We start from the raw sequence: 51,264 nt of genomic DNA, 5'->3' as shown, positions 1-51,264 counted from the left end.
AAAAGTCATTATACCTAATTCCATATGTCAACCTTAATTTACCGCTCAAATATAAGTTTTATCCTGAGCATGCACGCTTAAAACAAAAGCGCCTGGATTATCCAGGCGCTTTGCATTTATAATATCAAGAAAACCTTATGGTTTATCCCACCACAAAGGCGTGTCTAAAGGGACCTCTGCAGGTACATTAGAACCATTTTTAGATCTTTCTCCAGTAGGATAAGCTACCCTGCGGATATAATTTGATAGCACTGCACCTACTGGCATGCGGAAGTCTTTATATTGATAGTCATGACGACGAACATCATTCCAGCCTTCCGGACTTAAGTAAGTGACTGCGTACTTCTCTTTGAATATTAAACCTAGCGTAAGGTTCGCGGCACCAACACCTACTGAAGGATTTGCCAGGTACGCATCACGTTCTGCTATACTCACACCCATTCTGTTCATATTCTCGGTGATACCTGCCAGGTAAGCTGCGTAAGCCCGTGTTAGTCCTGTTGCTCCCAGACGGAAAGCCGCCTCTGCTTCGATGAATTTTAACTCATCATAATTAAGCACATATAAAGGCGAAGTTCTGTTGGTTAAAGGCGAATTAAGGCTGATATAAACTTCGTCATGCACCGTATTTGCAGCTAAACCTGCATTTCCCTCGCCATTTCGGGTCCCTACATAGGTTCCATTTACAGTTTTGTCGGTTATTTTAGCAATTCTCGGATCTACAATACCATATTTCAGGCCATTCATGTGGTTCACAAAGTTATCAGATAACCAACCACCCAGCAAATTACTAGCGTTGCTAACAGCAAGTTGTGCCCATGGGTTAATCCCCGAAAACACCGCCATACTCGCATCGTCACTGGAGGAACCATAAGATTTCTCCACTGCAGCCAAAACACTTTGTGCACTATACGTCGACTTTTTAGAAATTTTGTTTAAAAACCTGGCCTGAATACCGTAAGCAGTTTTTAACCACGCTTCACGGTTACCCTGGTGAATCAGGTCTGATGCAGCATCGAGCTTCGTTGTGGCATCTGTTTTCTGAAGGTTAGCAATACTTTCGCTTAACAAAGTCATAGATGCCTGGTATAATTCTTCTTCCGAATCATATTTCGGTGTCAATTTACCCTCCTTGCCAAATGCCTCGCTGTAAGGGGCACTTCCCCATGTATCGGCAACAAGGCCTAAGGTATAAGCCATTAACAATTGGCCAACACCAAGGTGTTCTGTAGCACCACTTTCCGAAGCTTTAGTGATCATGTCACTCAAATCGGCCATAGCATAATAAGCGTTATCCCATTGTGAGGTATTATCGGTAATCTGATAGGTATCTGCTGTTCCACTGGCAGAAGGGCTTGCCAGGTACTGCGCATAATAAGCGTTTAAATTGGCAAAGCGCTGGCCATTTAACCCGGCTTTATGCGTGGACGTAGATAAAAGTGCATTCAAAGGTGGATTAACCACCTGATTAGGATTTTCGCCTAATTCAAAATATTTTTTACATCCCTGACCTATGGCTGCAACACCGACAAGCAGGATGATCATTGCTGTTTTATTAAATTTATTCATCGTATTGATATCTAAAAGCCAACATTTAAAGAGAAAAGGAAACTTCTTACCGCAGGATAAGTCATACCAGCAAAACCATCGATATTAGAACCGCTGTTGGTAGTAGAACTTTCCGGATCGAAACCAGAATATTTGGTCCACAAAATCAGGTTATTTCCGGTTACAGATAACCTCACATTTTTGATGAAGCTGTTATGCATCCATGTTTTAGGAAGCGAATAACCAAGGGTTACTGAACGTAAACGTACCCACGAAGCATCTTCTACGTAATCTTCAGAAGCACCTCTTTTCACCAGGCGGTAATAACCATCACCATAGTTGATTTGTGTTTTAGGGTCTATTCCTTGACCTAACCATACTTCTTTGGTATTGGGAGTGCCGTCAGCAAGAACACCTTCGAAAACTTTATAATCATTTCTGTTTTCCGACTCTTTCGACATACCGAACGCGGCATAGTAATTAGCCAATTGGTTATAACGTTCGTGACCAATTCTGGCATCGAACAATACATTTAACGACAGGTCTTTATAAGTGAACGTGTTGTTCCACCCACCAATCCATGTAGGTTGAACATTACCCAGTTTCTTCTGATCTGAGGCAATACCAATGATTGGGAAACCATTAGCATTAATCAATAATGGTCTTGAAGGATCACTTGCCTCAGGAGATTTATCTAAACCAGCGGCAATCTCTGCAGGAGTGAAATAACGTCTGTATTCTGTTCCGTATAAGGTACCATAAGCTTCACCTGGAATTAATTTCATCGTTACACGAGCATTCAGATAACCATGCTCAGAAGCACCAACAATTTCTGTCAGGTCTGAACGTAATGAGACAATTTTATTGCGGTTTGCAGAATAGTTAAGTGAGGTTTCCCATGTAAAATTACTGGTTCTGATGGGTGTACCAGAAACTGAGATTTCAATCCCTTTGTTTCTCATGCTACCTGCATTTACTGCAGCTGTTACATAACCCGTAGAAGAAGAAATAGGTACATTGATAATCTGGTCTTTACTTAAAGAATGGTAATAATTGGCATCGAAACCAACCCTGCTGTTAAAGAAACGCATACTCAAACCACCTTCATAAGTATCGGTAAACTCAGGTCTAAGCGTTGGCGACCCTAACAAATTAGGACGGGTAAAGCCGGTGAAACCAGTTGGCAAACCAGTATAATTGGCAAAACCACGACTGGTAGAATAGGCATTAGCATCTTTTCCAATTTGTGCATAAGAGAACTTAAACTTCGCATTGCTAATCACTTCAGGAAGTTTGACATGATCAGAGAAGATGTAACTTACACTGGCAGATGGGTAAAAGAAAGAGTTATTTGGGCTCAACAAGGAAGAAGTAACATCATTTCTTCCAGTGAAGGTAAGGTATAGGTAATCTCTCCAGTTTAAAGATAACTCACCGAAAACACCCATTAAACGATAGGACGACTGATCAGTTGTTCCTCTTAAAAATTTAGCGTTACTTAGGCTGTACCAGTTGTAAACCGTTAAATCAGACCCTTCCATGGAAGAGTTATATATCGTCCGGTTGTACAAATCGTGGCCAAGGCGCAATGTTCCACTAAGGTCTTTCGACACACTGTGCGTTAAACTGGCGATAAAAGTACTGTTAATACTGCGGAAGGTTCCGTAATAATTATTCACTAAACCCATTCCCGGAAAAGCGTCGGTACCATTGTCTTCCACCAAACGTTCGCCCACTAAACCCTGAAAGCCAGGTGCCGTGTTTAACCTTTTGTCGCGATAAGTATCAATACCAGCACGGTAACTTAAGTTTAGCCATTTGAAAGGTTGGTAGGAAGCATTGGCGCTACCGATTAAGCGTAATACATCATCGCTAAAACGGTTGGTCTCTGCCAGGTAACGCGGGTTTGTAGTTTCACCATAAGAACGCATGGTGCCGTTTTCCATCAGGTAATCGTTTACGTCGTGACGTGGAGACCAGTAAATTAACTGCTCGATATAACGACCGGCATTATAACGGTACCCTCCTGTGTTAGACACATTAATGGAAGCACCTGCATTGAATTTTTCACTTGGTTTAAAGGTTGCATTGAGCCTGCCCTGGTGATTTTTAAAGTCTGTGGAAGGTAATACCCCGTTGTGCTGCGATTGCGAGATTGATGTCAAAAAGGTCATTTTCTCTGTTCCACCAGAAACGGTTACCCCATTGCGGTATTGACTGCCTGTTTGAAAAGCATCGGCCATGTGGTTATATAACTGGTCAGGGTGTGTAGAGTCAGCTTTTTTAGCCTCTTCTACTGTTGGACCGAATGAAGGCCAGAAATCATCTTTATTGTAAACACCTCTCCATCCCTGACTATATTTTGTCTGTAATTCAGGCATGGTATTTACATTCTCAATACCATAAGTTCCCTGGTAATCAATTTTAATGTTACCTGCTTTACCAGATTTAGTGGTAATAACCACAACGCCATTTGCCCCTCTTAAGCCATATAAGGCTGTAGCAGCACCACCACGAAGGATGTTCATGGATTCGATGTCATCAGGATTTAAATCTACAGCACGATTACTCATACCATAGGCACCAGTACCCGTATTTGAAGTACTGTTGTCCATAAAAATACCGTCAATAACAAATAAAGGCTGGTTATCACGAGCGGGGTCAATCGAGTTTACTCCGCGGATCTGTATTTTGGCACCCTGTCCTGGTGCACCTCCAGTACTACTAATGGTTACGCCGGCAACTTTACCTTGCAGGGCATTAACCACGTTTGGCTGGCGGTTTTCAGTCAGGTCATCACCAGCTACGGTTTGCGAGCTGTAACCCAGTGACCGTTCGTCACGTTTAATTCCCAGGGCAGTAACTACTACTTCTGAGAGCTGTTTGGAGTCTGGCACCAAAGATACATTCACCACCGTTTGTGTACCTACCGGTACCTCCTGGGTAACATACCCTACATAACTAAATGTTAAAATACCGCCTGACGACGGAACCGGAATGGCATATTGGCCATCGTTGTTTGTGGCTACTGTAGCAGTAGAGCCTTTGAGCTTAACAACCACTCCTGGCAGGGTTAAGGCATTTTCCGCATCGGAAACCTTACCCCTAACCTCTTTCGTTTGGGCCATAGCCGCATGACTCCAGAAAAAAAGTAGGCTGAGCATACATAAAGTAAAGGTTTTTTTCATAATTGGTGTTTTAGGTATAATTATTTGGTTGGAAATAGGTACTAATCTTATTATGTTGTATTTTTTCAAGAAATAATGACAAATTGACTTTTTTACTTCTTAATTTCATTGCAATATAAATCATATCTTTAAATATTAATTAATAAATCATTAATTCTTCATTGTATACAACTTTTAACCAACGTTACCACCACACATTTCACATGAAAACTGCTTTATCAATCATAATTACCCTTTCAATCGGCCTTTTCACAGGTTTAGAACCGCTAAAAGCACAGCCCTACAGTTTAAATTCGGTAAAAAGCTACCCTTTCCCTACAAGTCTGGTCACCGCAAGCACGGGCACAAGAATGGCCTGGGCTGTAGATGAACAAGGAAAAAGGAATATTTATGTATCGGAAGGGCCAGAATTTAAGGCGCGCAGGTTAACTTCCTACCTGGAAGATGATGGACAAGAAATCAGTAGTCTCTCTGTCTCCCCTGATGGAAAATGGGTGGTTTTTATTCGTGGTGGCGACCATGGTTCCAACTGGAATGATGAGGCACCGGTAAACGTAAATGCCGACCCTTTTCCGCCTAAGGTGCAGATTCATGCCATTTCTTTCGATGGCATGAATCATATAGAAATAGGAGAAGGCGAAAGACCCATAATATCCCCTAAAAGCGATGTGCTGCTTTTTATTAGAAAGGGGCAGCCCTGGATAGCTAATATCAATGGATCTGCACCTGCCAAACAACTGTTTTCAACACGGGGCACAGTTAGTGAATTAACCTGGTCGCCAGATGCTAGCAATATTGCATTTGTATCGAACAGGACCGACCATTCATTTATAGGCGTTTATAAGGACGGCCAAACTCCTATTAAATGGATAGCACCATCATTTTACAGAGACCGTTCACCACGGTGGGCACCAGATGGTAAGGGCATTGCCTTTGTGCGTTATGCCGGCCTTGGTGGAAAACCGGATTCTATTTTAAGCAGAAAGCACCAACCCTGGTCTATCTGGAAAGCCGACGTCAACACAGGGAAAGCTATTTCCTTATGGAAAGCTCCACAAACCCTGGCAGGTTCGCCACCAGCCACCCATGGTGGAACAAATTTACATTGGGCAGCCAAAGATCGCATAGTGTTTATGTCTACACATAATGGCTGGTCGCAACTATACAGTGTGGCTGCAACCGGAAGTGAAGCCTTGCTCTTGACTCCCGCAAAGGCTATTGTAGAACACCTGATCATGAGCCCGGATAAAGAATGGTTGTATTTTAGCACCAACACCGGGCCGGATATTAAAGATATCGATCGACGCCACATCGCTAGAGTAGCCGTAGATAAAGCTAATTTTCAGGTGTTGAGCCCCGGAACAAACATGGAATGGACGCCACAAATTAGCGGCGATTCCAAATACCTCAGCATGATCACCTCTGTTGGTCAACAACCACCGCTTCCTGCGGTGTTAGACCTAAAGAAAATTGGTAATTTGAAACAAAATCCTAACGTTTTGATGAAAGAGCAAATACCGGTAGATTTTCCGGTTTCAGGCTTGGCAACACCCCAGCAGGTAATTTTTAACGCACCTGATGGTGTAGTTGTGCATGCTCAATTGTTTCCTGGCCGTGGAAAAGAGCGAAAAAAACCGGCAATTATTTATATCCATGGCGGCCCATCCCGTCAAATGCTTCTCGGATGGAATTACTCAGAATATTATGCCAACGCTTATGCCATGAATCAATATTTGGCCAGCCAGGGTTTCAACGTGTTATCGGTTAATTATAGAATGGGTATTGGTTATGGCCATGCCTTTCAACATGCTAAAAACACCGGCACTACGGGGGCAGCAGAATATCAGGACATCAAAGAAGCAGCAATCTGGCTAAGCAAACAAACGGATGTTGATGCAAATAGAATTGGTGTGTATGGCGGATCGTATGGCGGTTACCTCACCAATATGGCCTTAGCCCGTGATTCAAAACTTTTTGCTGCAGGCGTGAGCATCCATGGACTAGGCGACAGAACCATTGAACGCAATAACAGTATTCTCTACCCCGATCGCTTTGAAAAAGCACCCGATTCACAGGAAGCGGCTAAAGTAGCCTGGACCTCCTCTCCCGCAGCAGACCTAGCCACCTGGACTTCACCCGTAATGCTTATTCATGGCGATGATGACCGCAATGTGGAATTTGGCCAAAGCATAGACCTTTACCGTAGGCTAACAGACAAAGGAATCGAAGTAGAAACCTTGGTTATCGTTGACGATACACACCATTGGATGAAATACGACAATGTAATGAAAGTTAACCAGGCAACTGCTGATTTCTTTTTCAAGAAATTGAAACCTAATCCTTAGTAAGGATTAGCGTCCAACCTGCCGTTGTGTTTCATAATACTCATAAAGTGTGACTTCATAAACGTCAGGGAAAGGTAGTGAATGATCGTACTTCGGACTGTTTTTGACCGCCTCTACTGTAAGGTCGACAACAACTTCCGCAGTTTCCCATTTAATCTCCTTGATCCATTTTGGTGAGATCAGCACTTTTTTACCGGGAAGCCACCTTCCGGTATCTACTACCATGAAATGTATCCTCCAGCTTACATCGTCGAAGATAAAGTCTTCGACGTCTCCAATCTCACCGTCGGTGGCATGGATAGTGTAACTTTTAACCTCTTTGCTACTGCGTAGATGCGGGTCACCTTTTTCTTCCTTTGATTTCTGGAGCGCAATCTGGTCCTCAAAAGGAATTCTGGTATCTACCATATTTTCGTAACCAAATCCGCCATAAAAACCCAATCCTATCGGGTCAGTGTATGGCCAGCCGTAATAATCATACAGACTTAGCTCCTGTTGGCGCGATACGGTTTTTTCTGTATCTACATCGGGGCTGTTTTTAATCTGTTCCTTAGTCAGGTTTACCGGTATGGTTTTATCTTCGGTATTTACGCCTTTTACAGCATGGGGAGAAATTAACACTTTACGACCCGACAGCCATGACCCTGTTTCTACCACCAGATAGCGTATGGTCCAACTGGCATCGTCGAAATAAAACTCTTTTACCTCGCCAATGTGACCATCTAATGCGCCTATGGAGAAACCTTTTATACTTTTTATACTATGTTTCATCTTATTTAAGATTAAGGATTAAACTGATATTTTAATGTTTGCGTATTGGCTTATCTTTTAGCTGGGATTTAGCAACATATACTTTTCTGCCCTTGTCATTAATATAAAAGTACCTGGAGCGGTTATCGATGTATATTTTTTGTCCTCCGGGGCCAACTTTATCTTTATATACTTTATCTGCCACATCTGCAGCACCCTTTGCTGCGATCTCTGCAGTTTTATTGCCAACCTTTTTCGCAGCTTTTTCAATTTCTGGATCAGGATTTATTTTAAGGGTGTCTCTTTTTTCCTGGGCATGGCTAAGTGTAGACATACCCATCATCAACAGAAAACAGATTGCTTTTAAAAATGAGTTCATGGCGATATTTTTAGGTTAAACAAATCATACGCTCATCAAGTTGATTTAAACTGATCGGCTGCGTGATTATAACAATTGAAGATGCGCAGAGTTTTAAGTAAAATACTAATTTTGACCGCTTTAGTACTTGATACTGGGTTGTATTCGAAAGGGTGTAGGATCTACAGCGCAAATAAATAGCGGAAAGCTTTAATTTCAGCACAGTTCGTTCAATTACAATACAGTTATTATCAAAAAGAACGGACTAAAGAAGCCCTTGGATTTTGGAGTTGCACAATTTGATCAGACAATAAGTTAAGGGAATCATATAACTTAACAGAAATTATTACTTGAAACCAACTAATATGACTTCACAATTGTTTAGCTTCTATGGGAAGCTAATTGCAGCCACTGCTCTCATTCTTTGTAGCTGTGTAGCTTTAGCGCAAGACACTTTACACTATGTTAAAGCGATGGACTTTGTCTTCCTAGGTAAACCAAAGGTTACAGATCAACTTTTCCATCGGATAGATACCAAGGAAACCAAAGGTATGACAAAAGCTGTGCAGGGACTATCCAAGAACAGTGCGGGAATTTCATTGATATTTGAAAGTAACTCTCCGGTGATTGCTGTCAAATGGGAGCTAGCAGAGAATAAAGTGATGGCCAATATGACGCCCATTGCCCACAGCGGCCTCGACTTGTATGCTTACAAGAATCGAAAATGGCAATATGTAAATGCAGGGAAACCGATGAAGGACTCTTTGAATCAAACTCAGGTGATTATACAGAACATGGATACGACCGTTAAGCAGTTCATGCTCTACCTGCCACTTTACAACTCTATAAATGCCTTATCTATAGGCGTTTCTAAAAACGCAAAGATCTCTCCCCCATCGAAAGTCAACATTAAACAGTCGAAAAGAGTGGTGATCTACGGTTCAAGTATTGTACAGGGAGCGTCAGCAAGCAGGCCGGGCTTGGCGTATCCCGCTATCCTTCAACGTAAACTCGGCATGGATGTAATTAATCTGGGTTTCAGCGGAAGTGCCAAAATGGAAATAGAGGTAGCCGAATATTTAGCTACTCTCCAAGCAGATTGTTATGTTCTTGATTGTATTCCAAATCAAACAGCGGCCCAGATCAAAGCACGTGCCTTGCCATTTATTAAATACCTAAGATCACAAAAGCCAAACACTCCGATCATTTTAGTAGAATCCGTTGTGAGGGAACATGGTTTTTTTGATCAAAAAGTGGACATGGAAGTAGTGGCACAGAACAACGCTATCCGGGAAGCATACAACCAACTCAAGAAGGAACATTATAAAAACATCTTCTATGTTCCGGCAACTGACTTCATGGGAAATGACCATGAGGGCACCATTGATGGCGTTCATCTTACTGATGTAGGGTTCAGCAGAATTGCGGATGCTATTATGAAAGTGATCAAAAGATGTTTGTAGCAGCCAATTCCAATCTGACCTGTTAAGCAATCTTCTCCACTTTTACACTTGCCACTTTAGGACGATGTTGCTTAGATTGATGCGTAAGTTGAGCTTTGAAAGCAGCTTCTCACCATCAGGCACATCTGGCCTCGTATTGACTTCCTGAAGGTCTAAATGAAATACATCTTCTTCTTTGCGAACTTCTTTAAGTTCAAAAAAAAAATTAAGAATGAAATCTGGGAGCAATAAGCTTATTAAAGAATGCTAACCGTCCTGGATGAAGTAAGAAATCTAAAACAGCAAAGCTAAAAACATAAGACTTGCTCCACAAGTTTTTGACTTGATCCTAGAAAACGCCTACGGAGATATCAAAATACAAAATATCCCCAACTAGTACGAAATGTACTCATTGGGGATATTTTTGAATAAGCGGTTAACTAATATGTTAGCCACTTATTAAAATAAGAGACTTAACGTTTTTTGGTCAGCCTTAGTTTCAATTCATACACATACTTACCTGGTTTATTTAATTTCGTGTTAATCCTGAAATTAACTTTAACAGGTTGCGCCGTATAGGTTAAATATTGCATTTTAGTTGGTGGCGACCAGTTTGCTGGATCAGCATAATCTACAGATTCAATCCATTCCTCATAAATCCTATAATAACAATTTAAGGCATTTTGCTGGCTATCCCAATAAGGATCGGGAAAACGGGCTTGTGCATAATCGTATAGAATAGCGGTGTCTGTGACCGTAGTTTTATAGGCGAATGTTTTTAGGTTTTTAAGAAAAGTATTTCCGGTTGGTCGGTCTGATAGTGCCTTTCCTGGAAATACTGCGCCATTCTTATCTAAAACTTTGAACACAATTTGATTGGGCGTGTCAGCTACTCGCCTTATGGTGAGTGTGGCATTTACGCCCTGACCAACAGTCATATCAACAGCCTGATTTTCATTGATGGAGAACGGGATCGCCGTTTCTGAGCCTACTGGAAGCGGCTGAAAATAAGGGTTATTGACATATTCGTAAGTTTTAGTTTCTGTTAAGTTAATCGTACAAATGTCTTTATAAACTTTTATACCATTAGGGTTTTCCACTTGCAGGTCTACCAAATATTCGCCTGCCGGAACGTTATCAGAAGCTTGCGTAAACATAAATTGACCGCTTGATTCGAGCACATATATCGGCTTCTTCTTTTCATAGCCTCTTTTTGCATCAATTAAAGCCAGCGTGGTATCTACTAAAGGATTATATGTTTTGTTCCAAACGGCTACGTCGTACTCCTTAAAAAAGGCTTCTTCACGCTTTCCTGTCGCTTTGTTTCGCACATCAAGAAGGGTAATTTTAAATGGAGGGGTAGATCCATCGTCTGCAATTCCATTTGATATCAGGAACACCCCTTGTCCAACGGTTAATGGGTTAGCGGTATACCTTAAATTATCACTCAAAAATCCCGTAGTAATTTTTTTGCAACTCGACAGCCCAATGAATATCAATAAGCATGAACAAGCGATGATGTTGAGTTTATTCTTCATGTTATTTTAATTTAAAGGTTGTTTAAATGACCAATTATGAGAGTTTGATAAAACATGTACGACACCAGTGGTAGTAATTAACCCTGTGGTTTGGCATAATACTTTTATGTCTAATTGTTTGGCATCTTTCGTTGGATCATAGGTTACCCCACTGGATTCCACAATATCCTTGGCACCAATAATTTTAGTTAAGTAGATGTATTTTGGTTTAGTGGTGATCACACCATCAACAATGTATTGTGAAACCTCTACCAGCGACACCCACAAGTCTATATTTGAGGTATTCGTTTGATACAAGGCACCAGGATCAGATAGTTCATCTCTGGTCAGTTTTTCTTTAAAACAATACATACCCATGGAGTCTCTCAGCATTTGCGGACTATATTTTAATAAAGAGTCCAGGGTAAAATTCAACCTGGCATCTTTTCTCCTCACCTCAGTTTGTTTAAGTGTGATATAGTTACCAATGGTGTAATCATTAGGTACGAAAAAAGTACCCGAAGCATTGATAACATCTTTCATTTCGGCTCTGTCGATAATGATTAATGTGGTGTCAAATAAGTTCCTGGGATTACTTTTAATATAATCATAGGTAGTCATGTTAATGTTTGGATCACTTAGCCGCCCATCTATCACCGCATCCTTTTTGCATGCGCTGAAAAACAAGAGTACTATTCCCATATTTAAAAGGATATATAAATTCTTTTTCATGTTCTTTAAATGTTTAGTTAAATTCTTCCTCTCCACCATGGTATCTGGCTTAGGAGTTTATTGCCATTTAATATTTGATTGCTTATTGGCCAGTAATAGCCTTTCGCCGCAAAACGTGCAGGTTCCATGGTCCACGACAATAATTGACTGTATAAAAGGTAACCTGTAGGTGATTTATAGCTGTTTCTAACCACATCAAAATAATTATGGCCTTCACCTGCAAGCTCTCTTTGTCTTTCTAACAAGATGTCTCTTTTCAGGTTAGTGCCAGAACTTTGTATTGCTGTAGCGCCAGCCCGCTTGCGAATTAAGTTTAAGGCTTTAAGCGCTTCTGCATCGTTATTCAAAGCGTTCAGTGCCTCACTTTTAAGTAGTACAATATCTGCCAGCCTGTAAATAACAAGGTTATTTTCTGCTCGCCAGGTAACGCTATTGGTTGTACCAACATTCTGGAATACCGAGTATTTCCACAGGGCAACATTTGTGGTTACGTTGGGTCTGGCCATGTAAAATTGCGATCGTCTCTTATCATTAGGATCATCATATAAAGTCGCTAATTTTGTCGTAGACACATAGTATTCGGGGATTTGGCGTGACAGGCCATTGACGATATCATTGCTAATGGTAGAAAAAGCAATGCCCTGGTTAGACGACTCTTTATCACTTTCCCGCTGACTGATCACAAAAATATTCTCAGGCTCACTGCTGTTTTTAAAAACCAGATTTATGTTCTCGATCGTTTGAAGTTGAAACCTTCCACTTGATAAAACAGAATCAGCATATAGCCGGGTTTTGTTATAGTCGTTGTCCCAGGCCGTTGCATGAGTTAAAAGTGATAAAGCTGCACCTTTACTTGCCCTAATTTTACTTTGGCCACCTTCCCAGGTTAATAAGGCTGAGGCTTTTTGGCCGTCAGCGATCACCTGTTTCAGAATATCGGCAGCCGGAGTAGCGGCTATGTATACTGCTTGTTCCGCATTGGTGGTGGCAGTTAACTGTAAGGGCACATCTCCCCAGGCTCTTGTCATATAAAAATAAGCTAAGCCTCTTAAGAAATAAGCTTCTCCCAGAAAGTTGCTTTTACTGCCTGCAGAAAATTTATCATCAGGCATCCTGGTAACATTTTCTATCACAAGATTGCTTAAATCTATTACCCTATACCAATGCGCCCAATTGTGAGCGCCATCTTCCCGATAAGGCACACCAAATCCGCCAGTATTGTAAGCGCCTTGTATATTGGTATCATCGGTAGCAAACACGCCAGTAGGCAGATCACCCCATATAAAAAAGGAATTTTGGTTGTTTAAGGCTTTGCGCAATAATCCGTAGGCGCCAGACAATGCGCCATTAACATCATTCTCACTTTGCCAAAAGGTTTTTTCATAAGTCTTATTTTCCAATTCATTATCTAGTTGCTTTTCACAACCCATGATGGAAGAAGATAACGTTATCGCTAAAATTATCCCTAATTTTTTATATCTTAAATATTTAATTTTCATGTTGTTAGAGGTTAGAATTCCACTTGTAAGCCCAGGGTCAATTTAGTTGGCAATGGGTAGCCATCGCCATAATCATAGCCTTGTCCATCAACCCTTTCCGCATCTATACCGGAAAATGTTTGAAAGATGTGGATGTTATCGACATTACTGTAAACCCTTAAATTGCTGATCCCTGCTCTGTTTAACCACTTATGTTTTTGTGGATTAAATCTATAACCCATGGCAACATTCTTAATTCTTACATACCAGCCTTTTTCCTTATACATAGATTGTTCGGCTCTGAAAGCGTAAAGCCCCATAAACGGACTGAGTGCAGGGAATATGGCATTATCTCCAGGTTGGCGCCAATAGTTATACTGGCTAACGTCTGTAATTGATCCTCTAGCAAAATCCTCTGTATTACTATGGAATAATCCGTTAGATAATCTACGTGCCAAAGTGCTGTTAATAATGTCCCTGCCGAAAGTGAACGTGGTGAAGATTTGTAAAGAAAAATCTTTATAGGTGAACAGATTGGTAAAACCACCTGTAGCCTTTGGATTTGGATCGCCATAAAAGGTTTTGTCATTTTGCCCAATATTGTCGCCAATAAAATAATCACCATTCATATCTCTCCAATTTGGCATCCCCGGCTTTAGATTTCCCCATTTTGTTGCACCAACAGTACCTGTATAGGGGTTGGGTGTTATATCTGCATCAGAATTGATTACGCCATCTGTAATATAGCCGTAATACATATTCAGCGGCATGCCAACAACATAAACTGCATTTCCAAAATACATATCTCGATTGCCATTAGGCAGCGAGGTCACCATGTTTTTATTGAAAGCAATGTTTAAAGACGGAGTCCACTGAAAGGCCTTATCATTAGCGAAAACTCTTCCGCTAATGCTCAATTCAATTCCTGAATTTCTTACGGAAGCAGCATTAGTAAAAGTGCTGTTATAACCCGTGTATTCTGGAATGGTAATATTTAGCATTTGACCCGATGTGCTGCGGGTATAGGCATCCACACTTGCCGTAATCCGGTAGTTGAATAAACTGATGTCTACACCGCCGTTCCAAGATTCTGACTGCTGCCAGGTGATGTTATCATTTGTAATTCCATTGTAATTGGGAATTACGGATACGACCCCACCATATGATGTGGCAGGAGATCCCGCATAATTTGCGTTTCCAGCTATATAGGCATTGTACCTGCTATTGTCTGCAATACTACTTTCGTCGCCGGTGATGCCCCAGCTTCCCCTAACCTTCAATTGATTGACCCAGCCTAAATTTTTAATGAAGTCTTCTTCAGATAATAACCATCCTGCAGAAACTGCTGGGAAGAAGCCCCACTTATTGTTTTTTCCGAATCTGGAAGAGGCATCTGCCCGCCAGCTTGCATCCAATAGATACTTGTTGTTGTAATCATAATGTGCAGCACCAATAAATGATAATTTGGCATAGGTTGATAAGTTTGAACTACCGTATAAGGTGGTTGCTGCTTCAATAACTTTAATTTCATCATTCGGAACACCATTTCCTTCTAAAAATATGCTCTCATTACGTCTGCTTTCAAACTCCTGGCTTACGTTAGCCGTTACGTTGTGCTTGGAATTAATTGTTTTAAACCACTGCAGGGTATTGGTGATAATGTACTTGCGGTTTTGATTGTAATTTGATAATCCGTAAGCCAGTCCATCTGCATTAATGACACCAGGAGAAGAGAAATCGATCTTATTGGTTTCATAGTTAATCGAACCTCTTGTACTGATCCTAAAATCTTCTAAAAAGGTATAACGCAATTCACCACTACCACTGATATTGGTATTCACCCTATCGTTTCTTACAAATTCATAAGGGTTAATGTTACTTTGCAGGTCAATGTCAGACATGCTTAACAGCGATGAAGGCATGTTTACCGGATTAATGGAGAAAACATCCCGAAAGGAACGAGATCCACTGTTTTTACCATCAAGTCGTTTTGAGGTTGATGCTCTTAAACTGGTTATTAACTCCAAGTTTTTACTGAAGTTTATGCCCACATTACTGTTAAATGAATAACGTTTGTAACCGGTGTTAATGACAACGCCTTTTTCATCATACATACCTGTTGATATTCTATAATTGATGGCGTCTGTACCGCCACTTGCAGAAATATCATAATTCTGAACAATTCCTGATTGGAAAAACAATTGCTGATAGTCATTATTGTTATTAAATGCAGGGTTTAAACTATCTGTAAGCATTTGTGGCATGTTATTTTTTTGTTGATTGTCGTTACCGTACAAGTAAATTAAATCCATTTTCTGCCTGCGCTCTGCTGCCCCAATTAAAGTAGAAACTTTCTCAGGCTTAGTAACATAGCCGAAATAAGAGTTTACACTAAACCTGGGTGCCCCAATTTTACCTCTTTTAGTTTTTATGAGGATTACACCATTAGCGCCTCTTGATCCATATAATGCTGCTGATGCTGCATCCTTCAATACATCGATCGATTCAATATCATTGGGATTTAAACTGGCAAGGAAGTTTGTTCCCGTTGCATCAAAATTACTGACCTCATCTTCAGAAATGGGAATTCCATCCATTACATAAAGTGGATTACTATTTAAATCATCTGCATTAAAACCAGATGATGGGTTGGATATTTTAGTGTTTCCCCGTACAACGAGTGATGTTCTTACGCCGGGCTGTCCAGTAAAGTTCTGAACATTTACCCCTGGTAATTTACCTTGTAAAAGGATATCAACACTTGCTGCAGGCAGGTTTTCGATATCTTTACCCGAAATACTGGCTATAGCACCTGTAGTTTTGCGCCTGTCGAGGTTGATATAGCCTGTAACAATCACCTCGCTTAAGGCGCTTTCAGACTCTACCAGCATAATGTTCATTGGCGTGGTGGTTGCTGGAGCTTCTTTAGTTTTGAAGCCAACCATTCTAAATAGCAAAACATCGCCTGCTGCTGCCGCAATTACAAATCTGCCGTCGTTATCCGTATGAGCGGCAATTTTTGGATTACTTTTTATGCTTACAGTTACTCCAGGCAGCTCGCCTACTTTATCGCGGACCGTTCCGGTTACTTTATTTTGCGAAAATGCACTAGGTATTAATAATAAAAATGTCATTAAAAATACCCATGCAAATAAAACTGTTTTAAAAAGTTTTAAATTCATTAGTGGTTACTTAGTTTAAGGTTTGGTTAGTTGTTTGTCTGATGACAAAATATTATTCTGTTAGGTAGTGGGTACTGTTTTTACATAGGCATATTTTTTTGTAGAATAAAATACATTCGATTAGAATTGACGTAACTCGCTGATTACCAAATTTAGTTTTACAATCACCTTTTATATGGTTTACCTCAGCGCAATCGTTTGTATGGGCAGGAAAAGAAGTTATCACTAAGTAAATTATCAGGTTATTCCAGAAAATATCTAGGCCCAAATAGATATTGATACTGTATGGCTGTATCCTCGACAACAAGCCTTTGATTTTCTAGATTTATGATCTTGAAAAGACTTGTTTTTACAATCGAGATGGCTTGTCCTGAAATAGCCTAAAAATGTTTTCTCCATAAAAGCCCACTTTCATACGCTGATTGTCAGCAAGCGATAGTTCAACAACAGTAGGAGCAGTTTTTTTAGCACCAACAATTCTATTGATTTGTTGCGCTACCGTAGATAAAGAAGAGATTCTAAAAAGAAAGTCGCAGAAATAAAACCTGCTTTTATGACGTTATTACTAATAAATAGATTCACACCCTATTATTCAAATTAATACGGTGTAAAATAAGGATGTAATATATTTTAACTCAGCCTAACAAAGCGCAAACGTTTGTGTTACAATTTCTTTATGACGCTGTAATTTATTCCGATGGCTTCTTTTTAAATATCAATTTTTACATTTTTCAGCATTTCGGTCACAATCTCCCTCCTCGAATAGCGAGGTATCCATCCCCAGTCGTCCTTCGCCACTTTGTCATTAATCGAGCTAGGCCAGGATTCAGCAATTTGTTGCCTGAAATCCGGTTGATAGCTAATCTGAAATCCCGGCATCACTTTTTTGATCTCCTGAGCTAGTTCCGATGGGGTAAAACTTACTGCTGCCAGGTTATAGCTTGTGCGGATCGAAATATTTGCACTTGGTATCTCCATCAATTCTAGCGTTGCCCTGATCGCATCATCCATGTACATCATCGGAAGTGCTGTATCTGCCTTTAAAAAACAATTAAATTTCTCACCGGCTTTTGCCTTGTAAAAAATATCCACAGCATAGTCGGTAGTGCCACCACCCGGCATCGCCTTATAAGAAATCAGTCCAGGGTAGCGCACGCTTCTGACGTCAAGCCCAAACTTCTCATAATAATACCTGCACCAATACTCGCCCGAAAGTTTGCTGATGCCATATACAGTTGTTGGAATGGTAAAAGCCTCCTGGGGGCAGGACACTTTCGGACTCTCCGGCCCGAATACAGCAATGCTGCTAGGCCAGAAAACCTTCTGTACTTTGTAGATGACCGATAGTTCCAGTACGTTCAGCAGTCCGTCCATATTAACATGCCAGGCCATTGAGGGTGCATTTTCCCCACTTGCCGAAAGCATCGCTGCCAACAGGTAAATCTGGGTAACTTTTTCATTTTCAATCAGCGTTTGCAATTGTTCCTTGTTCGTCACGTCGGCCTTAATATACCTCACTTGCGTCATCTTTGCCTGCCCCGCTTCTAAACGGTCACAAGCGATAATCGCTTCTTCGCCATACCTTTCCATTAATGCAACGGTAAGCTCACGACCCAATTGTCCACATGCACCAATGATTAATATCTTTTCTTCTTTCATCATTACTAAAATGTTTTTGTTATTATTTGACCCAGCGTGAGAACCCAAACTAAATGCTTTACGGTATCGCCCTGTTGAACGCCAGCAGAGATTCTGGCCTCAAATCTCTTAACATTAAAATTTTTTATCGCATAATTAGTCAATGGGCGGAAATATTCCGGAACAAAAGAATTTGACATCTCATTTATTCTGCACGATTATTAATAGATACGTAGCTACAAAACAAAATTCTAGATCACCAGAAATGAATAAATTAGGCGTGCTTTTATACCAGGATTTATGACAAAACATAAGGTTTAAGAAATCACTAGCAGGATTTAATATATTTACGCCTGCATATTATTACTCCAGTAATCGTATAACCAACCTAATTTCTAGCTGATCATGGATTCATGTAAACTCGATCCCACCGATATCGGTATCCTCAATCTTTTACAAAAGGATGCCCAACTCACCTTGAAAGAGCTTGCTCACAAGCTCCGGCGCAATAAGAGTGTCATTGGTGACCGCATCAAGCGGCTTACCAACGAGGGCTATATCAAAAACTCGGTTGTTATTATCGATGTTAAAAGAATCAAGAGTATTTTCACCGCTTTCCCTTTGATTCAGCTTAAAGACCACTATGAAGAAACATTTCGCTCCTTCCAGTCAATGGCTATCGAGCTTCCGGAGGTCATGGAATGTCACCACGTCATGGGGCAGTATGATTTTTTACTTAAGATCGTCGTACCCGATGCCAATGCCTACAACGAGTTCCTAAGAGCAAACATTATTTCTTTACCATATGTATTGCGCATTGAAAGCTTCCCCATGTTATCGGAGGTTAAAAAGGAAACTTGTTACCAACTGTAAATCCATAACCTCACCCACGCTATATTTTTGAAAAATTTTAGGCAAAAAAAAACTCTGCAAAATTTGCAGAGTTTTTTGGCTTTGATCCGAGATCAGTAGCCCGCAGGGGAATCGAACCCCTATTTCCAGAATGAAAATCTGGCGTCCTAACCGGTAGACGAGCGGGCCAAATGAATTGCCTTAACATTACTGTTACGAATTCTTTGGTAGCGGGGACCAGACTCGAACTGATGACCTTCGGGTTATGAGCCCGACGAGCTACCAACTGCTCCACCCCGCACTATATGTGCACTGTAAAATAAAAACCTAAGCGTGCATAACTTAAATCTTGTAGCCCGTAGGGGAATCGAACCCCTGTTTCCAGAATGAAAATCTGGCGTCCTCACCCCTAGACGAACGGGCCATTTGAAAGTGCCTTAACAAAATGTTACGACTTTCTAGGTAGCGGGGACCAGACTCGAACTGATGACCTTCGGGTTATGAGCCCGACGAGCTACCAACTGCTCCACCCCGCACTGTTTACAATTTAAAAGTTGATGTTATTTGATTAACTCTTCCTCTGAATTGGAATGCAAAGATATAATTCGTTTCTTTGCTGTGCAACTTTATTTTAAAAAATATTTTCATGTCACATAAAGCAGGTTTTGTAAGTATAATAGGTAAACCCAATGTGGGTAAATCAACGTTAATGAATGCCTTGGTGGGTGAAAAGCTTTCTATCATTACACCGAAGGCCCAAACTACCCGTCACCGTATTCTGGGAATCGTGAACGAAGAAGACTATCAAATCGTTTTTTCTGACACGCCCGGTATCATAAAACCTCGTTACGGATTACAAGATTCCATGATGAGTTCTGTTAAAGGTGCATTAACGGATGCAGACTTATTACTTTTCGTTACCGATATTAATGAGGAGCATGATGAAAACGATGTATTAGAGAAGATCATTAACACCAGCATCCCCATGGTGGTATTAATCAATAAGATTGATAACGCCACTCAGGAAGAGGTAGAGGCAAAAATGGCTTACTGGCAGGAAAAGCTTAACCCTAAACATATATACGCCATTTCTGCATTGCATAAATATAACCTTGATGGAATATTGGGAATGATCCTAGACTATATACCAGAACACCCCGCGTATTATGACAAGGACGAACTAACTGATCGCAGTCAGAAATTCTTTGTTTCCGAAATTATCAGGGAAAAAATCTTCAACAATTACCAGAAAGAAATCCCTTACAGTACAGAAGTGATTGTAAAGTCGTTTAAAGAAGAAGAAAACATTACCCGCATCAGCGCAGAGATTATTGTTGAACGCGATTCACAAAAGAATATCCTCATTGGTAAAGGTGGTGCCATGCTAAAGAAGGTTGGTACTGAAGCACGTAAGGACATTGAGAAATTTTTGGATCAGAAAGTTTTTCTTGAAACCTTTGTAAAAGTATTGCCGGATTGGCGCAGTAAAAAGAATTATTTAAAAAGTTTCGGGTACGAAAATTAAACCTACCTTTGCAACCCCTTAATAACGAATACCATTCACAAAAAAAATATGAGTAACATTATCGCAATCGTCGGAAGACCAAACGTAGGCAAATCTACCCTTTTTAATCGCTTAACTGAAAGTCGCAAAGCTATTGTTGATGATTTTAGTGGCGTAACGCGCGATCGTCATTATGGCGTGGCGGAATGGACAGACAAAAACTTTACTGTAATTGACACAGGCGGTTATGTTGCCAATTCAGAAGATGTTTTTGAAGCAGCCATCCGCGAACAAGTAGTTATTGCCATTGAAGAAGCTACTGTAATTTTATTTATGGTAGATGTAACAACTGGAATTACTCATCTTGACGATGAAATTGCATCCTTATTAAGGAGAAGCAATAAACCTGTGTTTATTGTGGTTAATAAAGTAGATAACACCGCCTTAGAAAACGAAGCTGCTGTATTTTACAGTTTTGGTTTGGGCGAAATCTATTCAATATCATCCATGACCGGCTCTGGAACAGGAGATTTACTGGATGATGTGGTTAAACATTTTGAAGATGAGGCTGAAGATGACAACTCTTTACCCAAATTAACGATCGTGGGTCGCCCGAACGTAGGTAAATCATCATTAATCAATGCGTTAATCGGTAAAGAAAGAAACATTGTTACCCCTATTGCCGGTACCACAAGAGATTCTATCCACATCCATTATAACCAGTTTGGCCATGAGTTCATGTTTATTGATACTGCTGGTTTACGTAAAAAAACTAAAGTAAAAGAGAATATTGAGTTCTATTCTGTAATGCGTACAATCAAGGCATTAGAAGAAGCAGATGTTGTATTATTAATGGTTGATGCCGTTGAAGGTTTAGAAGCGCAGGATGTAAATATCTTCCACCTTGCAGAAAAAAATAAAAAAGGTATCGTGATTCTGGTAAACAAGTGGGATTTAATTGAGAAGAACAACCAAACGGTTAAAGTATTCGAAGAACAGATCCGCACCAAGTTACAACCATTCACAGATGTGCCTATTATTTTCGTCTCTGCATTAAACAAGCAACGTATTTTCCAGGCGGTAGAAACTGCTTTGGAGGTTTATAAAAACAGGGCTAAGAAAGTGCCTACATCGAAATTGAATGATGTAATGCTTCCGATTATCGAGAACTACCCTCCACCTTCCAACAAAGGTAAATTCATCAAAGTAAAGTATGCAACTCAAATCAATGCAACTTCACCAATGTTTGCATTCTTCTGTAACCTGCCTCAGTACATTAAAGAGCCGTATAAGCGATTTATCGAGAATAAGTTAAGAGAGAATTTCGACTTTACAGGTGTACCGATTCAGATATACTTCAGACAGAAATAAGAAGATTATTTCAGGCTTGTTAAAGCCTGTTTTATCACTGGGTCACGTTGATTTAGGGCTTTGAAATAGCCCGAGTCGCCCAAATGATATTTATACAACAATACCCTAAGGTCATTACTGATTACCGTTTTAGCAGCATAAAGCTGCGGGTAATCAATAGTGATCTTTTTACGTTCAAGATATTTAATAAAGAGGTTAAAATCAGAAGTACTGATGTTAAAATTACCGAAGTTCTTTTCCAGGTAATCATGATGGTATTTACCCCCCAGCACATCGTAAACGAAATCAAACAATATCTTATCATGCAGCAGCTGTCGGTAAAACTTATTTATGCCTGAAGTATCCATTCTAACATAAATATCAGGGTGAATACCACCACCATCAACCTCCTTAGGTTTGATTTTTTCGGGGTTTTTAACCGCAGTTAACTCACCTTCTTCCAAACGCGAATCTAATTCGTGCTGGTATGCCGCATAGCCATCTTTATATGACTTCTGGATACTACGCCCTAACGGGGTGTAATACCTTGCTATGGTTAAATTCAATGCTGAACCATCGCCAAAAGGAAATTGCTCCTGTACCAGCCCTTTCCCGAAAGAACGGCGGCCAATAATTACTCCACGATTCAGGTCCTGAACAGCACCAGCTAAGATCTCACTCGCTGAGGCCGTATTTTCATTAATAAGCACAGCCAGTTTACCTTGCTGAAATAAACCGCCTCCGGTAGTTATATAATCTGTTCTTGGCTCGTGTTTTCCTTCAGTATAGACGATAAGTTCATTTTCAGCAAATAGCTGATTTGCCAGCCCGGTTGCAGCACTTAAATAACCACCACCATTATCCCGTAGGTCTAATATCAGTTTAGACATGCCTCTGGCTTTTAATACCGATAGCGAATCGCGAAATTCTAAATCTGTATTTGCTCCAAAACGGCTGATTCTAATATAACCTATACTCTTGGTTAACATATAGGAAGCATCAATACTGCTCACCATAACCCTTCCCCTTTTAATACTTAATTTCAAAGGTTTGATCCCACCTGGGCGAAGCATTACCAATTGAACTGGTGTACCTTTTTTTCCTTTGATCTTGCCCACCATATCCACTTTTTCAAGATTCTGACCGCTTACCTTCACTTTGTCGATCTTCAGGATCCTGTCACCAACTTTCACACCGGCCGAATAGGCCGGTCCGCCTCTCACCACATTAGTAACCAGTAAAGTATCATTCAGGATATAATATTCAATACCGATGCCTTCAAAGTTGCCTTCCAGCGACTCCTGTTGCGCTGTGGCCTTGTCGGGTGGAAGGTAATTGCTGTGTGGATCGAGCTTGTGAAGCAAGCTATCGATAGGTAAATGGTTCAGGGAATCCACATTTACATCATCTACATATTTTTTGTTGATTATATGCACGATCTCCTCCACTTTAGCAGTGTGATTTACGCTTACTGCAGATGGCTTTTGAATGGTGTACCCCTGGTCTTTAAGAAACTTATAACCAAGGAACATTCCACCTACTAAGGTTATCGAATAAGTAAGTGCGATGTATAGATTTTGACGGGTAGGTTTATTCATTAAATAGATGTTATACAAAGTTAAATAATAACCAAGTCATTATCCTAATTTACCTGCATTGATTTGCAATAAATTACGTCAATTAAAAAGGCGCTACAGCTAAACTTTCCCCGATGTTTTTCGTTATGATTTCTGGTTTAGGAAGAATTTAACGATTTTTAGCAAAAATAACATGTATGATAAGAGTAACCGAACAAGAATCAAGGTACAACGATATAGATAAAATGAGCGTCCTTGACATATTGAAAGGGATTAATCAAGAGGACAAAACTGTGCCTCTGGCGGTAGAAAAATCACTGCCACAAATTGAAAAACTTGCTACTGCGGTAGCTGAACGCATGCAGAATGGCGGTCGTTTGTTTTATATAGGTGCAGGTACCAGCGGCCGTTTAGGCGTAGTGGATGCCTCTGAATGTCCACCGACTTTCGGCGTCCCTTTTGATTTTGTAGTTGGAATAATAGCTGGTGGTGATACAGCCATCCGTAAAGCGGTAGAAAACGCCGAAGATGATGTAGAACAAGCCTGGAAAGATTTACAAGAATATGAGATTAATGAGAAGGACTGTTTAATTGGACTAGCTGCATCTGGCACTACACCATATGTGGTGGCTGGCTTACACACCGCCCGTGAACATGGCATTTTAACCGGTTGTATTGTTTGTAACGAAGGTGGCCCTATTGCTGCGGAAAGTGACTTCCCGGTAGAAGTGGTTGTGGGACCAGAATTTTTGACAGGCTCTACCCGAATGAAATCCGGCACAGCACAAAAACTTGTTTTAAACATGTTAAGTACGACAGTGATGATTAAATTGGGCAAAGTGAAAGGCAATAAAATGGTTGACATGCAGCTAACAAATCATAAACTGGTTGACCGTGGCACACAGATGGTCATGGATGAATTGAATATTGATCACGATGTGGCGGCAGACTTACTATTGCGTTACGGCAGTGTCCGCAAAGCGGTAGAAGCAAGTCATAGCCACAGCAAATAAATAGCGTTATGCACGAGATAGAACCTTATTACCAATGGCGAGATGATTACATCGCTGCAGAAGATGAGCGTTCCCCCTTTTATAACAGGGAATACTCAGAATTCTATTTCGATAAACAGATCTATAATTTCCTGATACATCCGCAGTGGGATGACTTTGGTTCAACAACACTTTACATCAAAGTCCTCTATGCAGATTATAAAAGACAATACGCCATCATAGAACTGATGGGTGAATGGAATGATGCCATTAACAATGATATTATGCTCCTGAAGAGGGAGATTTTAGAATTGATGATTGACCAGGGGATCAACAAATTTATCCTCATAGGTGAAAACGTACTAAACTTTCACTACTCAGAGGATAGTTATTACGAAGAATGGTTTCAGGATGTGGAAGATGGCTGGATTACGGGATTAAATTTTAATCCACATGTGATTGATGAATTCAGGGAATCTAACATCGATTATTACATAAATTTCGGTGGTTTGCTTGACGAAATGGCATGGAGAACCTTAAAACCATTGCAAATTTTCAAGAAAGTTGAAGAAATTCTGACAAAAAGGCTCGGGGCATAGCTTTTGTATAGAACAAAGTATACGTATCTTTAAATAAATTTAAAAACACATGGATAACAATAATAATTACAACTGGGTACACAAGCCAGCATATGTACAGCAACAAACCGGAGTCGTAGCAAAACGTTTCTTTGCAAATGTCTTCTTATGGATGTTCATTGCTTTGGGCGTATCGACTTTAGCAGCTGTTTTTATGGCAAATACACCGGCTGCAATGGACTACTTGATTAAATACAATGCAGAAGGTAACCGCGCAGGCTTAAGTATGTTAGGTTATGTAGCGATGTTTTCACCTTTAGCCCTTGTACTTTTAATGAGCGCAGGTTTAAGCCGGTTATCATATCCTGCCTTATTGGGTGTATTCGTGGCTTATTCTGTTTTAACAGGTATTAGTTTAAGCTTTATCCTGTTAACTTACACCGCTGGTTCTGTAGTAGCTTGTTTTGCTTCTGCTGCTGGTATTTTTGGAATTATGGCCGTATTAGGCTACACCACTGACACGGATTTAAGTAAATTCGGGCCGATTCTAATGGTTGGTGTAGTTGGATTAGTAATAGCCAGTATAATCAACATGTTCCTGGGTAGTTCTCAATTTGATTACATCATGAGTTTCTTCGGTGTAGCGATCTTCACTGCCCTAACCGCTTACGACGTTCAAAAATTGAAACGTATTGGCGAAGGAATCGAAGAAAGTGGTGATCAGGTTGCCGTAGCTGACAGTAAGAAATTGGCAATTATGGGTGCATTATCATTATACCTTGATTTTATCAACATCTTCCTCTTCTTATTAAGAATTTTCGGAAGCAGAAGGTAAGCTCATTCAGAATATTATTTGGAAGGCCATGCACAAACGCATGGCCTTCCGTATTTAATAAGCTTTACAAGCCATTTTCTTGGAAATGATTTTTCTTTGTTGCACCTTTGCAGGGCTTATAGAGAAAGACGGAGGGATTAGACCCTGCGAAGTCTTAGCAACCTGTGCATACAAGGTGCTACATTCTACTGAAACGTTTTCCACGTTTTGGAAAGATAAGTTGAATCGACTCCTACCGGAATCCCGAATAAGCTTTTTTTGGTGTACCCAGCGACAGGTGATATTTCATCCTGTTAAGCTCCCCTACGCTTTAACAAAGACGACGAATGAGTATCAGAGAAGAACTTGAAAAACGAATATTAATTATTGATGGTGCTATGGGCACCATGATACAACGCCATATATTAACAGAAGCGGACTTCAGGGGTATACGCTTTAAAGATCATCCTTGCGACGTAAAAGGCAATAACGACCTCCTGAACCTGACGCGCCCGGATATCATTAAATCTATCCACCTAGAATATCTGGCCGCCGGTGCCGATATCATCGAAACCAATACTTTTAGTACCCAACGAATATCTCTGGCCGATTACCAGATGGAAGACCTGGCTTACGAAATGAGTTTCGCCGGTGCCCGCATCGCTAAGGAAGCGGTAACAGAATTCATGAGCCACCATCCGGACCGTCAATGTTTCGTTGCCGGTGCAGTAGGACCGACCAACAGAACTTTATCGATATCACCAGATGTTAATGACCCTGGGTTCCGCGCCATTACATTCGATGAGCTCGTGGACGCTTACGACCAGCAAATTAAAGGTCTGGTTGACGGAGGTGCTGATGTTTTACTCATTGAAACCATATTCGATACCCTGAATGCAAAGGCAGCAATTTATGCCATCAAAAACTATGAGGCAGTCATCGGTAGAAAAATAGAAATTATGATTTCCGGCACCATCACCGATGCCTCAGGAAGAACCTTGTCTGGTCAGACCGTCGAAGCTTTTCTGAACTCCGTTATTCACGCCAAACCTTTAAGCATAGGCTTTAACTGTGCCTTAGGTGCTAAAGAAATGCGTCCACACATTGAAGAACTGGCCGCAAAAGCCCCATGTTATATATCGGCCTACCCAAATGCCGGCCTACCAAACGAATTTGGCGCTTATGATGAGCAGCCACATGAAACCGCCCATTTAGTGGAGGACTTCATGATTCATGGGTTTATTAACATCGCCGGCGGTTGTTGTGGTACTACTCCGGAACACATCGCCTGTATTGCAAAAAAAGCTAAAAACATTAACCCTAGAAAAATACCCACACAGGAACGCTACTTGCGCCTGAGTGGATTAGAAGCGGTTACCATCACTCCGGAAAGCATATTTGTTAATATTGGCGAGCGTACCAATATCACCGGTTCGCCAAAATTCTCTAAACTAATTTTAAGTGGCGATTTTGAAGCGGCTTTAACTGTCGCCCGCCAACAGGTAGCCGGGGGTGCACAAATTATTGACGTCAACATGGACGAGGGTATGATCGACTCAGAAGCCGCCATGACCAAGTTTCTGAACCTGATTGCTTCTGAACCCGATATTTCTAAGTTGCCCATTATGGTCGATTCTTCTAAATGGACCGTCATTGAAGCAGGACTGAAATGTTTGCAGGGCAAGGGCATTGTAAACTCTATTTCCCTCAAAGAAGGAGAGGAAAAGTTTATGGAAAGCGCCCGTAAAATTATGACGTATGGTGCTGCCGTGGTGGTGATGGCTTTTGATGAACATGGACAGGCGGATAACTTTGAACGCAGAACAGAGATTTGCAAGCGTTCCTACGACCTGTTGGTTAACCACGTTGGCTTCCCTGCTGAAGATATTATTTTTGATCCGAATATCCTGACAGTAGGTACCGGACTGGAGGAACACAACAACTATGCGGTCGACTTTATCAATGCGACCCGATGGATAAAAGAAAACCTGCCTTATGCTAAAGTGAGTGGTGGTGTTTCTAACATCTCTTTCTCTTTTCGTGGAAATAACCCGGTGCGCGAGGCCATGCACTCCGCATTCCTTTACCATGCCATACAGGCGGGTCTGGATATGGGTATTGTTAACGCAGGGATGCTGGAAGTTTATGAAGCCATCCCAAAGGAACTGCTGGAATATGTTGAGGACGTATTACTTAACCGCCGTCCGGATGCCACAGAGCGCCTGGTAGACTATGCCGAAACCGTTAAATCAAAAGGCAAAGTTCTGGTTAAAGATGAGGAATGGCGTAAAGGAACCGTCGAGGAACGACTTTCACATGCCCTGGTTAAAGGTATCATCGAGTTTCTTGATGACGACGTGGAAGAGGCGCGACAAAAATACGCCAGACCTATTCAGGTAATCGAAGGCCCATTAATGGCAGGAATGGACATTGTGGGCGACTTATTTGGTGCGGGTAAAATGTTTCTCCCTCAGGTGGTAAAATCCGCGAGAGTGATGAAAAAGGCAGTAGCCTACCTTTTACCATATATCGAACAGGAAAAACTGGATAACCCCGATGGGAACACCAGTTCTTCTGCCGGTCGCGTGCTAATGGCTACTGTAAAAGGTGATGTCCACGACATTGGTAAAAACATTGTCGGCGTGGTTCTGGCTTGTAATAACTTCGAAATCATCGATATGGGCGTGATGGTTCCCGCACAGGAAATTATAAAAAAGGCGAGGGAAATTAATGCTGACATTATTGGCCTAAGTGGGTTAATTACACCTTCTTTAGATGAGATGGTTCATTTTGCCAAAGAAATGGAACGTGAATGTTTTACTATTCCATTGATCATTGGTGGTGCCACCACTTCACGCATACATGCCGCTGTTAAAGTAGCACCGCATTATTCTGGCGCTGCGATACATGTATTGGATGCCTCCAGAAGTGTGACGGTATGCAGTACCTTGATGAACCCGGATACCCGCGATGAATATATCCAGCAAATTAAACTGGAATACGATAAGGCACGGGAAGCACACTTAAATAAACGTTCTGATAAGCGCTATAAAAGCATTGCCGAGGCCCGGGAGAAGCGTTTCCAAATCGATCCGGAGCTTATTTCACCTGCCCCGCAATTTACCGGAACCCGGGTTTTTGAAGATTATCCCCTGGAAGAATTAGTTCCTTACATAGACTGGACCCCATTTTTCCATACCTGGGAACTTAAAGGTAGTTACCCTAAGATATTAAGCGACAAGCTAATTGGCACTGAGGCCACGAAGCTCTATAATGACGCACAGACACTGCTGGCTAAAATTATTAAGGAAAAACGCCTGAAAGCCAATGCAGTAATTGGTTTCTGGCCGGCACATACTATAGGCGATGATATCATACTCGAAGCCAACGGCAAACCAGTTACCATTCACACCTTACGTCAACAAACAGAAAAAGTTGCAGGCGAACCTTACTATGCACTTTCTGATTTTGTAGCGCCAAAAGAAGCAGGTAAGCCAGATTACTTTGGTGGGTTTGCATTAACAACCGGTATTGGATGTGATGAAATGGTTGCTGAATTTGAACGTGATCACGATGATTACAACAGCATTATGGCCAAAGCGCTTGCCGACCGCCTGGCAGAAGCTTTTGCTGAAAGAATGCATGAACGGGTACGTAAAGAGTTCTGGGCCTATGCAAAAGATGAGGATTTGAGCAATCAGGAGCTAATTAAAGAAGAATACGCAGGAATCCGGCCGGCACCGGGTTATCCAGCCTGTCCGGATCATACCGAAAAAGCAACCTTATTTGAATTGCTGGATGCCGAGCATAAAATAGGTCTTCAACTTACAGAGAGTTTTGCCATGTACCCTACCGCAGCAGTAAGTGGTTTTTACTTTGCACACCCGCAATCCAGGTATTTCGGACTGGGCAAAATAACGAAAGACCAGGTGGAGGAATATGCAAAGCGAAAAGGAATGGGCCTGGAGGAAACCGAGAAATGGCTGAGCCCAAACCTGGCCTATTAAACCAAATTAACAACCCGATACAACCAGACAACGAGATATGAAGATCGTAGACCATATTAAATGCGCAAAAGGCAAAACTTTATTTTCCTTTGAACTCTTACCCCCTGTAAAAGGCCAAAGTATTAAGGGCATTTTCGATACTATTGACCCCTTAATGGAATTTAACCCCCCATTTATTGATGTAACTTATTTACGCGAAGATTATATCTATAAACAACATGCAAATGGTCTTCTTGAAAAAGTAGCTTACCGAAAACGGCCAAGTACTGTGGCCACTTGTGCAGCTATTATGAGCAAATATAAAGTCGATGCTGTTCCACATTTAATTTGCGGTGGCTTTACCAAGGATGAAACAGAGAATGCCTTAATCGACCTCCAGTTCCTGGGGATAGACAACGTGTTGGTGTTACGAGGTGATGCGCGTAAAAGCGACAGTTCATTTATTCCTACACCTGAAGGTCATGCTTTTGCATCAGACCTCGTGCAGCATGTGATGGACATGAACAATGGCAAATACCTTCATGAGGACATTGAAACCTCAGAAAAGACAGATTTCTGTATTGGCGTGGCAGGTTATCCGGAGAAACATTTTGAATCACCTAACCTGGATACTGATTTTAAATACCTGAAATTAAAGGTAGACCTGGGTGCTGAATTTATTGTTACCCAGATGTTTTACGACAATGCGAAGTATGAAAGTTTCGTGAAGAAATGCAGGGAAAACGGCATTAACGTACCCATTATTCCCGGATTGAAACCCATTACCAATAGCAAACAGTTAATCAGCTTACCCAAAACCTTTCACCTCGATATACCGCTGCCACTGAGCGAAGCAATTTCTGCCTGCAAATCTGAAAAAGAAGTTAAGGAAGTGGGTATCGAATGGATGATTGAGCAGTGTAAAGGCCTCATTGAATTAGGCGCGCCGGTATTACATTTTTATACCATGGGCAACTCTGGTCCTACCCGCAGAATTGCACAAGCTATATTTTAAGAACACTATTATAGATTAAATCTATAGCTAATCAGCCTATTTATTAAATCTTAAAGATTTAATAAATAGGCTTTAAATGTTTCAAAATCAGCATCCATTTTATCCGCTAATTTAAGCTTTGAATTCATTTCCATTACCTCTTTAGGTACTTCTATTGCCGCAGCAATGTCTAATGGAAATATTGCCGGAAATTTGCAGGGGTGCGCTGTTGACAGAAAAACACCAGCAAATACTTCCGATTCATGTGTGGCAGCATAATCTTCTAAAGCCAGCCAGGCGATTGCAGTGTGTGGACAAGCAACATATTTGTAACGCTTATAGATAGTCTCGATGGCGCCCAGCGTTTCTTCATCAGTATAGGTATAACTGCTCACAATTTTCATAATGGCATTCCTGTCTTGCCCAAATAGGTCCATAATCCGTACCCAATTACTCGGCGCACCTACGTCCATCGCATTGGCATAGGTTTGTACAGAAGCATGGGTTTCATACACGCCAGTTTCTAAATACCTTGGCACGGTATCATTCGCATTGGTACCTGCAAGAAACTGTTTTACGGGTAAGCCCATTCTATGGGCCAGTAAACCAGCAGCCAGGTTACCAAAATTGCCACTTGGCACAGAGAACACCACTTCTGTTTTTCCTTGCTTCTGCATTTGTGCATAAGCATAGAAATAATAAAAAGTTTGCGGAATCAACCTGGAGATATTAATGGAATTGGCAGAAGTCAGCCTTCTTTTCTTCTGTAGCTCCTGGTCGGCAAATGCTTGTTTAACCAGGCGCTGACAGTCATCAAAAGTACCATCCACCTCAATAGCATGTATATTTTGGCCATTCGTACAGAGTTGTAATTCCTGTATCGGACTTACCTTTCCAGATGGGTATAATATAGTTACACGGGTATTCGGCACCCCGAGGAAACCAAGCGCTACAGCACCACCAGTATCACCCGAGGTGGCCACCAGAATGTCCAGTGTCTCTTCACCATCTTTTAGAAAATAAGCCATTATTCTGCTCATAAATCGCGCACCAAAATCCTTAAAAGCGAGAGATGGGCCGTGGAATAACTCCAGCACATAGGTGTTTTTATCAAGCCGCACTGCCGGCGCATCAAAATTTACTGCATCTTCTACAATTCTCTTTAAATCAGCAGCAGGTAAAGCATCACCAAGCAAGGTAGAAGCTACTTGAAAAGCGATCTCCGGCAAGGTATAATTCTTTATATTTTCTATAAATTCAGTTGGCACCGCTGGCACCTCCTTCGGCATGTATAAACCCTTATCCTGGGGCATACTGTTAAATACGGCCTCCGGAAAGTCGACCGTTAAGTTCCGGTTATTGGTACTGTATAGTTTCATAACGTCTTCGTTTATGCAGTGATTTTAATCAAGAATAACGGGTCCGGCCTGGTTAACAGGCGACACGTAAGCCAAACTATTAATATGGATAGATTTTAATAATTGTTGTAAGGCATTAGTAATAACCTGGGCAGTTTCCTCATTACGGGTAAGGGCAAACACCGATGGACCGGAACCTGAGATACCGAAACCGATGGCGCCGTTTTCCATGGCTAAAGCGCGCATTTTATAAAAGCCAGGGATAAGAATCGAACGTGTGGGCTCAACCAGCACATCGACCATGCTGCGCCCAATGAGGTCGTAATCGTTTAAAAACAGGCCGCTTACTAAACCGCCTACGTTACCCCATTGCTTTACCGCTTCTTTCAACATCACCTTGCTGCGAATCATTTGCCGGGCATCTTTCGTGGGCACATCCACCTCTGGATAAACGATGGCCGTATACATGCCTTCAGGTGATGGCAGGCTAATCACATCCAAGGGTTCATAACTTCTGATCAACACGAAGCCGCCTAATAAAGCTGGTGCTACATTGTCGGCGTGACCATAACCACAGGCCAGCTCCTCACCTTTCATTGCAAAAGGCACTAGTTCTTTATTACTTAGCAGATTACCCATCAGGTTATTTATGGCAAATAACCCTGCAACTGTACTGGCAGAACTGGAACCCAATCCACTTCCTATAGGCATCTTTTTATACAACTCGATCGTAACACCAACATCCTGGCGGCCAATATGTTCAAGATAATGTTGTACACTGGCACTTACGGTGTTTTTACAGGGATCCAATGGCAAACGGCCGTCATCGCCGGTAATTTTCGAAATCACTACACCGGGTGTATCCCTCCTGGTCATTACCACCTCATCTCCGGGGGCATTAACGGCAAAACCTAATATATCGTAACCACAAACTACATTAGCAACTGTGGCCGGGGCGAATACTCTTATAGATGCGCTCATTTCTTGCCTACGTTTATAATGTCAGCAAAAACACCTGCAGCAGTCACTTCGGCACCAGCGCCGGGACCTTTAATTACCAGAGGACGTTCCTTGTATCGGTCGGTGGTAAAAGAAATGATATTATCACTCCCCGAAAGGGCAAAGAAAGGATGTGAATCATCCACCATTTGCAAGGTTATTTCCACCCTGCCCTCCTCCAGTTTGCCAATATAACGCAACACTTGATTATTGTTATTAGCTTGTGTTTTCATGTTCTCAAAATAAGCAGCATTGTTTTCCAACTCCTGGTAGAAATCTTCTACAGAACTGGCATTAAGACAGGCTGGGGGCAGCATGCTTTCGATGGAAATATCTTTAGCTTCCATTGCATATCCGGCATCACGCGCCAGAATAAGCATCTTCCGCATAAAATCTTTGCCATTCAGATCATCTCTGGGATCTGGTTCTGTATAGCCTTTTTCCTGCGCTTCTTTAACCACTTCGTGAAATAGCTTATCGCCTTTGAAATTGTTAAAAATATAAGAAATCGTACCCGACAGAATGGCCTCTATTCGTGCTACTTTATCGCCACTCATCGTCAGGTCGCGTAACGTGCGGATAATAGGCAAACCTGCCCCTACGTTCGTTTCATAATAGAAATCTACACCGTAGGTTCTTGCCGCCTTTTTAAAAGCCCAGTACTGCGCAAAATCAGATGAATTTCCGATTTTGTTGCAGGTCACAATTGAAATACTGCTTTCCAGTACCTCTTCATAAAAACACACCGGTATAGTGCTGGCTGTATTATCCACGAACACGCAATTCGGTAAATTCATAGCCTTCATTTGTGCCACAAATTGTTTTAAATCTGCTGGCTGCCCTTCCTCATCAAGTTTAGTTTGCCAGTCTTGCAGGTCCAAACCAAGCTGACTAAGGTACATCTTACGGCTATTACTAATACCCATTACCTTTACTTCCAGGTCGTTGTTTTTAGCCAGAAAAGGCATTTGAATTTCCAGCTGGTGGAACAAAGTTTTACCGATGTTTCCGGTACCCAGGCAAAAGATATGCAAGGTCTTTTTTAACTCAGAATAAAAAGCATCATGTACTGCATTCAATGCTTTTGAAAGATCAGCTTTTGCTAAAATTACGGAGATGTTGTACTCTGAAGACCCCTGCGCAATAGCGCGTACATTGACCCCATTACGACCTAAAGCATTGAATAACCTGGCCGACATGCCCGGGGTGTGTTTCATATTCTCCCCTACAATTGCCAACACTGACAATCCGTTTTCTACTTCCGGGTATTCGAGTTTTTTCGCCTGTAACTCCAGCTCAAACTCTTTACTGATCAGGTTTAAGGCTTTTATGGCATCAGCTGGTTTAACAGCAAATGTTATACTATGCTCTGACGACGATTGCGTGATCAACACCACATTTATTTGCTCACGCGCCAACAGGGAAAACAGACGTCCGCTGAAACCAGCTTTACCTACCATACCACTTCCAGAAAGGTTCAGGATACTGATGTCATCAATAGAAGAGAGTCCTTTGATGGGTAAATCAGACGTTTTAACATCATGTTTGATGTAAGTGCCTGGAAACGATGCGTCAAAAGTATTTTTGATAACAATCGGAATCTTCTTTAAAAAGGCCGGGATCATCGTTGGCGGATAAATCACCTTCGCACCAAAATACGACAGTTCCATGGCTTCGGTATAACTGAGTTCAGGCAAGGAAAAAGCCTTTTCCACGATCCTGGGGTCTGCAGTTAACATCCCATTTACATCGGTCCATATCTGAATTTCCTGTGCATTCAGTGCCGATCCCCAGATAGCAGCCGTATAATCACTACCGCCCCTGCCTAAAGTGGTTACCCGTCCATCATCATTACTGGAAATAAATCCGGTTACAAACAGCAGCTTTCCTACGTGTTGGCTATAAAAATCATTGATCAGCATTTCCGATAAAGGCATATCTACTTTAGCCTGCCCGTAGTCATTATCTGTTTTAATAAGTTCTGAGCCGTCTACTGCCAATACATCTACATGTTCTTGTCTGGCAATATGGCTCACCATAAAAGTGGAGCATCGCTCCCCATAACTTAATATCAGGTCTTTTGATTGGGCTGTTAATTCCTTTAGGTTGAAAACCGCCTGTAAAATATCCTCAAGTTCATTGAAATAAATCTTAAGCTTCGTAAAAACCGGATTTTGTGCAGAGGCTGGTAGCAAAGCGCGGATCACATCGAAATGTTTCTCTTCAAGCGTTCGCAATTGCGCCGTATAATCTTCGCCAAATTGTGCTTTATCAGCCATGTCTAATAAAAGGTTGGTCACGCCACTCATGGCGGAAAGGACTACAACGCAATCGTCTTTTTCACGGGCTTCACTTACAATGGCTAATAAAGCACTGATGCTTGATGCTGAACCTACAGATGTGCCGCCGAATTTTAGGATATTCATTTTTTCAGGTTAAAAAAAAAGCACCTTCCTGATTAGAGGAAGGTGCTTTTTTGTGGTTACAATTATTTTATTTTCTAAACCATTAGCTTACCCTCCTCCAAGATTCCCCCGGTGGTGGTAATAATAATAATAATGGTTGAAAGGATATTATACATCGTTGTACTTTATACACTAACTGTGCTTAACGTAAAGTAAAGTTATATTTTTCTAATAACCAAATGATTATTAAAAAATATTAAATTGATACCTTTACCGCACAATATGCAAGGATTAGTAATAAAATCAACAGGGAGCTGGTATCAGGTACATGGTGAAGATGGCCACGATTACGACTGCAGGATCAAAGGGAAGTTTAGGATTAAGGGCATACAAACTACCAATCCTATTGCCGTTGGCGATCAGGTAGAGTTTGATATGGAGCCCAATGCTCCTACCGGGGTTATCCATAAATTGTTCGACCGCAAGAACTACATCATTCGAAAGTCTATCAATCTATCTAAACAAGCGCAAATTATCGCAGCGAATATAGATCAGGCTTTTCTTATCGTTACCCTGGCTTCGCCACGAACTTCCTTAGGTTTTATCGACCGCTTCCTGGTTACCTCCGAAGCCTATCGTATTCCAACCATGCTGGTTTTTAATAAACTGGATTTGTTCAGTGAAGAAGGGCTGGAAATTCTAGCCGCTTATAAAAGTATATACGAAAAACTGGGCTATCCTTGTTATGAGGTTTCTGCCTTGGAAGGAACAAACATTGCACAAATCGAAGGCCTGCTTAAAGATAAGACCACACTGTTCTCTGGCCATTCGGGAGTAGGTAAATCCAGTCTGATTAACGTTCTGTTGCCAGGAAGGGATATCAAAACTGGCATTATTTCCGAATCAAGCGATAAAGGACAGCATACAACCACCTTTGCCGAAATGCATACCCTGCCTTTTGGCGGATACCTTATTGATACGCCGGGCATACGGGAGCTAGGAATATTTGACATTAAACCAGAAGAATTGGGCCACTATTTCGTAGAAATGCGTGCCCTGATGAACAAGTGCCGGTTTAACAATTGCAGGCATGTAAACGAGCCAGGTTGTGCAGTCATCAAAGCTGTTGAAGAGGGAGAAATTGCGCCAAGCCGGTATGAGAGTTATCTAAGTATTTTCCATGGCAATGAAACACGCGCCTAAAGAACCAACAAACAGATGAGAGCAGTGATCCAAAGGGTAACGCAGGCCGAATGCCGTGTAGATGAGCAGGTAACAGGTGCTATTGAACAGGGTTTACTGGTATTTCTTGGCATTGAAGATGCCGATACCACCGAGGACCTTGATTGGCTGGCGCAAAAGATTGCAGGCATTCGGATATTTAGCGATGAACAGGGCCTTATGAACAAGGCACTGGCCGATATTAATGGCAATATTTTACTGATTAGTCAGTTTACGCTATTTGCAGCCACAAAAAAGGGCAACAGGCCAGGTTTTACCCGGGCAGCAAAACCCGATAAAGCCATCCCCATGTATAAACAGATGATCAAAAAACTCAGTACGCTGCTGCAGAAAGAAGTGCAAACCGGAATATTCGGCGCCGACATGAAGATCAGCCTGCTGAACGATGGCCCGGTAACCATTACCATAGACACTAAAAACAAGGAATAATGACCATCAAAGAAGCACAGGAAACGGTAGACCAATGGATTACCACCACCGGGGTGAGGTACTTTAACGAACTTACCAATACGGCTATCCTGATGGAGGAGGTTGGTGAAGTAGCCAGGATCATGTCCAGAAAATATGGTGAACAAAGCTTTAAGAAAAGTGATGAGGAAGTAGACCTGGGTGATGAAATGGCAGATGTGCTATTTGTGTTGATTTGCCTGGCCAACCAAACGGGTATCGACCTCACCGCTGCTCTGGAGAAAAACATGGTCAAGAAAAGCATCCGCGATGCCGACCGTCACCACAATAACGACAAGTTAAAATAAAAGGCCAGGCGAATTAACACCTGGCCTCAGTCTTTTAAGTTGAAATAAATTTATAGTTCAGCTCTTATTTTTGCGGCAGCTTCTGCCAGCTCTTCTTCAGAAGGTTTCAGTTTTTCCTTACTAAAGTTCATATCACTTACCGAGTTCAATGGTATTAAGTGAATATGAACATGTGGCACTTCCAGGCCAATAACTGCCATGCCAACCTTTACACATGGAAATGCTTTTTTTATTCCCCCGGCAACTATCTTAGCAAATAAAGTAAGTCCAAAATAACTTTCCTCATCCATATCAAAGATGTAGTCAATCTCCAGTTTAGGAATTACCAATACATGCCCCATGGTTAAAGGACTAACATCTAAAAATGCTAAAAACTCTGTCGTCTCTGCCACTACATGGGCGGGAATCTCACCACTAACAATCTTTGAAAATATAGTTGCCATCTGTTGTTATTTACTTATCTGCTAATTTCTAAAACTTCAAACTCAATTTTCCCTGCTGGAACCTGTATTTCGATTTTATCTCCAACAGATTTTCCTAACAAACCCTGAGCGATAGGTGATTTTACAGATATCTTACCCGTTTTCATATCAGCTTCAGATTCCGCTACCAACTGGTAAGTCATCATGGCTCCGTTTTTTATGTTCTTTATTTTAACGATAGACAAAGCCAATACCTTAGAGGTATCCAGTTTCGATTCATCAATCAGCCTGGCAGTAGAAAGCGTGTTGGTCAACTTTGATATTTTCGCTTCGTGTAAGCCTTGTGCTTCTTTAGCAGCATCATATTCTGCATTCTCAGAAAGATCGCCTTTATCCCTTGCTTCTGCTATCGCCTTTGAGATGAGCTGCCTTCCCGTCGTTTTCAAATAATGTATCTCTTGCTTTAGTTTCTCTAAACCTTCTTGCGTATAATACGTTACCTCTGTCATAGCTCAATTAATTTTATATTATAATTATGTTGTTATGTTAATTTTCCCGATATAATCATTCGGATTTCTCTTAAATACAAACAAGACTATACCGGCCACCAGCCAACATAGTCTTGCTTCGAATTCAAACGAAGATAACAGCGAAATATTACAAAAGCAAATATTTAAGCTGGAAAAATCTTTATAAAGCGGCTAATTTTTCGGCCAGCACTTCAGATATTTTCCGGTAAGAATCATAGGTCCAGCCAGCCACGTGTGGCGTAAGAATCACCTGATCGGTAGCGATCAATTCTTTGTACCAGTCTTGAGCACCCAATGCAGGAAACTTCTCTACTTCAAGCACATCTAAACCAGCACCCAATATGCGCTGCGCCTTTATAGCCGATAATACGGCACGTGTGTTTACTATTTCTCCCCTTGCGGTATTTATAAAAAATATGGGTTTTTTAAAGTGAAACAGGTACTCTTCATCAACCAGTTGTCTGGTTTCCGAAGTAAGCGGAATATGCAGGCTCAACACATCGCTGTGTTTAACAATTTCTTCCATACTTACTTCCTTTGCATATTCATTGGTGAAGCCTGTTTTATATTTATCGTAAGCAATCACGTTAACTTCAAAACCAGCGAGTTTCTTCGCAAAACTCTGGCCCATAAATCCGTAACCAATGATACCTACAGTTTTACCTTTTAGCTCCCAGCCACGGCTGCCTTCACGGTCCCAGATGCCCTGGCGGATCTTAGCTCCGGCCGACTGGAATTTATTCATTAAAGCCAGCAAGAGCCCTGTAGCATGCTCGCCCACAGCGTCACGGTTCCCCTCGGGGGCATTAATCAACATAATATTTTTTGACTGCGCATAAGCCTGGTCAATGTTATCCAAACCCGCCCCTGCCCTGGCTACAAACCTCAATGAATGCCCGGCATCCATTAATGCCTGGTCTATTCTAAATTTAGTCCTCACCGCTATACCAGTGTATTCACCAATAACAGCCATGGTTTCTTCGCGGCTAATATCTGGCCGGTCGTCTACTTCATAACCTAAAGCCTGGGCTTTCGTTTTAAAAATGGGATGAAGGTCATCAACAATTAATATCTTAAGGGCAGCCATAATTCTTATTCAGCGAGCTTATTTAAATGCGTGAGGTGTTGGGTAAGGGTAACGAAGTCAGCCACACTTAGCTGCTCAGCCCTTTTATCGAAAAATGGATGATCATCCATTCTGTCTTTTGAAATTGTGCCAGATAAGGCATTTCTTAGTGTCTTTCTTCGTTGATTAAAACCGCCTTTAACCGTACGCCAGAATAATTTCTCATCACATGGCAACTCTACCGTAGCGTTCCTGGTTAAACGAATAACACCTGAATTTACTTTAGGCGGCGGATTGAAAGTCCCTGGCTTTACAGTAAAAAGGTATTCAATATCATAGTAAGCCTGGATCAATACACTCAGAATACCATACTCCTTGCTTCCTTCTTTAGAGGCACAACGCTCTGCCACCTCTTTTTGGAACATACCCACCATTTCAACCACCTGGTTGCGATGTTCCAGGATCTTGAACAGTATCTGTGAAGAAATATTGTAGGGGAAATTACCGATGATAGCAAATTTACCGGGGAATACGGTTTGTAGATCTAATTTCAGAAAGTCGCCATTAATCAGGCGATCACCTAGTTGCGGGTATTTTTCCTTTAGGAAATGGTAAGATTCTACATCAATATCGATCAAAAAAGTCTCCAGGTCTTCACGGGCAAGTAAAATATCAGAAAGGATGCCCATTCCCGGCCCTACTTCCAGCACCTGTTTATACTGGTCGGTATGCACCAGGCCATTAACAATCTTCCCTGCAATGTTTTTATCCGTTAAAAAATGTTGTCCTAAATGTTTCTTTGCCCTTACCAAACTCATGCTTTCCTGATCTAAGCACGCAAAATAAGCAAAGTTTTACCAGTATCGGACCAACATTATTGTTTAAATCTTGTATTTTGCGCTAAAATCTATTTTGATCATGAGCAATAAAGTTAAAATAGGGATAAGTATTGGTGACATTAATGGCATAGGTTTAGAGGTCATACTCAAAACGTTAGCTAATAACGCCATCCTTGATTACTGTATCCCTATTGTATATGGACATACTAAAGTAGCTTCTTACCACCGCAAAGCCCTGGGCCTACCTGATTTAAACTTCCACATAGCGGCAAGCGCCAGCGCAGCGAACCCTAAAAAGGCAAACATGATTAATTGCTGGGAAGAAGATGTCAAAATCGAACTAGGTTCTTCTACAGAAATCGGAGGTAAATATGCCTTGTTATCTTTAGAAAAAGCGACCGAAGACCTGAACAGTGGTGAAATTGATGCACTGGTAACCGCTCCTATTAATAAATTCAATATCCAGTCAGATACCTTTAAATTTCCTGGACATACCGAATATTTACAGCAGCGCAGCGGCGGTGCCGATGTATTAATGTTTCTGATAAGTGAGGAACTTAAAATTGGTGTTGTCACTGGACATATCCCTATAAAGGATGTTGCAACATCCATCACAAAGGAAAACATTGTACAGAAGCTGAAAATGATTAACGACAGCCTGAAAAAAGACTTCTGGATCGAAAAACCGAAAATTGCTGTATTGGGCTTAAACCCGCATGCCGGCGACAACGGTTTATTAGGCATGGAAGAGCAGGATATCATCATCCCCGCTATCCATGAAGCCTTCGATAAAGGAATCATCTGTTTTGGACCATATCCTGCCGATGGATTTTTTGGAAATGGCACCTTTAAGCAGTTTGATGCAGTGCTGGCCATGTACCACGACCAGGGTTTAGTGCCTTTTAAAACTATTGCTTTCAGTACAGGTGTTAATTATACCGCCGGGCTAAAGGTAGTACGTACTTCTCCTGATCATGGAACGGGTTATGACATTGCCGGTAAGAACCTTGCAGATCCTACTTCCTTCATTGAAGCTATATTCGCGGCTACGCATATTGTTAAAAACAGAAGAGAACAGGAGAGCTTGTTGCGCGGTCAATTGCGAAGCGGTGGCAAAATCATTGAAACCGCCACCGACGTTAAAGACGACGCAAATTAAAAGCGCTAAACATTTTATAAATTCATTTTATAAATGTTAAAATAATTCATACATTTGCGGGCTAAAATTTTGTTACAAGTGAAACCATTAAAACAATTTTCAATCCCCTTCACAGGCTTAAAAATTGGCAAACATCTTTTTGAGTTTGACATTGATAACAGCTTTTTTGATGCTTTTGAGTATGGTTTAGTTAAAAAAGGCCACTTAAAAGCAACGGTAGAGTTAGACAAACAAGAAACAATGCTAATTTTGCAAATCCAGATAGATGGAACAGTAAAATTAGACTGCGATAAATGTTTAGCAGAATTTAACGCACCTATAGCAATTAAGGAGCGTCAAATTGTTAAGTTTGCCGACGAAGACGAAGAAAGTGATGATCTGGAGATCATTATGTTGAATAAAAAAGAAAGTAGTATTGATCTTTCTGCAATTCTTTACGAATTGATCAGCGTATCAGTGCCTTTCATTAAGATATGTGAAGAGAATGGGGATGGCCAGGCCTGCGATCAGGAAATGATTGCAAAACTGGAAGCCTTAGCTTACGGCACAGAACAAAAAGAAGAAACAAAAAATGAAGACCCACGGTGGGCGGCATTAAAAAAATTAAAATAATAATTAAACAAATTAGTAATGGCACATCCTAAACGCAAGATTTCTAAAAGTAGAAGAGACAAAAGAAGAACACACTATAAAGCAGAAGCTCCTTCTCTGGCTACTTGCCAAACCACTGGCGCTATACACGTGCCTCACCGTGCTTATAACGTTGATGGTAACTTGTACTACAATGGCAAATTAGTTATTGAAAACACCTCTATAGGTTAACTTTCTTGAAAAATAGTTTGTGTTTTGCTGGTGTTTAAGTTTAACTTAGACAATCAAAAAAATGCAATAAATGCTGATTACACAAACTGATTTTTTACTATGAGAATAGGTCTCGATATAATGGGCGGGGACTATGCTCCCAAAGCAAATGTTTTGGGAGCAATAGCAGCTCATCAATTATTATCGCCTGGAGAACATTTGGTTCTGATTGGCGATACACAGCAGATTAAACCTTTACTTTCCGAACAAGGATTCAACCCGGATCATTTCGAATACGTTCATACTGACGAAGTAATCGGTATGGGCGATCATGCCACAAAAGCAATCCTTCAAAAACCAAATTCAAGTATTTCCGTAGGATTTAACTTACTTAAAGAAGGTAAGCTGGATTCTTTTGCCAGTGCCGGTAATTCTGGTGCCATGCTTGTTGGCGCCGTATTAAGTGTAAAAACATGCCCTGGCGTACTTAGACCATGTCTAACCAGTTTCGTTCCTAAGCTTGATGGCGGTATTGGTCTGATGGTGGATGTTGGTGCAAATGCCGACTGCAAACCAGACTTTTTATTGCAATTTGGTATCGTAGGGGCACTCTACCTGGAAACCGTGATGCATGTTGAAAAGCCTAAAGTGGCGCTCATGAATCTTGGCGAGGAAGATAAAAAAGGAAATGCTCTAAGCCTGGCTGCTTTCGCTTTATTAAAAGAAAGTAAACAGATTAACTTTGTCGGAAACATTGAAGGAAGAGATTTGTTCAACAAAAAGGCTGATGTAATTGTATGTGACGGTTTTACCGGTAACATCATGCTTAAACTCGCCGAATCTTTTTACGTGCTTACCATGAAAAAAGGCTTTAACGATGAATTCTTCAATCGCTTTAATTACGAAAACTACGGTGGAAGCCCGGTGTTAGGTGTTAACGCACCCGTTATTATTGGACATGGAATATCAAGTCCGCTGGCTGTCAAAAACATGGTAATGCAGTCCAGAGACATGATTACCACAGGTCTTGTAGGCAAAATACAAGACGCATTTAAATAAAAACACATAAAATGAGCAAAGTTCAGGCCGCGATCACAGCGGTTAATGGTTACGTTCCAGAATATGTTTTAACAAATAAGGAACTGGAATCAATTGTGGAAACCACAGATGAGTGGATCACCTCCAGAACAGGAATCAAGGAGCGCCGGATTCTTAAAGGAGAAGGTTTAGGCACCTCAGATATGGCTGTACATGCCGTTAACGGCTTATTAAAAAAACGTGGAATCAGCGCCGAAGACATCGAGCTGATTATTTTTTGCACCACGACTCCTGACATGCAATTTCCTGCTTCTGCAAATATACTCGCCGATAAAATTGGCGCAGTAAATGCCTGGGGTTATGACCTTCAAGCTGCTTGCTCAGGGTTTATTTTTGGATTAGCCACTGCCTCACAGTTTATAGAAACTGGCAAACATAAAAACGTACTGGTAATTGGTGGCGATAAAATGTCGTCTATTATCAATTACGAAGACCGCACAACATGTATTATTTTTGGTGATGGTTGCGGAGCTGTTTTATTGGAAGCCAATGAAGAAGGTAATGGTATTATCGACTCTTTATTACATACTGACGGTTCGGGAAGAAATCACCTGAACATGAAAGCTGGCGGATCGGTAAACCCGGCATCACACGAAACCATTGATAATCACGAACATTTTGTACACCAGGAAGGCCAGGCGGTTTTTAAATTCGCTGTAACCAATATGGCAAATGTAGCTGCAGAAATCATGGAACGTAATCAGTTAAGTTCTGACGACATTACCTGGCTGGTACCGCACCAGGCCAACAAAAGAATCATCGATGCCACCGCAAATCGCATGGGAATTGGAACTGAAAAGGTGATGATCAACATCGAAAAATACGGCAATACCACCAATGGAACCATCCCTCTTTGTTTATGGGAATGGGAGAGCCAACTTAAAAAAGGCGACACCCTTATCCTTGCCGCTTTCGGTGGAGGCTTTACCTGGGGATCCATTTACTTGAAATGGGCATATTAATTTTATCTAATAAAATAATCTTAACTTAGTATTATCTAAGGAAATACATCTTTTTAAAATCACATAAAATGGATATTAAACAAATTCAGGAACTTATCAAGTTTGTTTCTCGTTCAGGCGTTAATGAAGTCGCCATCGAGCAAGTAGACTTCAAGATCACCATTAAAACCAATCAAACGCCTACTGTAATCACTACTACTGTTCCTGCTCAGCCAGCAGCACCAGCACCGGTATTACCTGCAGCGGCGGCAGCACAACCTGCAGCGGTGGAGAACAAACCAGAAGTAAAGCTTGAAGATAATTCGAAATACGTGACCATCAAGTCACCAATGATCGGAACATTCTACCGCTCTTCTAGTCCTGATAAACCTTCTTTCGTAAACGTAGGCGATGAATTCCAGGCAGGTAAAGTGATTTGCATCATCGAAGCCATGAAATTATTCAATGAAATTGAAAGTGAAATTTCAGGAAGAATCGTTAAAGTACTTGTTGATAATGCATCACCAGTAGAATACGACCAACCATTATTTTTAGTAGAACCTATGTAATATTTGCCTATCGGTAAATCATTATCTAATCAATTATATGTTTAAAAAAATATTAATTGCCAACAGGGGCGAAATTGCTTTACGTATCATACGTACCTGTAAGGAAATGGGGATCAAAACTGTTGCAGTATATTCTACTGCCGACAGAGAAAGCCTTCATGTTCGCTTCGCCGATGAGGCTGTTTGTATCGGTCCGCCGCCAAGTAAAGATTCTTATTTAAGCATTCCTAACATTATTTCTGCAGCTGAGTTAACCAACGCTGATGCAATACATCCGGGATATGGTTTCTTATCGGAAAATGCAAAGTTCTCTTCTGTATGCCGTGACTATGGTATTAAATTTATCGGTGCTACCCCAGAACAGATCAACTCTATGGGTGATAAAGCATCGGCAAAAGAAACCATGAAAAAAGCAGGTGTACCTACTATTCCTGGTTCCGAAGGTTTGTTAACCAATGTAAAAGAAGGTATACAAATTGCCAATGAAATGGGCTACCCTGTCATCCTGAAAGCAACTGCCGGTGGTGGTGGCCGTGGTATGCGCGTGGTTTGGAAAGACGAAGACTTCGAAAATGCATGGGACAGTGCCCGTCAGGAATCTGGTGCGGCATTTGGTAACGACGGCTTATACCTTGAAAAATATATTGAAGATCCACGTCATATTGAAATCCAGATTATCGGTGATCAGTATGGTAAGGCTTGTCACTTATCTGAACGCGATTGCTCGATTCAGCGTCGTCACCAGAAACTGGTTGAAGAGGCACCATCGCCTTTTATGACCCCCGAACTAAGGGAAAAAATGGGTGAAGCGGCCATCAAAGGTGCCGTAGCCGTTCAATATGAAGGTGCCGGAACAATCGAATTTTTAGTAGATAAACACCGTAACTTCTATTTCATGGAGATGAATACCCGTATTCAGGTAGAGCACCCCGTTACGGAAGAGGTTATCAATTACGACTTAATTAAAGAGCAAATAAAAGTAGCTTCAGGTATTCCTATTACCGGTAAAAATTATTTACCAGATATGCATGCCATTGAGTGCCGGATCAATGCGGAAGATCCTTTTAATAACTTCCGCCCTTCGCCGGGAAGAATCACCAATTTCCACTCTCCGGGTGGTCATGGTGTACGTGTAGATACACATGTATATGCAGGTTACCAGATTCCTCCAAATTACGATTCAATGATTGCAAAGCTTATCTGTGTGGCACAAACCCGCGAAGAAGCAATCAGCACGATGGAACGGGCGTTGAGTGAGTTTGTAATCGAAGGTGTAAAGACAACGATTCCTTTTCACTTAAAATTAATGAAGGACCCTAACTTCCGGGCTGGTAATTTCACCACTAAATTCATGGAAACCTTCGTATTCACAGAATCCTAATAAACTTTTTGTAATATTTAAAACGTAAATACCATTCTAATAGAACAGAATGGTATTTTTGTTTTAACAAGCAATATTCATGAGCGATAATAAAACGCAGGATCTAATCGATTCTATTAAAAATAAAAGTAAAGCTATCGAGACGGAAATGTCTTTCTTTGACCACATTGATGTGTTAAGAAAACATTTATTACGCGCACTTCTGGTTACTGTCATATTCACCATTCTTGCATTCTACTTTTACGAGTTTATTTTCGAAACCGTAATTATGGGGCCAAAAAAACCTGATTTCTGGACATACAGAATGATGTGTAGCCTGGTAGAAAGTTTCCCTTCCCTGGGGCAAGACTTTTGCATTACCGAAATAAACGGCAAAATCATCAACACGGAAATGGCGGGGCAGTTTACGCTGCAAATCAACTCCTGTATTATGGCAGGTATCGTTTTTGCAGTGCCTTACCTCCTATTCGAATTGTGGTTATTTATAAAACCAGCGCTTCACGATAATGAGCGTAAATCAGCCAGTGGATTTGTCTTTTTCTCTTCCCTATTATTCATTATCGGTATCTTGTTTGGTTATTTCATCATCTGTCCGCTATCCATTAACTTCCTCACCAATTTTTCAGTCAGTAAGGAAATTGAGAACACCTTTACCATAACCTCTTACCTTTCGTCGGTAGCTACCTTAACCATCGGTACGGGAATCATCTTCGAATTGCCTGTAGTTATTTACATCTTGTCGAAATTTGGCATCATGACGCCTGCATTTATGCGGGCCAGCAGAAGGTATGCAGCTGTACTTATTTTAGTGATTGCCGCTATTGTTACTCCCACTCCGGATATGATTACCATGTTGGTGGTAGCTTTCCCTCTTTTTATATTGTACGAACTGAGTATCTTTATTTCGGCTTATATCGAGAAAAAGAGAAATAAAGCCATGAACAGTACAGAACTGCAATCTTATAAACCATAGATAATACATCATGTCAACATCCATTAAAATTGCAATTGGCGCCGACCATGCAGGTTTTGAATATAAAGAAATGCTTAAAGCATTTTTGTCGGACCATGAGGTAACTGATTTTGGCACCGCTACGCCGGATTCAGTTGATTACCCTGATTTTGCACACCCTGTGGCAGAAGCTGTAGAGCGCAATGCCGCTACTTTTGGCATTCTGGTTTGTGGAAGTGCTAACGGTGTGGCAATAACAGCCAATAAACACCAGGGCATACGCGCAGCAATTTGCTGGCAAACAGAAATTGCCGAACTCGCCAGGAAACATAACAATGCGAATATATTATGTATCCCTGCTAGGTTTATTTCCGAAGAACTGGCTAAAGAAATTACTACCCTCTTTTTAAACACCGAATTTGAAGGTGGACGCCATGGTACACGGGTGGATAAAATTTCTTGTTAACAAATAATATTGCAACACATTACATAACGACACACAATTCATGAACAAACACTTTATTTACACCAGTCTGGTGTTATTTCTTGGGCTTAATGCATGTGCTCAAGATAAAACTGCCATTAAATTCAGCAAATCCATTACCAAGGAAAATGCTTACAAACATTTATCGGTATTGGCTTCTGACGAATATGAAGGCCGAGAAACAGGTAAAAAAGGAGCCTTTATGGCCGCTGAATACATAAAAAACCACTTCAAATCCCTGGGTTTGAAAGCACCTGTTAATGGAAGTTATTACCAGCCTGTAGACCTGGCTACCAATAACCTGGTACAAAGTATTGTAACCATCAATGGTGAAGCCAAAGAGTTATTGAAAGATTTCATCATTACCCCAGGCAGTGTAACTGGCGAAGGTTTTACCTTTAACAACAAACCAGTGCTTTTTGCAGGTTACGGTGTTAACAAAGACGGTTACAACGATTTCGCCGGACAAGATCTGAAAGATAAAGTAGTGATGATCCTTGGCGGTGCAGCACCAGCCGACCGCAATGAAATGCGTCAAAGAATGCTTGCACAACGTGAACAGGTAAACTTTCTTACCGAGAACCAGGCAGCAGCGCTTGTGATTGTAGATCCTTCATTGGATGTGTATACTGAACAAACCAAAGAACGTTACCACAATGGTGAAGGCCGTTTGGTAATGAAAACTGCGAAATACCTTAAAGAGCAGACCACTGCCAAAAGCATACCTGTAATTACCATTTCTACTAAAACGGCCAATGAAATTCTAAAAGAAGCTGGAAGTTCGGTAGCTGCTATGGAGAAACAACTTAAAGAAAGCAAACAACCTGCTTCGAAAGTAATTGACGTAGCATTCTGCGCTTCAGCGGTTCGTAAAGAGGTGCCTATCCGTGCCGAAAACGTTTTGGGTTTCTTAGAAGGTTCAGACCCTAAATTAAAACATGAAATATTGGTGATTACGGCGCATTATGACCACATTGGTTTAACAGAATCTGGTGAAGATAGGGTAAACAATGGTGCTGATGATGACGGATCTGGAACTACAGCAGTGCTCATGCTTGCTGAAGCATTTGTTAAAGCTAAAAAAGCAGGTAAAGGACCAAAAAGAAGCATTTTGTTCATGCCTGTTATTGCCGAAGAAAAAGGCTTACTGGGTTCTGAATGGTATTCAGAAAACCCTGTTTTTCCTTTGAAAAACACAGTGGCTAATTTAAACATCGACATGATTGGTCGTGTTGATGCCGACCATGCCAACAACCCTGATTATATTTATATCATCGGTTCTGACATGTTAAGTTCTGACCTGAATAAATTAGGTATCAAAGCCAATGACGATTATGTGAAAATGAACCTGGACATGCGTTACAACAACCGTACAGATCCTAATCGTTTTTATTACCGTTCAGATCATTACAACTTTGCTAAACACGACATCCCGGTAATCTTTTATTTCAACGGTGTGCACCCTGAGTATCATGCCCCAGGTGACGAAATTGAACTGATCGATTTCCCAATGATGACCAGAAGAGCGCAATTAGTATATTTTACCGCATGGGAAATAGCCAATGCTGCTAAACGCCCGGTGGTTGACAAAAACGAAGACGGAACACCAAGAAAATAATTTCTTATCATATTTAGGAGAGGGTGCAGCTGGAAATCAGTTGCACCCTTTTTTATTTATCGGCAAACAGTAATGTTGCCACCCCTCACTATGGCCGAATCAGGTAACTCGAAAAACCTCATTGGAGCCTGGCAAAAATTCTGATTTGTCAATTGTTAAAAAAGCTATACACATAAATCTTAGTGTATGACAACTAAAAAATTAGACACAGCAAAACGGGTTCGCAAATCTGTTGCACATTTTTATGATGAGCGTTTGATTAAAGAAATCGTACAGGCTGTAGAGGATGGCACACCCAGGTTGGCGTTGCGCCAGCAGTATGGGTTCTCTGATGGCTCGCTTTGCCGTTGGATGAGCAAATACGGCTCTCAGGCGTACCAGCAAAGTAAACAGCGCGTTTATAGTCCTTCGGAAAAGCGCGCTGTATTGCGTGCCATTGCCTCAGGGATGAGCATACCAGAGGCCCGGATTAGTTTTGGAATAGTAAGCGCTGTCAGTATTCATTCCTGGATAAAGGAAGAATCGGAAGAAAATTCCGAACTTAGGCTTAGTAATTCTGATGCTATGGCTAAGCAAGTTAAAACCAAAGACAGTGATGAAGTAAAGGCCCTCAAAGAGGCCCTGGCATTCGCAGAACTTAAGAACGTGGCCCTAAATACCATGATCGATATTGCTGAAAGGCAGTTTAAAATTGATATCAGAAAAAAGTCTGGTGCCAGGCAGTCACCGAAATAAAACAAGATTATCCTGGAAATGGGATAAAGAACTTGTGCAGACTGTTTGGCAAAAGCCGTCATGCTTATTATGACCACCAATGGCGTGTTCAGGATCAGGGACTTAAGGATGAAGTTGTCATTCAAAACGTATTAGAGATCCGTAAAACCCTTCCGGCAACAGGCACTTTAAAGCTTCATGAAATGCTTAAAGTGCCGCTGGAAAGCCATAATATCAAGATTGGAATAAGCTACTTGTTTGACTTGATGCGCGAACACCATCTGGGTATTCGCAGGCGTAAGAGAAAAGTTATTACCACCGATTCCAGGCATTGGATGCATAAATACAATAACCTGGTCGGGGAACTGGCTGTTACCCGCCCTGAACAGGTCTGGGCCAGTGATATTACATACATCCGGTTAAGCAATCAATGGGGCTACCTGAGCCTGATTACAGATGCTTATTCAAGAAAAATCATGGGCTATAGCTTTAGAAAAGACTTGTCCGCAAAAGGATGCCTTGATGCTCTGGATATGGCTTTAAAGGCACGCATTTATGCCGACAAGCCCCTTATTCATCATTCTGACCGGGGTTCTCAGTATTGTTCAGGTGCCTACACCAGTCTGTTGATTGAGCACGGGATCGCCATCAGCATGACTGAAAATGGCGATCCTTACGAAAATGCGCTTGCTGAGCGGGTTAATGGCATCATAAAAAACGAGTTCAATCTTCACCAATCAAGTCAGGGCTTTATAGAAACCAGCAAGCGGGTCCAAGAGGCAATTAAAGCTTACAACGAAGTCAGGCTACACGCTAGTTGTGATTATTTAACGCCCGAAAGGGCTCATTTGATGACAGGAACGCTCAAGAAAAGATGGAAAAATAAAGTCTATAAAACAGAAGCAAATCTTGATTGTATAGCTGATATGCAATTACCAAATTTATTTGTATAACCAATACTAAATTAATTTCACACGTGTATAGCTATTTTAATACAAGACAAATACAAGACAGTGCAGCCCTTAGTTAGATCGGCCTTAGAAGGGCGTTAGAAGGGCCTTAGAAGGGCCTTTGAACGGCTGCAGCCCTTCTAAGGCCGGCTAAGC

The 51,264-nt window shown here is 41.3% G+C and carries 43 protein-coding genes, 4 tRNA genes and 1 riboswitch; of the genes, 25 read left to right on the top strand and 22 right to left on the bottom strand.

All coding sequences use genetic code 11. The features are described from left to right. Positions 1–135: 135 nt before the first annotated feature. Together ACR2F3_RS01120 and ACR2F3_RS01115 are read right to left on the bottom strand one after the other, a co-directional pair. Positions 136–1,569 carry a SusD/RagB family nutrient-binding outer membrane lipoprotein gene (locus ACR2F3_RS01120; RefSeq protein WP_432708141.1) on the bottom strand — a complete coding sequence of 478 codons (1,434 nt, stop codon included), beginning with the start codon at positions 1,567–1,569 and terminating at the stop codon, positions 136–138. A gap of 11 nt (positions 1,570–1,580) precedes the next feature. After that, on the bottom strand, positions 1,581–4,736 hold the full coding sequence (locus ACR2F3_RS01115; RefSeq protein ID WP_432708140.1) for a SusC/RagA family TonB-linked outer membrane protein: 3,156 nt from the start codon (positions 4,734–4,736) through the stop codon (positions 1,581–1,583). A 203-nt stretch (positions 4,737–4,939) separates the two neighbouring features. On the opposite strand from ACR2F3_RS01115, the gene ACR2F3_RS01110 reads away from it, so the two are divergent. Continuing rightward, positions 4,940–7,081 (top strand): prolyl oligopeptidase family serine peptidase, encoded by a 2,142-nt coding sequence (locus tag ACR2F3_RS01110; RefSeq protein ID WP_432708139.1) that lies wholly within the window; start codon positions 4,940–4,942, stop codon positions 7,079–7,081. 6 nt (positions 7,082–7,087) lie between these two features. Here the strand turns inward: ACR2F3_RS01110 and ACR2F3_RS01105 are convergent, their stop codons facing one another. Together ACR2F3_RS01105 and ACR2F3_RS01100 are read right to left on the bottom strand one after the other, a co-directional pair. Then, entirely contained in the window at positions 7,088–7,852 is a 765-nt protein-coding gene (locus ACR2F3_RS01105) for a PRC-barrel domain-containing protein (RefSeq protein WP_432708138.1), read from the bottom strand. 31 nt (positions 7,853–7,883) lie between these two features. After that, complete coding sequence (locus ACR2F3_RS01100) at positions 7,884–8,210, bottom strand: hypothetical protein (protein WP_432708137.1); 327 nt, start codon at positions 8,208–8,210, stop codon at positions 7,884–7,886. A gap of 329 nt (positions 8,211–8,539) precedes the next feature. On the opposite strand from ACR2F3_RS01100, the gene ACR2F3_RS01095 reads away from it, so the two are divergent. Then, positions 8,540–9,652: an SGNH/GDSL hydrolase family protein gene (locus ACR2F3_RS01095; protein ID WP_432708136.1), complete on the top strand. Its 1,113-nt coding sequence runs from the start codon at positions 8,540–8,542 to the stop codon at positions 9,650–9,652. Positions 9,653–9,694: 42 nt separating this feature from the next. On the opposite strand, the gene ACR2F3_RS01090 is transcribed toward ACR2F3_RS01095, so the two are convergent. The 6 genes from ACR2F3_RS01090 to ACR2F3_RS01065 all read right to left on the bottom strand — a co-directional run bounded on the left by ACR2F3_RS01090 (position 9,695) and on the right by ACR2F3_RS01065 (position 18,202). Further along, the gene (locus tag ACR2F3_RS01090) at positions 9,695–9,880 is read right to left on the bottom strand and encodes a hypothetical protein (protein WP_432708135.1); all 186 of its coding nucleotides are present in this window, start codon (positions 9,878–9,880) and stop codon (positions 9,695–9,697) included. Positions 9,881–10,104: 224 nt separating this feature from the next. Next, positions 10,105–11,169, bottom strand: a complete 1,065-nt coding sequence (locus ACR2F3_RS01085; protein WP_432708134.1) for a DUF5007 domain-containing protein — start codon at positions 11,167–11,169, stop codon at positions 10,105–10,107. Between the two features lie 6 nt (positions 11,170–11,175). After that, the gene (locus tag ACR2F3_RS01080; RefSeq protein WP_432708133.1) at positions 11,176–11,880 is read right to left on the bottom strand and encodes a hypothetical protein; all 705 of its coding nucleotides are present in this window, start codon (positions 11,878–11,880) and stop codon (positions 11,176–11,178) included. 17 nt (positions 11,881–11,897) lie between these two features. Continuing rightward, the gene (locus tag ACR2F3_RS01075) at positions 11,898–13,379 is read right to left on the bottom strand and encodes a RagB/SusD family nutrient uptake outer membrane protein (protein WP_432708132.1); all 1,482 of its coding nucleotides are present in this window, start codon (positions 13,377–13,379) and stop codon (positions 11,898–11,900) included. An 11-nt stretch (positions 13,380–13,390) separates the two neighbouring features. After that, positions 13,391–16,540 carry a SusC/RagA family TonB-linked outer membrane protein gene (locus tag ACR2F3_RS01070; RefSeq protein WP_432708131.1) on the bottom strand — a complete coding sequence of 1,050 codons (3,150 nt, stop codon included), beginning with the start codon at positions 16,538–16,540 and terminating at the stop codon, positions 13,391–13,393. 708 nt (positions 16,541–17,248) lie between these two features. After that, on the bottom strand, positions 17,249–18,202 hold the full coding sequence (locus ACR2F3_RS01065) for an NAD-dependent epimerase/dehydratase family protein (protein ID WP_432708130.1): 954 nt from the start codon (positions 18,200–18,202) through the stop codon (positions 17,249–17,251). Positions 18,203–18,583: 381 nt separating this feature from the next. Between ACR2F3_RS01065 and ACR2F3_RS01060 the strand changes: the two genes are divergently transcribed. Further along, complete coding sequence (locus ACR2F3_RS01060; protein ID WP_432708129.1) at positions 18,584–19,051, top strand: Lrp/AsnC family transcriptional regulator; 468 nt, start codon at positions 18,584–18,586, stop codon at positions 19,049–19,051. A gap of 96 nt (positions 19,052–19,147) precedes the next feature. Here ACR2F3_RS01060 and ACR2F3_RS01055 read toward each other — a convergent pair. The 4 genes from ACR2F3_RS01055 to ACR2F3_RS01040 form a co-directional block, all read right to left on the bottom strand. After that, positions 19,148–19,219: transfer RNA gene (locus ACR2F3_RS01055), tRNA-Glu, on the bottom strand. A 36-nt stretch (positions 19,220–19,255) separates the two neighbouring features. Continuing rightward, positions 19,256–19,331, bottom strand: a tRNA-Met gene (locus ACR2F3_RS01050). A gap of 51 nt (positions 19,332–19,382) precedes the next feature. Then, positions 19,383–19,454 (bottom strand) — tRNA-Glu (locus ACR2F3_RS01045). A gap of 39 nt (positions 19,455–19,493) precedes the next feature. Continuing rightward, a tRNA-Met gene (locus tag ACR2F3_RS01040) sits at positions 19,494–19,566 on the bottom strand. A 110-nt stretch (positions 19,567–19,676) separates the two neighbouring features. On the opposite strand from ACR2F3_RS01040, the gene era reads away from it, so the two are divergent. Together era and der are read left to right on the top strand one after the other, a co-directional pair. Next, positions 19,677–20,555, top strand: a complete 879-nt coding sequence (era, locus tag ACR2F3_RS01035; protein WP_432708128.1) for a GTPase Era — start codon at positions 19,677–19,679, stop codon at positions 20,553–20,555. 48 nt (positions 20,556–20,603) lie between these two features. After that, positions 20,604–21,905 (top strand): ribosome biogenesis GTPase Der, encoded by a 1,302-nt coding sequence (gene der / locus ACR2F3_RS01030; protein WP_432708127.1) that lies wholly within the window; start codon positions 20,604–20,606, stop codon positions 21,903–21,905. Between the two features lie 5 nt (positions 21,906–21,910). On the opposite strand, the gene ACR2F3_RS01025 is transcribed toward der, so the two are convergent. Next, positions 21,911–23,482, bottom strand: a complete 1,572-nt coding sequence (locus ACR2F3_RS01025; RefSeq protein ID WP_432708126.1) for a S41 family peptidase — start codon at positions 23,480–23,482, stop codon at positions 21,911–21,913. Positions 23,483–23,658: 176 nt separating this feature from the next. Between ACR2F3_RS01025 and murQ the strand changes: the two genes are divergently transcribed. From murQ to ACR2F3_RS01000, 5 genes are all read left to right on the top strand, one after another. Then, positions 23,659–24,474: an N-acetylmuramic acid 6-phosphate etherase gene (gene murQ / locus ACR2F3_RS01020; protein ID WP_432708125.1), complete on the top strand. Its 816-nt coding sequence runs from the start codon at positions 23,659–23,661 to the stop codon at positions 24,472–24,474. Between the two features lie 8 nt (positions 24,475–24,482). After that, positions 24,483–25,052: a hypothetical protein gene (locus tag ACR2F3_RS01015; RefSeq protein WP_432708124.1), complete on the top strand. Its 570-nt coding sequence runs from the start codon at positions 24,483–24,485 to the stop codon at positions 25,050–25,052. 49 nt (positions 25,053–25,101) lie between these two features. Beyond that, positions 25,102–25,866, top strand: a complete 765-nt coding sequence (locus ACR2F3_RS01010; protein WP_432708123.1) for a Bax inhibitor-1/YccA family protein — start codon at positions 25,102–25,104, stop codon at positions 25,864–25,866. A 113-nt stretch (positions 25,867–25,979) separates the two neighbouring features. Further along, positions 25,980–26,088: riboswitch (SAM riboswitch) on the top strand. A gap of 104 nt (positions 26,089–26,192) precedes the next feature. Further along, on the top strand, positions 26,193–29,852 hold the full coding sequence (gene metH / locus ACR2F3_RS01005; RefSeq protein ID WP_432708122.1) for a methionine synthase: 3,660 nt from the start codon (positions 26,193–26,195) through the stop codon (positions 29,850–29,852). 37 nt (positions 29,853–29,889) lie between these two features. Further along, positions 29,890–30,846, top strand: coding sequence for a methylenetetrahydrofolate reductase (locus tag ACR2F3_RS01000; RefSeq protein WP_432708121.1), 957 nt, complete (start codon positions 29,890–29,892; stop codon positions 30,844–30,846). Positions 30,847–30,896: 50 nt separating this feature from the next. Here the strand turns inward: ACR2F3_RS01000 and thrC are convergent, their stop codons facing one another. From thrC to thrA, 3 genes are read right to left on the bottom strand one after another with little or no spacing between them, the layout of a single operon-like run. Continuing rightward, positions 30,897–32,204, bottom strand: coding sequence for a threonine synthase (thrC, locus tag ACR2F3_RS00995; RefSeq protein ID WP_432708120.1), 1,308 nt, complete (start codon positions 32,202–32,204; stop codon positions 30,897–30,899). 24 nt (positions 32,205–32,228) lie between these two features. Then, positions 32,229–33,164, bottom strand: coding sequence for a homoserine kinase (locus ACR2F3_RS00990; RefSeq protein ID WP_432708119.1), 936 nt, complete (start codon positions 33,162–33,164; stop codon positions 32,229–32,231). Continuing rightward, positions 33,161–35,608 (bottom strand): bifunctional aspartate kinase/homoserine dehydrogenase I, encoded by a 2,448-nt coding sequence (gene thrA, locus ACR2F3_RS00985; protein ID WP_432708118.1) that lies wholly within the window; start codon positions 35,606–35,608, stop codon positions 33,161–33,163. Before thrA ends, ACR2F3_RS00990 begins: the two co-directional genes overlap by 4 nt. 261 nt (positions 35,609–35,869) lie before the next feature. On the opposite strand from thrA, the gene rsgA reads away from it, so the two are divergent. Genes rsgA through ACR2F3_RS00970 form a run of 3 tightly spaced genes read left to right on the top strand, consistent with a single transcriptional unit; the run spans position 35,870 to position 37,584 of the window. After that, positions 35,870–36,790 (top strand): ribosome small subunit-dependent GTPase A, encoded by a 921-nt coding sequence (gene rsgA / locus ACR2F3_RS00980; RefSeq protein ID WP_432708117.1) that lies wholly within the window; start codon positions 35,870–35,872, stop codon positions 36,788–36,790. A gap of 15 nt (positions 36,791–36,805) precedes the next feature. Further along, complete coding sequence (gene dtd, locus ACR2F3_RS00975; protein WP_432708116.1) at positions 36,806–37,258, top strand: D-aminoacyl-tRNA deacylase; 453 nt, start codon at positions 36,806–36,808, stop codon at positions 37,256–37,258. Beyond that, the gene (locus ACR2F3_RS00970) at positions 37,258–37,584 is read left to right on the top strand and encodes a nucleotide pyrophosphohydrolase (RefSeq protein WP_432708115.1); all 327 of its coding nucleotides are present in this window, start codon (positions 37,258–37,260) and stop codon (positions 37,582–37,584) included. Before dtd ends, ACR2F3_RS00970 begins: the two co-directional genes overlap by 1 nt. A 50-nt stretch (positions 37,585–37,634) precedes the next feature. Here the strand turns inward: ACR2F3_RS00970 and ACR2F3_RS00965 are convergent, their stop codons facing one another. The 4 genes from ACR2F3_RS00965 to rsmA all read right to left on the bottom strand — a co-directional run bounded on the left by ACR2F3_RS00965 (position 37,635) and on the right by rsmA (position 40,420). Beyond that, positions 37,635–38,027, bottom strand: coding sequence for an HIT family protein (locus ACR2F3_RS00965; RefSeq protein ID WP_432708114.1), 393 nt, complete (start codon positions 38,025–38,027; stop codon positions 37,635–37,637). 14 nt (positions 38,028–38,041) lie between these two features. Further along, positions 38,042–38,515, bottom strand: a complete 474-nt coding sequence (gene greA / locus ACR2F3_RS00960; RefSeq protein ID WP_432708113.1) for a transcription elongation factor GreA — start codon at positions 38,513–38,515, stop codon at positions 38,042–38,044. A 181-nt stretch (positions 38,516–38,696) separates the two neighbouring features. Continuing rightward, positions 38,697–39,623: an NAD(P)-dependent oxidoreductase gene (locus ACR2F3_RS00955; protein ID WP_432708112.1), complete on the bottom strand. Its 927-nt coding sequence runs from the start codon at positions 39,621–39,623 to the stop codon at positions 38,697–38,699. Between the two features lie 5 nt (positions 39,624–39,628). After that, the gene (rsmA, locus tag ACR2F3_RS00950; protein WP_432708111.1) at positions 39,629–40,420 is read right to left on the bottom strand and encodes a 16S rRNA (adenine(1518)-N(6)/adenine(1519)-N(6))-dimethyltransferase RsmA; all 792 of its coding nucleotides are present in this window, start codon (positions 40,418–40,420) and stop codon (positions 39,629–39,631) included. Positions 40,421–40,520: 100 nt separating this feature from the next. Here rsmA and pdxA point away from each other — a divergent pair, with 100 nt between their 5' ends. The 12 genes from pdxA (at position 40,521) to ACR2F3_RS00890 (ending at position 51,111) form a co-directional block, all read left to right on the top strand. Continuing rightward, on the top strand, positions 40,521–41,600 hold the full coding sequence (gene pdxA, locus ACR2F3_RS00945) for a 4-hydroxythreonine-4-phosphate dehydrogenase PdxA (RefSeq protein ID WP_432708110.1): 1,080 nt from the start codon (positions 40,521–40,523) through the stop codon (positions 41,598–41,600). Positions 41,601–41,678: 78 nt separating this feature from the next. Further along, a complete protein-coding gene (locus ACR2F3_RS00940) occupies positions 41,679–42,212 on the top strand; it encodes a YceD family protein (protein ID WP_432708109.1) in 534 nt (177 codons plus the stop codon). 18 nt (positions 42,213–42,230) lie between these two features. Then, positions 42,231–42,422, top strand: a complete 192-nt coding sequence (rpmF, locus tag ACR2F3_RS00935) for a 50S ribosomal protein L32 (RefSeq protein WP_196860909.1) — start codon at positions 42,231–42,233, stop codon at positions 42,420–42,422. A 99-nt stretch (positions 42,423–42,521) separates the two neighbouring features. Beyond that, positions 42,522–43,460 carry a phosphate acyltransferase PlsX gene (gene plsX / locus ACR2F3_RS00930; RefSeq protein ID WP_432708108.1) on the top strand — a complete coding sequence of 313 codons (939 nt, stop codon included), beginning with the start codon at positions 42,522–42,524 and terminating at the stop codon, positions 43,458–43,460. 11 nt (positions 43,461–43,471) lie between these two features. After that, positions 43,472–44,461, top strand: coding sequence for a beta-ketoacyl-ACP synthase III (locus tag ACR2F3_RS00925; protein WP_432708107.1), 990 nt, complete (start codon positions 43,472–43,474; stop codon positions 44,459–44,461). Between the two features lie 68 nt (positions 44,462–44,529). Then, positions 44,530–45,009 carry an acetyl-CoA carboxylase biotin carboxyl carrier protein gene (gene accB, locus ACR2F3_RS00920; RefSeq protein ID WP_432708106.1) on the top strand — a complete coding sequence of 160 codons (480 nt, stop codon included), beginning with the start codon at positions 44,530–44,532 and terminating at the stop codon, positions 45,007–45,009. A gap of 37 nt (positions 45,010–45,046) precedes the next feature. Then, positions 45,047–46,390, top strand: a complete 1,344-nt coding sequence (gene accC / locus ACR2F3_RS00915) for an acetyl-CoA carboxylase biotin carboxylase subunit (RefSeq protein ID WP_432708105.1) — start codon at positions 45,047–45,049, stop codon at positions 46,388–46,390. Between the two features lie 79 nt (positions 46,391–46,469). Next, positions 46,470–47,363 (top strand): twin-arginine translocase subunit TatC, encoded by an 894-nt coding sequence (gene tatC / locus ACR2F3_RS00910; protein WP_432708104.1) that lies wholly within the window; start codon positions 46,470–46,472, stop codon positions 47,361–47,363. Positions 47,364–47,373: 10 nt separating this feature from the next. Next, the gene (gene rpiB / locus ACR2F3_RS00905) at positions 47,374–47,808 is read left to right on the top strand and encodes a ribose 5-phosphate isomerase B (protein WP_432708103.1); all 435 of its coding nucleotides are present in this window, start codon (positions 47,374–47,376) and stop codon (positions 47,806–47,808) included. Positions 47,809–47,848: 40 nt separating this feature from the next. After that, positions 47,849–49,444 carry a M28 family peptidase gene (locus ACR2F3_RS00900; protein WP_432708102.1) on the top strand — a complete coding sequence of 532 codons (1,596 nt, stop codon included), beginning with the start codon at positions 47,849–47,851 and terminating at the stop codon, positions 49,442–49,444. A 186-nt stretch (positions 49,445–49,630) separates the two neighbouring features. Beyond that, positions 49,631–50,179, top strand: a complete 549-nt coding sequence (locus ACR2F3_RS00895) for a hypothetical protein (protein WP_432708101.1) — start codon at positions 49,631–49,633, stop codon at positions 50,177–50,179. A gap of 32 nt (positions 50,180–50,211) precedes the next feature. Next, the gene (locus ACR2F3_RS00890) at positions 50,212–51,111 is read left to right on the top strand and encodes an IS3 family transposase (protein WP_432708100.1); all 900 of its coding nucleotides are present in this window, start codon (positions 50,212–50,214) and stop codon (positions 51,109–51,111) included. The last annotated feature ends 153 nt before the right edge of the window (positions 51,112–51,264 follow it).

It is taken from the genome of Pedobacter sp., assembly GCF_045627485.1.
Classification (GTDB): domain Bacteria; phylum Bacteroidota; class Bacteroidia; order Sphingobacteriales; family Sphingobacteriaceae; genus Pedobacter.
Note: the sequence above shows the minus strand (reverse complement) of the source record. Positions and strands in the feature narration are given on the sequence as shown.

What these genes read in the sequence shown, in the direction of transcription:
- metH (WP_432708122.1), top strand. Translation starts at nt 26,193, where the DNA reads ATGAGTATCAGAGAAGAACTTGAAAAACGAATATTAATTATTGATGGT.
- ACR2F3_RS00990 (WP_432708119.1), bottom strand. Translation starts at nt 33,164, where the DNA reads ATGAGCGCATCTATAAGAGTATTCGCCCCGGCCACAGTTGCTAATGTA.
- ACR2F3_RS01070 (WP_432708131.1), bottom strand. Translation starts at nt 16,540, where the DNA reads ATGAATTTAAAACTTTTTAAAACAGTTTTATTTGCATGGGTATTTTTA.
- plsX (WP_432708108.1), top strand. Translation starts at nt 42,522, where the DNA reads ATGAGAATAGGTCTCGATATAATGGGCGGGGACTATGCTCCCAAAGCA.
- ACR2F3_RS01075 (WP_432708132.1), bottom strand. Translation starts at nt 13,379, where the DNA reads ATGAAAATTAAATATTTAAGATATAAAAAATTAGGGATAATTTTAGCG.
- ACR2F3_RS01025 (WP_432708126.1), bottom strand. Translation starts at nt 23,482, where the DNA reads ATGAATAAACCTACCCGTCAAAATCTATACATCGCACTTACTTATTCG.
- ACR2F3_RS00900 (WP_432708102.1), top strand. Translation starts at nt 47,849, where the DNA reads ATGAACAAACACTTTATTTACACCAGTCTGGTGTTATTTCTTGGGCTT.
- ACR2F3_RS00895 (WP_432708101.1), top strand. Translation starts at nt 49,631, where the DNA reads ATGACAACTAAAAAATTAGACACAGCAAAACGGGTTCGCAAATCTGTT.
- ACR2F3_RS00965 (WP_432708114.1), bottom strand. Translation starts at nt 38,027, where the DNA reads ATGGCAACTATATTTTCAAAGATTGTTAGTGGTGAGATTCCCGCCCAT.
- ACR2F3_RS01100 (WP_432708137.1), bottom strand. Translation starts at nt 8,210, where the DNA reads ATGAACTCATTTTTAAAAGCAATCTGTTTTCTGTTGATGATGGGTATG.
- ACR2F3_RS01110 (WP_432708139.1), top strand. Translation starts at nt 4,940, where the DNA reads ATGAAAACTGCTTTATCAATCATAATTACCCTTTCAATCGGCCTTTTC.
- ACR2F3_RS01015 (WP_432708124.1), top strand. Translation starts at nt 24,483, where the DNA reads ATGCACGAGATAGAACCTTATTACCAATGGCGAGATGATTACATCGCT.
- rpmF (WP_196860909.1), top strand. Translation starts at nt 42,231, where the DNA reads ATGGCACATCCTAAACGCAAGATTTCTAAAAGTAGAAGAGACAAAAGA.
- ACR2F3_RS00970 (WP_432708115.1), top strand. Translation starts at nt 37,258, where the DNA reads ATGACCATCAAAGAAGCACAGGAAACGGTAGACCAATGGATTACCACC.
- rsmA (WP_432708111.1), bottom strand. Translation starts at nt 40,420, where the DNA reads ATGAGTTTGGTAAGGGCAAAGAAACATTTAGGACAACATTTTTTAACG.
- thrA (WP_432708118.1), bottom strand. Translation starts at nt 35,608, where the DNA reads ATGAATATCCTAAAATTCGGCGGCACATCTGTAGGTTCAGCATCAAGC.
- ACR2F3_RS01080 (WP_432708133.1), bottom strand. Translation starts at nt 11,880, where the DNA reads ATGAAAAAGAATTTATATATCCTTTTAAATATGGGAATAGTACTCTTG.
- ACR2F3_RS01115 (WP_432708140.1), bottom strand. Translation starts at nt 4,736, where the DNA reads ATGAAAAAAACCTTTACTTTATGTATGCTCAGCCTACTTTTTTTCTGG.
- era (WP_432708128.1), top strand. Translation starts at nt 19,677, where the DNA reads ATGTCACATAAAGCAGGTTTTGTAAGTATAATAGGTAAACCCAATGTG.
- ACR2F3_RS01000 (WP_432708121.1), top strand. Translation starts at nt 29,890, where the DNA reads ATGAAGATCGTAGACCATATTAAATGCGCAAAAGGCAAAACTTTATTT.
- der (WP_432708127.1), top strand. Translation starts at nt 20,604, where the DNA reads ATGAGTAACATTATCGCAATCGTCGGAAGACCAAACGTAGGCAAATCT.
- ACR2F3_RS00955 (WP_432708112.1), bottom strand. Translation starts at nt 39,623, where the DNA reads ATGGCTGCCCTTAAGATATTAATTGTTGATGACCTTCATCCCATTTTT.
- ACR2F3_RS01105 (WP_432708138.1), bottom strand. Translation starts at nt 7,852, where the DNA reads ATGAAACATAGTATAAAAAGTATAAAAGGTTTCTCCATAGGCGCATTA.
- rpiB (WP_432708103.1), top strand. Translation starts at nt 47,374, where the DNA reads ATGTCAACATCCATTAAAATTGCAATTGGCGCCGACCATGCAGGTTTT.
- thrC (WP_432708120.1), bottom strand. Translation starts at nt 32,204, where the DNA reads ATGAAACTATACAGTACCAATAACCGGAACTTAACGGTCGACTTTCCG.
- ACR2F3_RS01085 (WP_432708134.1), bottom strand. Translation starts at nt 11,169, where the DNA reads ATGAAGAATAAACTCAACATCATCGCTTGTTCATGCTTATTGATATTC.
- dtd (WP_432708116.1), top strand. Translation starts at nt 36,806, where the DNA reads ATGAGAGCAGTGATCCAAAGGGTAACGCAGGCCGAATGCCGTGTAGAT.
- murQ (WP_432708125.1), top strand. Translation starts at nt 23,659, where the DNA reads ATGATAAGAGTAACCGAACAAGAATCAAGGTACAACGATATAGATAAA.
- rsgA (WP_432708117.1), top strand. Translation starts at nt 35,870, where the DNA reads ATGCAAGGATTAGTAATAAAATCAACAGGGAGCTGGTATCAGGTACAT.
- pdxA (WP_432708110.1), top strand. Translation starts at nt 40,521, where the DNA reads ATGAGCAATAAAGTTAAAATAGGGATAAGTATTGGTGACATTAATGGC.
- accC (WP_432708105.1), top strand. Translation starts at nt 45,047, where the DNA reads ATGTTTAAAAAAATATTAATTGCCAACAGGGGCGAAATTGCTTTACGT.
- tatC (WP_432708104.1), top strand. Translation starts at nt 46,470, where the DNA reads ATGAGCGATAATAAAACGCAGGATCTAATCGATTCTATTAAAAATAAA.
- ACR2F3_RS01010 (WP_432708123.1), top strand. Translation starts at nt 25,102, where the DNA reads ATGGATAACAATAATAATTACAACTGGGTACACAAGCCAGCATATGTA.
- ACR2F3_RS01060 (WP_432708129.1), top strand. Translation starts at nt 18,584, where the DNA reads ATGGATTCATGTAAACTCGATCCCACCGATATCGGTATCCTCAATCTT.
- ACR2F3_RS01065 (WP_432708130.1), bottom strand. Translation starts at nt 18,202, where the DNA reads ATGATGAAAGAAGAAAAGATATTAATCATTGGTGCATGTGGACAATTG.
- ACR2F3_RS01120 (WP_432708141.1), bottom strand. Translation starts at nt 1,569, where the DNA reads ATGAATAAATTTAATAAAACAGCAATGATCATCCTGCTTGTCGGTGTT.
- accB (WP_432708106.1), top strand. Translation starts at nt 44,530, where the DNA reads ATGGATATTAAACAAATTCAGGAACTTATCAAGTTTGTTTCTCGTTCA.
- ACR2F3_RS00925 (WP_432708107.1), top strand. Translation starts at nt 43,472, where the DNA reads ATGAGCAAAGTTCAGGCCGCGATCACAGCGGTTAATGGTTACGTTCCA.
- greA (WP_432708113.1), bottom strand. Translation starts at nt 38,515, where the DNA reads ATGACAGAGGTAACGTATTATACGCAAGAAGGTTTAGAGAAACTAAAG.